General features: G+C 55.3%; 64 protein-coding genes, 4 tRNA genes and 1 pseudogene (2 of these 69 running past the window's edge). 14 read left to right on the top strand and 55 right to left on the bottom strand.

Annotated features, from left to right (window positions below):
• The 18 genes and pseudogenes from AC1UKS_RS18920 to AC1UKS_RS19005 all read right to left on the bottom strand — a co-directional run.
• Positions 1-111 carry the start of a hypothetical protein gene (locus tag AC1UKS_RS18920; RefSeq protein WP_265911401.1) on the bottom strand. The gene continues 255 nt to the left of window position 1, outside the view, so 111 of the gene's 366 nt are visible here — the first part of the coding sequence; it begins with the start codon at positions 109-111; its stop codon lies off the left edge, out of view.
• A gap of 27 nt (positions 112-138) precedes the next feature.
• Positions 139-990, bottom strand: a complete 852-nt coding sequence (locus AC1UKS_RS18925; protein WP_482434831.1) for a glycoside hydrolase family 73 protein — start codon at positions 988-990, stop codon at positions 139-141.
• A 354-nt stretch (positions 991-1,344) separates the two neighbouring features.
• Positions 1,345-1,704: a T6SS amidase immunity protein Tai4 family protein gene (locus tag AC1UKS_RS18930; protein WP_482434832.1), complete on the bottom strand. Its 360-nt coding sequence runs from the start codon at positions 1,702-1,704 to the stop codon at positions 1,345-1,347.
• A pseudogene (locus AC1UKS_RS18935) lies at positions 1,701-2,189 on the bottom strand (type VI secretion system amidase effector protein Tae4). Before AC1UKS_RS18935 ends, AC1UKS_RS18930 begins: the two are co-directional and overlap by 4 nt.
• Positions 2,190-2,237: 48 nt before the next feature.
• A complete protein-coding gene (locus AC1UKS_RS18940) occupies positions 2,238-2,720 on the bottom strand; it encodes an Hcp family type VI secretion system effector (RefSeq protein WP_265911406.1) in 483 nt (160 codons plus the stop codon).
• A 774-nt stretch (positions 2,721-3,494) separates the two neighbouring features.
• On the bottom strand, positions 3,495-4,154 hold the full coding sequence (locus AC1UKS_RS18945) for a hypothetical protein (RefSeq protein WP_482434833.1): 660 nt from the start codon (positions 4,152-4,154) through the stop codon (positions 3,495-3,497).
• A gap of 105 nt (positions 4,155-4,259) precedes the next feature.
• The gene (tssC, locus tag AC1UKS_RS18950; RefSeq protein WP_482434834.1) at positions 4,260-5,759 is read right to left on the bottom strand and encodes a type VI secretion system contractile sheath large subunit; all 1,500 of its coding nucleotides are present in this window, start codon (positions 5,757-5,759) and stop codon (positions 4,260-4,262) included.
• A 3-nt stretch (positions 5,760-5,762) separates the two neighbouring features.
• Positions 5,763-6,290 (bottom strand): type VI secretion system contractile sheath small subunit, encoded by a 528-nt coding sequence (gene tssB / locus AC1UKS_RS18955; protein WP_013200619.1) that lies wholly within the window; start codon positions 6,288-6,290, stop codon positions 5,763-5,765.
• A gap of 47 nt (positions 6,291-6,337) precedes the next feature.
• On the bottom strand, positions 6,338-7,354 hold the full coding sequence (gene tssA, locus AC1UKS_RS18960; protein WP_482434835.1) for a type VI secretion system protein TssA: 1,017 nt from the start codon (positions 7,352-7,354) through the stop codon (positions 6,338-6,340).
• Positions 7,355-7,371: 17 nt separating this feature from the next.
• Positions 7,372-8,082, bottom strand: a complete 711-nt coding sequence (gene tagF, locus AC1UKS_RS18965; protein ID WP_482434836.1) for a type VI secretion system-associated protein TagF — start codon at positions 8,080-8,082, stop codon at positions 7,372-7,374.
• A 21-nt stretch (positions 8,083-8,103) separates the two neighbouring features.
• Positions 8,104-11,724: a type VI secretion system membrane subunit TssM gene (gene tssM, locus AC1UKS_RS18970; RefSeq protein WP_482434838.1), complete on the bottom strand. Its 3,621-nt coding sequence runs from the start codon at positions 11,722-11,724 to the stop codon at positions 8,104-8,106.
• Positions 11,725-11,727: 3 nt separating this feature from the next.
• Positions 11,728-12,966: a DotU family type VI secretion system protein gene (locus AC1UKS_RS18975; RefSeq protein WP_482434839.1), complete on the bottom strand. Its 1,239-nt coding sequence runs from the start codon at positions 12,964-12,966 to the stop codon at positions 11,728-11,730.
• Between the two features lie 17 nt (positions 12,967-12,983).
• Positions 12,984-14,327 (bottom strand): type VI secretion system baseplate subunit TssK, encoded by a 1,344-nt coding sequence (gene tssK / locus AC1UKS_RS18980; RefSeq protein ID WP_482434840.1) that lies wholly within the window; start codon positions 14,325-14,327, stop codon positions 12,984-12,986.
• A 25-nt stretch (positions 14,328-14,352) separates the two neighbouring features.
• Positions 14,353-14,856 carry a type VI secretion system lipoprotein TssJ gene (tssJ, locus tag AC1UKS_RS18985; RefSeq protein WP_265911413.1) on the bottom strand — a complete coding sequence of 168 codons (504 nt, stop codon included), beginning with the start codon at positions 14,854-14,856 and terminating at the stop codon, positions 14,353-14,355.
• Between the two features lie 24 nt (positions 14,857-14,880).
• Entirely contained in the window at positions 14,881-15,375 is a 495-nt protein-coding gene (locus AC1UKS_RS18990; protein ID WP_482437047.1) for an SH3 domain-containing protein, read from the bottom strand.
• A 958-nt stretch (positions 15,376-16,333) separates the two neighbouring features.
• On the bottom strand, positions 16,334-17,014 hold the full coding sequence (yjjG, locus tag AC1UKS_RS18995) for a pyrimidine 5'-nucleotidase (protein ID WP_482434841.1): 681 nt from the start codon (positions 17,012-17,014) through the stop codon (positions 16,334-16,336).
• 14 nt (positions 17,015-17,028) lie between these two features.
• Complete coding sequence (rimI, locus tag AC1UKS_RS19000; RefSeq protein ID WP_041691887.1) at positions 17,029-17,469, bottom strand: ribosomal protein S18-alanine N-acetyltransferase; 441 nt, start codon at positions 17,467-17,469, stop codon at positions 17,029-17,031.
• A complete protein-coding gene (locus AC1UKS_RS19005) occupies positions 17,432-17,851 on the bottom strand; it encodes a DNA polymerase III subunit psi (protein ID WP_265911415.1) in 420 nt (139 codons plus the stop codon). The genes rimI and AC1UKS_RS19005 overlap by 38 nt, the downstream gene beginning before the upstream one ends.
• A gap of 179 nt (positions 17,852-18,030) precedes the next feature.
• Between AC1UKS_RS19005 and rsmC the strand changes: the two genes are divergently transcribed.
• From rsmC to AC1UKS_RS19025, 4 genes are all read left to right on the top strand, one after another.
• Positions 18,031-19,065, top strand: coding sequence for a 16S rRNA (guanine(1207)-N(2))-methyltransferase RsmC (gene rsmC / locus AC1UKS_RS19010; RefSeq protein WP_482434842.1), 1,035 nt, complete (start codon positions 18,031-18,033; stop codon positions 19,063-19,065).
• Between the two features lie 186 nt (positions 19,066-19,251).
• Positions 19,252-19,338: transfer RNA gene (locus tag AC1UKS_RS19015), tRNA-Leu, on the top strand.
• A 33-nt stretch (positions 19,339-19,371) separates the two neighbouring features.
• Positions 19,372-19,458 (top strand) — tRNA-Leu (locus tag AC1UKS_RS19020).
• A 38-nt stretch (positions 19,459-19,496) separates the two neighbouring features.
• A tRNA-Leu gene (locus AC1UKS_RS19025) sits at positions 19,497-19,583 on the top strand.
• 150 nt (positions 19,584-19,733) lie between these two features.
• On the opposite strand, the gene AC1UKS_RS19030 is transcribed toward AC1UKS_RS19025, so the two are convergent.
• Positions 19,734-20,018: a DUF1435 domain-containing protein gene (locus AC1UKS_RS19030; protein ID WP_265911417.1), complete on the bottom strand. Its 285-nt coding sequence runs from the start codon at positions 20,016-20,018 to the stop codon at positions 19,734-19,736.
• Positions 20,019-20,279: 261 nt separating this feature from the next.
• Between AC1UKS_RS19030 and AC1UKS_RS19035 the strand changes: the two genes are divergently transcribed.
• The 3 genes from AC1UKS_RS19035 to AC1UKS_RS19045 all read left to right on the top strand — a co-directional run bounded on the left by AC1UKS_RS19035 (position 20,280) and on the right by AC1UKS_RS19045 (position 23,195).
• A complete protein-coding gene (locus AC1UKS_RS19035; RefSeq protein ID WP_265911418.1) occupies positions 20,280-21,380 on the top strand; it encodes a GGDEF domain-containing protein in 1,101 nt (366 codons plus the stop codon).
• A gap of 486 nt (positions 21,381-21,866) precedes the next feature.
• Entirely contained in the window at positions 21,867-22,655 is a 789-nt protein-coding gene (gene fhuF, locus AC1UKS_RS19040; RefSeq protein ID WP_482434844.1) for a siderophore-iron reductase FhuF, read from the top strand.
• A gap of 72 nt (positions 22,656-22,727) precedes the next feature.
• Positions 22,728-23,195, top strand: coding sequence for a YbaK/EbsC family protein (locus tag AC1UKS_RS19045; protein ID WP_041692203.1), 468 nt, complete (start codon positions 22,728-22,730; stop codon positions 23,193-23,195).
• 49 nt (positions 23,196-23,244) lie between these two features.
• Here AC1UKS_RS19045 and AC1UKS_RS19050 read toward each other — a convergent pair whose 3' ends face one another.
• Complete coding sequence (locus tag AC1UKS_RS19050; RefSeq protein ID WP_482434845.1) at positions 23,245-24,474, bottom strand: MFS transporter; 1,230 nt, start codon at positions 24,472-24,474, stop codon at positions 23,245-23,247.
• A 270-nt stretch (positions 24,475-24,744) separates the two neighbouring features.
• Here AC1UKS_RS19050 and AC1UKS_RS19055 point away from each other — a divergent pair, with 270 nt between their 5' ends.
• Positions 24,745-25,173: a DUF2946 domain-containing protein gene (locus AC1UKS_RS19055; protein WP_482437048.1), complete on the top strand. Its 429-nt coding sequence runs from the start codon at positions 24,745-24,747 to the stop codon at positions 25,171-25,173.
• 69 nt (positions 25,174-25,242) lie between these two features.
• The gene (locus AC1UKS_RS19060) at positions 25,243-26,781 is read left to right on the top strand and encodes a PepSY-associated TM helix domain-containing protein (protein ID WP_482434846.1); all 1,539 of its coding nucleotides are present in this window, start codon (positions 25,243-25,245) and stop codon (positions 26,779-26,781) included.
• Between the two features lie 45 nt (positions 26,782-26,826).
• Here the strand turns inward: AC1UKS_RS19060 and AC1UKS_RS19065 are convergent, their stop codons facing one another.
• Genes AC1UKS_RS19065 through AC1UKS_RS19075 form a run of 3 tightly spaced genes read right to left on the bottom strand, consistent with a single transcriptional unit; the run spans position 26,827 to position 30,300 of the window.
• Entirely contained in the window at positions 26,827-27,801 is a 975-nt protein-coding gene (locus AC1UKS_RS19065; RefSeq protein WP_482434847.1) for a nucleoside hydrolase, read from the bottom strand.
• Between the two features lie 9 nt (positions 27,802-27,810).
• Complete coding sequence (locus tag AC1UKS_RS19070) at positions 27,811-28,848, bottom strand: LacI family DNA-binding transcriptional regulator (protein ID WP_482434848.1); 1,038 nt, start codon at positions 28,846-28,848, stop codon at positions 27,811-27,813.
• 57 nt (positions 28,849-28,905) lie between these two features.
• Positions 28,906-30,300, bottom strand: a complete 1,395-nt coding sequence (locus AC1UKS_RS19075; protein WP_482434849.1) for an MFS transporter — start codon at positions 30,298-30,300, stop codon at positions 28,906-28,908.
• Positions 30,301-30,894: 594 nt separating this feature from the next.
• On the opposite strand from AC1UKS_RS19075, the gene AC1UKS_RS19080 reads away from it, so the two are divergent.
• Complete coding sequence (locus tag AC1UKS_RS19080; RefSeq protein WP_053140575.1) at positions 30,895-31,464, top strand: histidine phosphatase family protein; 570 nt, start codon at positions 30,895-30,897, stop codon at positions 31,462-31,464.
• On the opposite strand, the gene AC1UKS_RS19085 is transcribed toward AC1UKS_RS19080, so the two are convergent.
• Positions 31,442-32,353, bottom strand: coding sequence for a LysR family transcriptional regulator (locus tag AC1UKS_RS19085; protein ID WP_482434850.1), 912 nt, complete (start codon positions 32,351-32,353; stop codon positions 31,442-31,444). The genes AC1UKS_RS19080 and AC1UKS_RS19085 overlap by 23 nt on opposite strands.
• A 92-nt stretch (positions 32,354-32,445) precedes the next feature.
• Here AC1UKS_RS19085 and AC1UKS_RS19090 point away from each other — a divergent pair, with 92 nt between their 5' ends.
• On the top strand, positions 32,446-33,261 hold the full coding sequence (locus tag AC1UKS_RS19090; protein WP_482434851.1) for an SDR family oxidoreductase: 816 nt from the start codon (positions 32,446-32,448) through the stop codon (positions 33,259-33,261).
• Positions 33,262-33,286: 25 nt separating this feature from the next.
• Here AC1UKS_RS19090 and AC1UKS_RS19095 read toward each other — a convergent pair whose 3' ends face one another.
• Both AC1UKS_RS19095 and AC1UKS_RS19100 read right to left on the bottom strand, forming a co-directional pair.
• Positions 33,287-33,595 carry a type II toxin-antitoxin system RelE/ParE family toxin gene (locus tag AC1UKS_RS19095; RefSeq protein WP_482434853.1) on the bottom strand — a complete coding sequence of 103 codons (309 nt, stop codon included), beginning with the start codon at positions 33,593-33,595 and terminating at the stop codon, positions 33,287-33,289.
• An 8-nt stretch (positions 33,596-33,603) separates the two neighbouring features.
• Positions 33,604-33,876 carry a type II toxin-antitoxin system Phd/YefM family antitoxin gene (locus tag AC1UKS_RS19100; RefSeq protein ID WP_053140587.1) on the bottom strand — a complete coding sequence of 91 codons (273 nt, stop codon included), beginning with the start codon at positions 33,874-33,876 and terminating at the stop codon, positions 33,604-33,606.
• Between the two features lie 234 nt (positions 33,877-34,110).
• Here AC1UKS_RS19100 and AC1UKS_RS19105 point away from each other — a divergent pair, with 234 nt between their 5' ends.
• Entirely contained in the window at positions 34,111-34,845 is a 735-nt protein-coding gene (locus tag AC1UKS_RS19105) for an SDR family oxidoreductase (protein ID WP_482434854.1), read from the top strand.
• A gap of 29 nt (positions 34,846-34,874) precedes the next feature.
• Here the strand turns inward: AC1UKS_RS19105 and AC1UKS_RS19110 are convergent, their stop codons facing one another.
• Together AC1UKS_RS19110 and AC1UKS_RS19115 are read right to left on the bottom strand one after the other, a co-directional pair.
• Entirely contained in the window at positions 34,875-35,810 is a 936-nt protein-coding gene (locus tag AC1UKS_RS19110; RefSeq protein ID WP_482434855.1) for an AraC family transcriptional regulator, read from the bottom strand.
• The gene (locus AC1UKS_RS19115) at positions 35,803-36,402 is read right to left on the bottom strand and encodes a TetR/AcrR family transcriptional regulator (RefSeq protein WP_482434857.1); all 600 of its coding nucleotides are present in this window, start codon (positions 36,400-36,402) and stop codon (positions 35,803-35,805) included. Before AC1UKS_RS19115 ends, AC1UKS_RS19110 begins: the two co-directional genes overlap by 8 nt.
• A gap of 304 nt (positions 36,403-36,706) precedes the next feature.
• On the opposite strand from AC1UKS_RS19115, the gene AC1UKS_RS19120 reads away from it, so the two are divergent.
• On the top strand, positions 36,707-37,504 hold the full coding sequence (locus AC1UKS_RS19120; RefSeq protein ID WP_482434858.1) for an SDR family NAD(P)-dependent oxidoreductase: 798 nt from the start codon (positions 36,707-36,709) through the stop codon (positions 37,502-37,504).
• Between the two features lie 195 nt (positions 37,505-37,699).
• A tRNA-Ile gene (locus AC1UKS_RS19125) sits at positions 37,700-37,776 on the top strand.
• Positions 37,777-37,962: 186 nt separating this feature from the next.
• Here AC1UKS_RS19125 and AC1UKS_RS19130 read toward each other — a convergent pair.
• The 27 genes from AC1UKS_RS19130 to AC1UKS_RS19260 form a co-directional block, all read right to left on the bottom strand.
• Positions 37,963-38,181, bottom strand: a complete 219-nt coding sequence (locus tag AC1UKS_RS19130) for an ogr/Delta-like zinc finger family protein (protein ID WP_482434859.1) — start codon at positions 38,179-38,181, stop codon at positions 37,963-37,965.
• A gap of 78 nt (positions 38,182-38,259) precedes the next feature.
• Positions 38,260-39,414 (bottom strand): phage late control D family protein, encoded by a 1,155-nt coding sequence (locus tag AC1UKS_RS19135; RefSeq protein ID WP_482434860.1) that lies wholly within the window; start codon positions 39,412-39,414, stop codon positions 38,260-38,262.
• Positions 39,414-39,938 carry a phage tail protein gene (locus AC1UKS_RS19140; protein ID WP_482434861.1) on the bottom strand — a complete coding sequence of 175 codons (525 nt, stop codon included), beginning with the start codon at positions 39,936-39,938 and terminating at the stop codon, positions 39,414-39,416. Before AC1UKS_RS19140 ends, AC1UKS_RS19135 begins: the two co-directional genes overlap by 1 nt.
• A gap of 1 nt (position 39,939) precedes the next feature.
• Positions 39,940-42,378 (bottom strand): phage tail tape measure protein, encoded by a 2,439-nt coding sequence (locus tag AC1UKS_RS19145; protein ID WP_482434862.1) that lies wholly within the window; start codon positions 42,376-42,378, stop codon positions 39,940-39,942.
• Positions 42,371-42,493 (bottom strand): GpE family phage tail protein, encoded by a 123-nt coding sequence (locus tag AC1UKS_RS19150; RefSeq protein ID WP_053140783.1) that lies wholly within the window; start codon positions 42,491-42,493, stop codon positions 42,371-42,373. Before AC1UKS_RS19150 ends, AC1UKS_RS19145 begins: the two co-directional genes overlap by 8 nt.
• A gap of 32 nt (positions 42,494-42,525) precedes the next feature.
• A complete protein-coding gene (locus AC1UKS_RS19155) occupies positions 42,526-42,804 on the bottom strand; it encodes a phage tail assembly protein (protein WP_053140611.1) in 279 nt (92 codons plus the stop codon).
• A gap of 58 nt (positions 42,805-42,862) precedes the next feature.
• The gene (locus AC1UKS_RS19160) at positions 42,863-43,372 is read right to left on the bottom strand and encodes a phage major tail tube protein (protein ID WP_053140613.1); all 510 of its coding nucleotides are present in this window, start codon (positions 43,370-43,372) and stop codon (positions 42,863-42,865) included.
• 10 nt (positions 43,373-43,382) lie between these two features.
• Positions 43,383-44,552, bottom strand: a complete 1,170-nt coding sequence (locus AC1UKS_RS19165; protein ID WP_482434863.1) for a phage tail sheath protein — start codon at positions 44,550-44,552, stop codon at positions 43,383-43,385.
• A 114-nt stretch (positions 44,553-44,666) separates the two neighbouring features.
• On the bottom strand, positions 44,667-45,077 hold the full coding sequence (locus AC1UKS_RS19170; RefSeq protein ID WP_482434864.1) for a tail fiber assembly protein: 411 nt from the start codon (positions 45,075-45,077) through the stop codon (positions 44,667-44,669).
• A 9-nt stretch (positions 45,078-45,086) separates the two neighbouring features.
• On the bottom strand, positions 45,087-46,106 hold the full coding sequence (locus AC1UKS_RS19175) for a phage tail protein (RefSeq protein WP_482434865.1): 1,020 nt from the start codon (positions 46,104-46,106) through the stop codon (positions 45,087-45,089).
• Entirely contained in the window at positions 46,103-46,711 is a 609-nt protein-coding gene (locus tag AC1UKS_RS19180; protein ID WP_482434866.1) for a phage tail protein I, read from the bottom strand. Before AC1UKS_RS19180 ends, AC1UKS_RS19175 begins: the two co-directional genes overlap by 4 nt.
• On the bottom strand, positions 46,704-47,612 hold the full coding sequence (locus AC1UKS_RS19185) for a baseplate assembly protein (RefSeq protein WP_482434867.1): 909 nt from the start codon (positions 47,610-47,612) through the stop codon (positions 46,704-46,706). The genes AC1UKS_RS19180 and AC1UKS_RS19185 overlap by 8 nt, the downstream gene beginning before the upstream one ends.
• 4 nt (positions 47,613-47,616) lie before the next feature.
• A complete protein-coding gene (locus tag AC1UKS_RS19190) occupies positions 47,617-47,964 on the bottom strand; it encodes a GPW/gp25 family protein (RefSeq protein ID WP_482434868.1) in 348 nt (115 codons plus the stop codon).
• Positions 47,961-48,554, bottom strand: coding sequence for a phage baseplate assembly protein V (locus AC1UKS_RS19195; RefSeq protein ID WP_482434869.1), 594 nt, complete (start codon positions 48,552-48,554; stop codon positions 47,961-47,963). The genes AC1UKS_RS19190 and AC1UKS_RS19195 overlap by 4 nt, the downstream gene beginning before the upstream one ends.
• A 149-nt stretch (positions 48,555-48,703) precedes the next feature.
• Positions 48,704-49,174, bottom strand: coding sequence for a hypothetical protein (locus AC1UKS_RS19200; protein ID WP_425033366.1), 471 nt, complete (start codon positions 49,172-49,174; stop codon positions 48,704-48,706).
• Positions 49,175-49,178: 4 nt separating this feature from the next.
• Positions 49,179-49,472: a hypothetical protein gene (locus tag AC1UKS_RS19205; protein WP_425033367.1), complete on the bottom strand. Its 294-nt coding sequence runs from the start codon at positions 49,470-49,472 to the stop codon at positions 49,179-49,181.
• A complete protein-coding gene (locus tag AC1UKS_RS19210; RefSeq protein ID WP_425033368.1) occupies positions 49,469-50,077 on the bottom strand; it encodes a hypothetical protein in 609 nt (202 codons plus the stop codon). Before AC1UKS_RS19210 ends, AC1UKS_RS19205 begins: the two co-directional genes overlap by 4 nt.
• Before the next feature lie 294 nt (positions 50,078-50,371).
• Positions 50,372-50,818, bottom strand: coding sequence for a phage virion morphogenesis protein (locus tag AC1UKS_RS19215; RefSeq protein WP_482434870.1), 447 nt, complete (start codon positions 50,816-50,818; stop codon positions 50,372-50,374).
• The gene (locus tag AC1UKS_RS19220; RefSeq protein WP_482434871.1) at positions 50,815-51,282 is read right to left on the bottom strand and encodes a phage tail protein; all 468 of its coding nucleotides are present in this window, start codon (positions 51,280-51,282) and stop codon (positions 50,815-50,817) included. Before AC1UKS_RS19220 ends, AC1UKS_RS19215 begins: the two co-directional genes overlap by 4 nt.
• Positions 51,215-51,487 carry an Rz1-like lysis system protein LysC gene (lysC, locus tag AC1UKS_RS19225; RefSeq protein ID WP_266105119.1) on the bottom strand — a complete coding sequence of 91 codons (273 nt, stop codon included), beginning with the start codon at positions 51,485-51,487 and terminating at the stop codon, positions 51,215-51,217. The genes AC1UKS_RS19220 and lysC overlap by 68 nt, the downstream gene beginning before the upstream one ends.
• On the bottom strand, positions 51,384-51,806 hold the full coding sequence (gene lysB / locus AC1UKS_RS19230) for an Rz-like lysis system protein LysB (RefSeq protein ID WP_482434873.1): 423 nt from the start codon (positions 51,804-51,806) through the stop codon (positions 51,384-51,386). The genes lysC and lysB overlap by 104 nt, the downstream gene beginning before the upstream one ends.
• Positions 51,803-52,312 carry a lysozyme gene (locus tag AC1UKS_RS19235; RefSeq protein ID WP_482434874.1) on the bottom strand — a complete coding sequence of 170 codons (510 nt, stop codon included), beginning with the start codon at positions 52,310-52,312 and terminating at the stop codon, positions 51,803-51,805. The genes lysB and AC1UKS_RS19235 overlap by 4 nt, the downstream gene beginning before the upstream one ends.
• Positions 52,296-52,514, bottom strand: a complete 219-nt coding sequence (locus AC1UKS_RS19240; protein WP_482434876.1) for an HP1 family phage holin — start codon at positions 52,512-52,514, stop codon at positions 52,296-52,298. The genes AC1UKS_RS19235 and AC1UKS_RS19240 overlap by 17 nt, the downstream gene beginning before the upstream one ends.
• Positions 52,515-52,516: 2 nt before the next feature.
• Positions 52,517-52,720, bottom strand: coding sequence for a tail protein X (locus AC1UKS_RS19245; RefSeq protein ID WP_052270561.1), 204 nt, complete (start codon positions 52,718-52,720; stop codon positions 52,517-52,519).
• The gene (locus tag AC1UKS_RS19250) at positions 52,720-53,190 is read right to left on the bottom strand and encodes a head completion/stabilization protein (protein ID WP_482434878.1); all 471 of its coding nucleotides are present in this window, start codon (positions 53,188-53,190) and stop codon (positions 52,720-52,722) included. The genes AC1UKS_RS19245 and AC1UKS_RS19250 overlap by 1 nt, the downstream gene beginning before the upstream one ends.
• Positions 53,191-53,282: 92 nt before the next feature.
• Positions 53,283-53,951 (bottom strand): phage terminase small subunit, encoded by a 669-nt coding sequence (locus AC1UKS_RS19255; RefSeq protein ID WP_425033370.1) that lies wholly within the window; start codon positions 53,949-53,951, stop codon positions 53,283-53,285.
• Positions 53,952-53,954: 3 nt separating this feature from the next.
• Positions 53,955-54,025, bottom strand: the end of a protein-coding gene (locus tag AC1UKS_RS19260; protein WP_482434879.1) for a phage major capsid protein, P2 family. It continues 1,039 nt past the right edge of the window; the window shows 71 of its 1,110 coding nt (coding positions 1,040-1,110); its start codon lies off the right edge, out of view — the gene reads right to left on this strand; the stop codon is at positions 53,955-53,957.

Genomic DNA, 54,025 nt, shown 5'->3' on the forward strand with positions numbered 1-54,025 from the left:
CTTTATAACTGAATTTTCTGTCGGTGAAGTTGTTGCACTTACACAGCCCGTCACCAGCAGCAAAGATGCCGCCAAATATCCTTTCATTTTTGAATTAGCCATCGTATTCATATTGCTCCGTTATCGCCATCAGTCGCTTTACTGATGTAAAGCATTCTTGAAACTTGCTGAGGTTGAAACCTGTGGAGAATCATAATCCTTCAGCCCGTTAACACGAATGATAATCAGGATTTTATGTTCGTAATGTGGATCGGTGGCGTAACCGGCTTTTGCAACCTCATGAATAAATTTTTCAGGGTCATTGCTGTAAGCAAAGGCAGCACGATAACGGCGATTTGAAGACAAAAAGCGCCCATAGTCGTCAGCAGACTGTTCCAGCGTATCATATGAACGGAATCCATCCTGGATAACGGCCGAGCGTCCACCATAGACTTCATGAGTAGTCACATTGATTGATTTCCCGTCTGGTGATTTACCCTTGACACCAAAGAAAATATTTCCGGGCGCATGTGTTCCCCAGGTTGACTCCAGCGCCCCCTGCGCCAACGTGACAGCAATAGGAACTCCCCAACGAGATTTAACATTTCGCGCTGCAGGCAAAGCACGGTTGAACCATGCAACCTTGCGGTTTGCCGGGCGCTGCGCTGCTCGTTTTTGTAGAAGTTCTGCAGCTGCACTTCCGGGTTCAATGCGGGCGGCAGCATGATTAATAGTCGTTGCTCGCTGAGGTGCAGGACTGGAGGAATGGCTTAGCTGCCGTTGCGTAGGACCATTACGATTTACGACACCATCAGCATGGGACATATGCACCTGATTCCGCTGAAACTCCTCAATTCTTGCCTGAGTTTTAGGGCCAAACTTACCGTCTTCATGCAAAATTGCCCCATGATTTTCGTGAGCAGCCCTGTTTAACAAAGCCTGCACTTTTCGCACATCATCCTGATGATTAGGTTGTCCAACGCCAACCGCCGCTGTCAATTTCCAACGCATATGATTATCCTTTGCCAAATCCGATCAACTTAATTAGATAAATATTGATAATTTTTTTCTTAGCATTTTCTCATTAAAAAAAACCTTTAGAATACAAACTAATTACTACTTAGCCAATATTTGAAAATACCTTTCATAATGTTAATTAAGGGATGAAATAAGAAAAAGACAATAATATCATTTCACATCCCAAGCGGGGATCGGCAGCATTTAATTATGCCACTTTGTTTTCATTGATGTTACAGTCAGCGCTGCTTTCTGCGTCTTTTTTACCAAAACAACCCTGTCCACAGTATTTTTTATATTTAGAATCAAGGGGTTGCAACAAAAATTAAATCAAATTGATTAGAAAAGTTATTTATTATATTTATCGAAAATAGCTTTGGACTCTTTACTTTGAGAAACAAAAGTACATTTTAATACATTATACTCACCGCCGTTTGAACCAGACAGTTTCAACTTTAAGTAATTATCAATTAAGACATCACCCTTGTGAAAGGCATCGATTGGCAGGTGACTAACCTCTAACCATGACGCAGCACTCTTGAAAGCATCATCTTTTAATTTTTTATCCTGAGATATTTTTCCAATGCATCTATTTTGCAACCAGTTTTGAAAAATATCTGATTGTGTAAAAGAATCCATTTCTGGCGGTGTAACAGCCAATACAGCAGAAGAAGAACCCAGCAGAAATATAAATATTATTTTTTTCATTTCAATATCCAGAGTGAAGCAATCGTGGGTACAAATCTACCATTTTCTGCTCCGCCAATAAAGTGGCATGCACCTGAGCAGACATTTCCATTCCACAAGGTAACATGCCCGCGAGCATTACTCCATCCATTCCCCTGGAATAGAATAATACCTTGCTTACCATGAAATGAAGTTGGCGTGGGTGAATTTTCCGTAAGGTCGGGTTTACCAAGAACCCCACTAAAAACCCATCATGTCATTAACTCTATAATATATTTCTTTTTATCTTTTCCAGAGACCGTTGCATAACGACTGTTGGAAGGTATTGGAATACCTGTATAATTTAAGACATAACTCATCCGTATTGGGCAGGCATTTTCAAAAACACCCACATTAATATTCAGCTCTACTTTCCCACCAATAATATTACCCACACGCTGAACATTCACATTGACTTCAGAAAACCGATTCCATGCGGCTGAAAATGAAGGTCTGAACGTTGACATAATATATCCCTTTTGAAAACCTCCTCATATGAGGAGGTTTTATTCACTTTAAGCTTCTTTGTTTTCTTTAATGTTCCAGCCAGCGCTGCTTTCTGCGCCTTTGCCACCGGAAGAACTCTGCTCCCAGTATTGCTGTTTCACTTTAGAAGCCTGGAATGAGTAAGTCATACCCAGGGTGTCACCGTTATCTGAACCATTATAATTAACAGTCGTCACCAGTACGTCTTCCAGGGTAATACGCGCATACTCAACCTGAGTACCGCCTGCTTTACAGATTGACACTTCGACCTTGGTCAAGTGCTTACCGCTTGCGCAGTTTTTCAGGATTGCCGTCACTGACTTGTCGATCAGCGCATTAACATGCAGATCGTTAAAGTTCACTTTACCGGCGCCGCCGCCGCCGCCCACAGACATATTGCCTGGCTGTGAAGCGCCCCAGGAGAAAGAAGTAATATCGGTCCAACCGGTGTGGTTTGAATCTTTTGATTCGCCAGTCACACCGTCAACTTTCATAAACATATCAATAGCCATGATTATCTACTCTTCATTAGTTAAAATTTGCTTTAGATAAAGCACTGATATGGCAAACAGGAAAGCATGGGGCTGAATAAAACAGTCCATATTTTACCTCTGCCTCGCTTCTGAATATCTCTACATGGGATTATCCAGAAATATAGCTCCTTACTTTAAGGGTTTCGCTATAGTGTATACGGAGGTTGCATTAACAACCCCCGAAATATTTAATTCGGTTCGATATATTAACCATGTCATATTCAACTCTGCTACTAAACTCTGCTAATCAGAGGATAGACAATCAATGTGCCGATAGACTATAGTGACGCCTGCAACCTATGTCATACACCACAAAAAAGGAGAGGAATTTTGAAAATGACAATATCTTTCATCTTTATGGTCATATTTTTCTTACTATCTATCTATTCTATTATAGACATTACAAGCTCAATTTACTTGGTATTGAAATATGAGAAAACTTCATCTTCGTTTGTGGGATTCATGCTAGGTGAAACTCTATTTACTGTATTTTGCTTAACCTGCTCATTTTGGTTATTCAGATTAACTCGCAAATATCAAAAAAAACTTTAATTATTTATTCTTATTCTCTCGGCTAAACCATAAATGCAGATTGATGCAGCTATTGCGAGCAATAGCAATACTGCATTAACTGCAATTCTTCCCCCTGAAACATGCCAGTCAACAACAAAAATTGCAAATCCACAGCTAGTAAAAAACAATAAAAAACCCACTGCCATTAGAATATAGCAAGAAGCTAAACTTATTATTCTTTTAAGCATGTTGGATCCCATCAAGAAAAAATTCAAATACTGTTTCGGCTAGAGGTGAGTTGACATTTTCCAGTGAGATAGCCTCAAGATAGGGATCAATATAGTCCTCCAAAACAAAATATAAGAGGTCAAGATCTCCACTAGCTCTGAGCAATGAATATACTTCGAAATTCTTTTTACTTAAATCACGGGAAGAGTAAATTGAGCGTGAGACAGATGCACCTATTGTAATAATCCCTGTCATACCAGCACTAAACAGAAATTTAGGGATAACTCGACTAACGAACAAAGTAATAATTTGATTAATGAATATCGCTTTGAACATCATGGATCCCGCAGTACTCCCGCCTAGCTTTGTCAGTAGTCTCTTACATTTTTCTTCATTCAGGTTTTGTACATATTGTTTAATCACTATCTCCAATAGCCTTTTTAGATCATCACTGGTTGCACCTTTTTTCAGCATAGTTAACAGTCTTATGCGATCTGTTTCGTTATCCCAGCGGTGGTCAGAATCAAGGAAATCTTTGGTAAGTGCATATAGGTCACCAGGTATTTTTACAATGCCACTCAGTGCACTTACCATAAATACTTCCACGCCAGATTCTTTTTTTGCATTGAAAATAGCTAACATTCCATCGGCAATTTCTTTTGGTGAATTCATTGCGGGCTTCCTGCTTATTTTAATTTCAATCATCCTGAATTAATCGGATTCAGGCAATCATAGGGGGCATGGAGCCCCCTGATTATTCCACTACTCTAAAAAACACTACGCATCGTTAGATTTCAAAGAAGGCAGTTTAGATACCAGGCGCAGCGACACGGTCAGACCTTCCAGCTGGTAGTGCGGGCGCAGGAAGAACTTGGCGGCGTAGTAGCCTGGGTTGTCTTCGATCTCTTCAACCTGCACTTCTGCAGATGCCAGCGGCTTGCGGGATTTGGTTTCCTGCGAGGAGTTAGCCGGGTCCCCATCGACGTAGTTCATCACCCAGTCGTTCAGCCAGCGTTCCATCTCGTCACGCTCGCGGAAGGAACCGATCTTGTCACGCACGATGCACTTCAGATAATGCGCGAAGCGGCAGCAGGCGAACAGGTACGGCAGGCGCGATGCCAGACGGGCATTCGCGGTGGCATCGGCATCGTGGTATTCCGCAGGCTTCTGCAATGACTGTGCGCCAATAAAGGCGGCAAAGTCGGAGTTCTTGCGGTGAACCAGCGGCATAAAGCCGTTTTTCGCCAACTCGGCTTCGCGACGGTCGCTGATGGCGATTTCGGTCGGGCACTTCATGTCCACGCCGCCGTCATCGCTTGGGAAGGTGTGGCATGGCAGATTTTCTACCGAACCGCCTGACTCCACGCCACGGATTGAGGTGCACCAGCCGTACTCTTTGAAGGAGCGGTTGATGTTAGCCGCCATCGCATAGGCAGCGTTGGTCCAGGTGTAATTGCTGTGGTTCGCACCGTCGGTCTGCTCTTCGAAGTCGAAGCTATCCACCGGGTTGGTGCGAATGCCGTACGGCAGACGCGACAGGAAGCGTGGCATCACCAGGCCCAGATAGCGGGCATCTTCCGATTCACGCAGGCTGCGCCAGGCGGCATATTCGCTGTTCTGGAAGATTTTGGTCAGGTCGCGTGGGTTCGCCAGCTCCTGCCAGGATTCCATCTGCATCACGCCCGGCGCTGTCCCGGTGATGAACGGACAGTGCGACGCCGCGCCAATGCGCGCCATTTCGCTCAGCAGCTCAACGTCCTGTGGGCTGTGGTCGAAGTAGTAGTCACCGACCAGGCAACCGAACGGCTCGCCACCGAACTGGCCATACTCTTCTTCGTACACCTTCTTGAAGATCGGGCTCTGGTCCCAGCCGACGCCTTTATAACGCTTCAGCGTGCGGCCCAGCTCCTGCTTGGAGATGCTCATAAAGCGGATTTTCAGCATCTCGTCAGTTTCGGTGTTGTTCACCAGGTAGCTCAGGCCACGCCACGCCCCTTCCAGCTTCTGGAAATCTTCGTGGTGGATGATCTGGTTTACCTGCTGTGACAGCTTTTCGTCGATTTCTGCGATCAGCGCCTGAATTGTGCGGTAAGCATCGGTGGAGACGGTGACGGTATTTTCCAGCGCCTGCTGTGCCAGGGTTTTCACCGCGCTTTCCACGGCGGCACGCGCCGAATCGGTCTTAGGACGGAACTCTTTGTTCAGCAGCGCGCTGAACTCGTCCTGACTGTAAGCCTGCTGTTCCTGCAGTGCCGACTGCTGTGAAGGATTGCTCATCGGTTATTCCTCCCCACTTTTAGCGGCTTCATCCTGCTTCGGCAGGTGGCTCAGTGATTTCAGCAGCGTAGGATCCTGCAGAATTTTGGAGATCAGCTCTTCCGCCCCGTTTTTGCCGTCCATATAGGTCAGCAGGTTGGAAAGCTGTGTGCGCGCATCCAGCAACTGATTCAGCGGCTCAACGTTACGCGCCACCGCATCCGGCGAGAAATCTTCCATGCTGTTGAAGGTCAGATCGATGTTAAGACGCCCTTCGCCGGTCAGGGTGTTATCCGCCTGGAACGCCACGCGCGGTTTCAGCGCCTTCATGCGTTCATCAAAGTTGTCGATATCGATTTCAAGGAACTTGCGCTCGTCTACGGCCGGCAGTCCTTCGACCGATTTACCGACCAGATCGGACATGACGCCCATCACGAACGGCAGCTCAATTTTGCGTTCCGCGCCATAGATCTCCACGTCGTATTCGATCTGCACGCGTGGCGCACGGTTACGGGCGATAAATTTCTGCCCACTGGATTTACTTGTTGCCATGGGGTTCTCCATTGGTATTCGCGGTAAAACGTGAATGAACGCGCAACTCAGTTATCGCGACGTCCGAAGATATTTTCCAGCTGATGCACGCCGTCTGGCGCCAAATCACGGATGATGTCCATAAAGTCGAGCTCGATCATTCGCTGTACACGGTCAATCATCAGCGGAGCCGGATGGCTTGGCTCGTGCTGCACAAAGTACTGCTTCACTTTTTCCAGCATCAGCTGGGCATCAGAACGCGAGCCAGGCTGAATCGTCCGCCAGTCCATATCGGCACGCGCCGGTCTGGCGGCTGGCGACGCCTGCGGGACTTCTGTACTCGCTGGCGTCAGGCCGGGGATCAGGCTCGCCAGATCGGTGACTTCACAGGCCTGCGCGACGGTGTTCACCGTTTTTTGCAGCTGCTCCATCTCCGGCACGCCGCTTTCGCCGAGGTGTTCCACCAGCGTCTGACGAATTGTTTGTAACCGCTCACTTATGCTCAGAATGGCTTCCACGCCGGGTTGACCCGATCGCGCCAGTTCATCTGTCAGCCGTGCGAGGCCGCCGGGATACTCTGGACATTCGGTTTTGCTGCCGTCCAGCAGTGCGCAGGCATCGCGCAGTGAAATTTCATCGGAGGCGCTGCGAATTAATGGCGCCTGGCGGGCTGCGGTAGTGAGTGCTGACTTATCGCTTAACGCCGCCAGAGCATTGACGCGGTAAAACGGATCGCGCTCACCGTCCTCTTCCAGCACTGGCCACAGCGGCTCCCAGTAACGCAGCAACGACTGCTTGATCAGCTCCAGGCCGTTGGCATAACCCGGCAGCCCTTTCAGCTGCGTCCAGGCGCGGGTCAATGCCAGCATCACGCGCAGATCTTTGGTGCGGCTCATCAGGTCGCTGGCCAGACGCTCGACCTTGTTCCAGTCCGCGGGTTCGGCTGGAATGATGGTGCTGCCAAATTGCTGCTCGGCCTTGCCCGCGCAGGCCTGCTCCATCGCCATGTAATCGGCGTCGTATTCCAGATTCTCGCCGCAGGGCTTGTCAGCGCTGATCGGCTCAAGGAGCGCATCGATATTCATAGGATTTCCTTGCGTTATTACTCAAACATCGGCGGATAAAGACCGTGGCGGCCGGGTTTAGCACCGGCGGCAGGGTCAAACAGCATCGAGAACAGCTGGCCGGTAAAGTTGCCGCTGTGCACGTGGGTATAAAGCGGATAGCCATCGGTCTGATTGGTCCACCAAAAGCTGGTGTAGTGCTGCGGATCGAAGCAGTCCGATACCTGCCGCCAGCTCAGCGTGCAGGGCCGATCGGCATAGCCAATCACGTCCAGAATGTCCGAGCGCGACTCTGCGGCAGGCAGCACCGGTGCGGGAATCGACAGCAACGCCTGATCCAGCTGCTCAGCGCTGTACGCGTTGCGCACCGCGTTCAGCAGCGTGCGCCCCACCTGCTGATACCATTCTCCTGCCAGCGCCAGCTGCGGTTGCGTCCAGCCCTGTGGGGAAAAGGTCAGCAAGGCGCAGACCGGATACTGTCGGCCCACGTTGTCACGCGCGGGCAGCAGGCAGCCCATCTGCACCAGCTGACTGCCCAGCATCGGCGGCACCACAAAATTCCACACCGGCGCGGCGCTGAACGATCGGTCTCCGTCGGCGCGTTGATCTTCATTTTGCTGCCAGTTCAGCAAGCCCACCTGGAACCAGTGGGTCCATTGCTGCCAGAGCGTTTCGGGAAAGCGGCGCTTAAGAAAGTCACCGGCACTGGGCAATTTCCCGTACCAGCCAATCGCAGGAGTCTGGTTCATTATCAAATCCTTGCCTTGCGGTTAGGGGCATGAGAACCCGGGAAGCTGAAACGGATTACGAATACTGTTTGGCGTGAATTCCAGCGTCACCCGATGACCATTGACGTTAAAGGCCGCCTGACGGCTGAGGCTGCTGCTGCCGCGCGAGAGTTCGGCGCGGTCAAAGAAGCGATTCAGTGCCCATGCGCCGTTGGTGACCAGCGTGGCGGTGGTGCCATCCGCCAGCCCCAGCTGCATACGCACCTGGTTGGTGCCGCCGGGGCCCGGCCAGTTCATCAGCTGGACCGCCTGCGGCCCGTGGCTGTAACGCAGCAGCTGTCCATCCACATCCAGCGTTAAGGTCAGGATGTTGTTATCCATCTGCACGGTGCGGACGGTGACGCGGAAAGAAGGCGTGGTCGCGCCATTGGCAAAGAAGGCATCACGAATGCTTTGCGCCTGCTGGAACGGGCGCAGCACGCTTTCGCCGCCTGGCAAGGTCTTGCCGTCGATGCCCGGCGTAAAGCGCCAGCTGGACTGCGTGGTATCGACCTTGTTGGCGAGATTGTCGCGGAAGAAGCTGTCCATCAAACCGGTACCCGGTGCAAACATCCGCGCCAGATCGTCAGGCGTGACTTCAGAACGGCCACTGCGGGAGAGCGGATAACGTCCGGCAATCGCCTGACGGCAGAAGCTGCCCACTTCGACATTGATCCGCTTGCGCACGTTATCCAGATCGCGACGCTGGGTATCACTGCTGGCACCCACCGCCATGCTGGTGAACATGTTTTGCAGTGAGCCAGGCAGGCGACCGGCGCTGGCCTGCAGACGACTGATTGAATCGCTGGCTGGCGGCGGCATACCGCTGTTGGCGGCATCCTGCACCGCGGTCAGGTAGCGATAGAGGTCGTCGATTTGCTTAAGGAAATCATCGAAGGCGATGGTTTTGCCGCCTTTCTCCAGCGGTTGAGCCAGCTCAATTACCGGCGCGAAGTGAGCGGTTACTGACTGCTCCGGCGTTTGCTGCTGCTGGCTGGCGGCGGTGCTGGCCTGGCGAGAGCGGAACAGCGCGCTGAGGGTGCTGCTGGCGCTGCTTTCCTGCTTATCCTCGCCAGCCTTAGTCGTATCCTCTTCCGGGGCCGCTTTCTCCAACACCAGATAGTGGCTGAGGCTAATCACCAGTTTGCGCAGCGGCGAATTGCTGCTGGAAAGCAGCCGCGCCGCGTTGATGCGTTGCGATAAGTCCGCGCTGTTGTTCAGCTGGATGTCCTGCAGTAAGCCATCCCACTGACGCATATAATCGGCCATATAGAGCTGGCGGACGGCCAGATCGGTCTGATCCTTTGTCTCGCCCTGCACCTGACCGCCCAGCACCCACTGGTCATCGTCATGCAAAGCCGCCGTGACGCCGTCGATGTTTTTGTCGAAGCTGTTCCAGTAGCCGTCAGGGGTAAACAGCCCCGGAATGCCCTCACCAATCGACTTGCCGCTTTTACGTGAAAAGACCAGCTCGCTTTGTGGACCCCCGAGTGAAGCCAGCGATATCGACTTCAGTGCATCATCCCTTTCCAGCAGGCGCTTGAGGCGTCCATAGACCCGCTGCGACAGCGGCATCTGATTAATCAGCGCCTGCTCGCGCTTTACCAGCGCGTCATCCCGCGCATACGGAGACGCCTGGATCTGCGTCTCAAGCAGTTGCATCAAATGCCAGTCGAGCTGCTTAATCTGTTGCTGGGTGATGTTCTGCGGCTGGTTGCGCTGAATATTCAGCATCAGCCAGGCGTGCAGGAATTTGCCGTCGTAATGTTTTGGCTGGTACAGCATCTGATAGGCTTTCAGCGCTTCATAGCTGTAGTCCGCATCCGTGCCGTTGTCATTGCGTAGCCAGGTGGTGATCAGCTGAGCCACCTGTGGCATCAGCAGCTGCTTAAGGGATTTCTGGTACAGCGACAACGTCGCATCACTGACTTCCACCCCGCGATACAACCCCATCCGGCGGGTGATTGGCGGATCGTTCAGATCGAAGTCCTCACTCTCCGGCAGATGCAGCACGCCATTCAGGAACGGCAGCAGCGCATACAGATCGGTCAGATCGTTGGCCTGCAGGTTCTGGCTGAGCTTCACCACCTGCGGCACTTTCGCCTGCACTTCCTGCAAATAGGCTTTGTTATTGTTGTAACTGGTGAGCCACAGCACGCCGGCAACGATCAGCGCAGCCGCCAGCACCACGTAGCCCGACCACAGCACCGCGCGATTGCGCAGCTCCCACCAGCGGTTGCTGCCTGCCAGACCGGCTTCCTGGAAAATCACGTTCTGCAGCAGGTCTTTCAGGAAGTAGCTTTGCCCTTTGTTGGCCGGGATCGGCGCGGCTTTATCCACCTGATCCCACGCCTTACTGCTGCCGCCCTCTTCCTGCGTCAGATTCAGCGCGCGGTTCAGTTCGCCCATCACCCGGTCAAACGGCAGACCTTCCTGGGTGCCGCTGGCAAAGTAGATACCGCGTGGTGAGAACTGCGTTTCAAAGTTGGAGCGGCTGAAGACGGTTTCCAGATAGTCGTTCAGCAGCGGGCGTAGCGCCGCGAACTCTTGCGGGAACAGGTAGCTTTCGGCCCGGGCTTTGCCATCGCTTTCCTGTAACAGCGTGTCCGGCAGACCGGCATCCAGCCGCTGTTGCAGCAAGGCATATTCCTGAGTGAACGCGCTTAACAGATCGAAATCGGCCAGCTTTGAGCGTTCCCAGGGGAAGGTGAAACCCCAGACCTGATCGCGCTGCGCCTTATCAAAACGGGCAAAATACGAACGGAAGCCTTTCAGCAAATCCGTTTTGGTGACCATCACATACACCGGGAAGCGGATACCCAACTGCTCATGCAGCTCCATCAGACGCTGACGCAGGGAAAGCGCCTGCTGACGGGATGCTTCTGCCGATTGCGTTAATAAATCGGAGACGCTGATGGTGACAATCACGCCGTTGATCGGCTGACGACCGCGATATTTGCGCAGCAGTCCGACAAAATTGCCCCACTCGCTGGCATCCTGTTGCTGCTCACTTTCCTGGGTGGTGTAACGTCCGGCGGTATCCAGCAGCACCGCCTGATTGGTAAACCACCAGTCGCAGTTACGCGTGCCGCCAATTCCGCGCAGCGCGGCTTTACCAAAGCGGTCGGCCAGCGGAAACTTCAGCCCGGAGTTGACCAGCGCGGTGGTTTTGCCCGCGCCCGGTGCGCCGATAATCACGTACCACGGCAGTTGATACAGATACTGACGGCTGAAACGTTGGGTCCAGCGCTTATTGCCCGCGCCGCTGAAGTGGGCCTTTTTCAGCATTTCAGCGGCTTCGGTAAAGCGCTCGGACAGCACGCGGTCTTCACTGGTCAGGCGCTTGTTGTCAGCGCTGCCCTCTTCGCCCGGCGTGGTTTTCAGGCTGCCCATCAGCTTGCGGTTCAGCCAGGCGTTATACAGACGTGGCACCAGATTGCTCAGTCCCCACGCCACATACAGCAGCCCGATGCTGATCTGGCGGTTCACTTCCGGCTCCAGCGGGCGGGAATCCGCAATCGAGAACACCGGCCCAATCACCCAGATGATAAAGGAGAGCGCGGTGATGCCGATAAAGCCCCACATCAAACGGCTGGTCATGATGGAAAAGAGAATATTCAGCATCCGTTAATTTCCTTGCTGCAAACCGTTAACTTCCGCGCGGGTGTTCTGCGGCGAAACTAACAGCGTGATGTCCACCCGGCGATTGCGGGCGCGATTTTCGGCGGTGGTGTTCGGCACCAGAGGATTGCTCTCTCCGCGCCCTTCCGCTTTCACGCGTTGCGGCTGTGACAGATGTTGTTGCAGGCGCTCCTGCACGGACTGTGCCCTGGCCAGCGAAAGCTCATAGTTAGAGGCGAAGCGGGCACTGCGGATCGGCACGTTATCGCTGTAGCCAATCACCAGAATGCGGCCATGAACGTTGTTCATCGCCTGAGCGATACGATCCAGCACTTCTTCATAACGCCCGCGAACCGAGGTGGACGCGGAGGTAAACAGACCGTCGCCTTTCAACGTGACCACGCTTTGGTCAGCTTCGTCTTTTACCGCGACCAGGCCCTGTTCAATTTCAGGACGCAGGAAGGCTTTAAGGTTCAACGCTGCGGGCGGCGGCGGTGCCGGATTGTGAATGGTGACTTCCGGCAACGGCGTTTGATAAATTTCAGCCAGCACGGGCGAAGTCACATCGCCCAGCCGCCAGTTCAGCAGGATATAGAAAAGACAGGCGAGGAAGCCGACCAGCGCCGTACAGGCCCACAAAGGCACCACCGGCCGCCACAACTTACGCGTGACCGGATGATCTTCAGGATGCGGTGAAAGCGGCGGCGCATAGCCACCGCGAACGGAGTGGATCATCTGCAGCAGACGCTGTTTGATGGTTTCCAGTTGGGAACGGCCGTTATCCAGAACGCGATAGCGACCTTCAAAGCCCAGTTGCAGACAGTAGTTGATCAGCTCCAGCAGAACGATTTGTTCACGCGGATTCTGTGACAGTTTGGCCAGCAGCTGGAAGAACTTCTCGCCGCCCCAGGTTTCATTATGGAAGGTGACCAGCAGTCCCTGACCGGGCCAGACGCCGCGACTGCCCCAGGGCGTGAGCGCAGCGGCTTCATCCAGTGCGGTACATAAGCAGTAGCGCGCGCCAATGATCACTTCGTACGCCAGCCCGGCCCGCTGGCAGTTCATTTCGAACTGGCGCATTTCGTCGATCAAACGCTGGCGTAACGCGGCCGGATCGGCATGGCTGACCGAATGGCGAATTTGCGGAATCGAATTTAATAAGCCGTTCGCTGCCGCCACCAGGGGATTGTTATTGCTGGCACCCGAGAACACATCGCCCTGGGCATAGGCCTGTTGTTGCTGCATCTTTCTCGCTCCCTGCGTCAGACTGAATGGCTACGGATAGCCCAGAATTCCATCTTCAGGCCGGGGAAATCCCCCGCCAGATGGAGCGCGAAGGTGCCGGATTTTTCCATCTCCTGCCACAGCTCACTGCCCTTCTCCAGTTCGAAGTAGCTGTAGCCGGTGTGCCAGGGGATTTGCGGCGGCGCAACCGGCAACGGCCGCAGCACCATGCCCGGCAGCTGCAGCTGCACCAGATCGCGAATTTTTGTCACCGGCGCAATTTTCATCTGCGCCGGGAAGTGCGTTTGCAGCGCCTCGCCGGGCACATTGGCGCGCACCGCCAGCACAAAGCCGAACTCACGCACCATGGAGGTTTCGGTCACGGTGGCGACATTCAGCCCGTGCGAACGTTCGGTCAGCATCAACTGAACGGCATTCTCTTCCATCACCTGCGACAGCCCCTGACGCAGCATCAGCATCAGTTTGCCGAAGCAAAAGGCCAGATCGTCATGGTCATATTTCGGCAGTTCGCTGTCCGGGAAGCGCTGAGGGGTGTAGGTCGCCAGTTCTGTCGCAAAGGCCAGCCAGCTGGAAAACAGCTGTTCAGGATGCAGCAGCGGCAGATCTTTCAGATGGCTGACGTGGCCAACATGGTGGTTAACCAGCGTCAGCAGCATAAAGTCGACCATATCGGCCGAATTAAAGCGGCCTGGCTGTTGCAGACGCTGGCCGATTTCCTGGCTGCGTTGCTGTAACAACCCATGCATGCCGCTGAGATACTCATATAGCTTGCTGTGCGAGACGCAGTTAAGCATCGGCGGAATAAAGTTTTCATCCAGCCGAACCTGATTGTCACTGCGCTTCTCGGTGATGCGCAGGGTAGCCATCGCCGTCCATTCCGCTGACAGCTCGCTTTCCAGCATCAAACGCAGACGAAGCTTGCCAAACTGCACGGCAGCACTGCCGACCGACAGCGCATTAAAGTCATCCACTTCCTGTTCAAAGGTGACATATCGCGCCAGCGAATCCGCCGACTCGCTAAAGATCACCTCTTCACGGCCATTACGGCGGGCAGGCAGGGCCAGCACCACCAACTCATTGCCGTGATTATCAGGGATAGCCAGTGGCGGCGGCCCGTTACGCGCATCGCGGAAAGAGAAAAAGGTGCCGTCAGGCAGCAATCCACTGGCGGAGCTGAGGGCCACTTTCCCCTGCCGCAACATCGCTTCGTCGATTTCATAATCTAAAAAGCCCCAGAGATAAGGCCGCTGGGTCAGTCCCCAGTTACGAAGCGCGCTTTGTTGATAGCTCTCTGCTTGCTGGAAATGGTGTGGACGCAGGAACATGCCCTCGGTCCAGACCACTTTTTCTGCTTTATTCATAATGGCTTCCGTTGTCAGGCAATGCTCACGGTTTCACGGTGCGCAGACCGCTGATGTCAGCAATGATGTCGGCTTTCAGTTCGTCAGAAGACCCCTGCCAGAATGTATAGAAATGGTCATTGGGCACCGGCAGCGGCAATGAAATACGCCATTTTTTGCCATCCAGAGACTGATACTCCGCGAGGATCCCGATATAACGCGCCTCTGAAGTGGTTTGCCCCTGCAGGACTTTATTGAGTTGACCTGGCATCAGGAAAAACTGCTCGCTGTTAATCAGGTTGTTGCCCAGCAGAGCGGGCGCGCTGTTTTGCAACGAATAAAAGTCGGCAGACATGAAATCTGCATCCGACTTCAGCAACAACACCCTGACCTTAAGCGGAGCGCCGTCATTGATTTGCGGATGCGCCTGGAAAACCAGGCTGTAGTGAGCTGGATCGCTGTGTGAAGACGAACCACAGCCAGCAACAAGGCTGGCTGCTATCAGAAAAAACGCCTGAAGACTCAGGCGCAAAAATGAATGTCTTTTCATAGTCAGGCGGCCATTAACCCGTTATCAGTCGATGATCCAGGTGCCGCTGTTGCTGTTCTGGCACGCTTTACTGTCACCCGCGGCAACGCAGTTTTTTTTGCTCGCGGCGCGCACACGTTTACGGCGTGAGTCGGCTTTGACGGTTTTGTCATACAGCGCACTCTTCACCACGGCACGTAGAGGAACGTAGCCAATCAGCTGCTCCTGCCCCTGTTCCGCAATCGCAAACCAGTTGTTTTCCACCGAGCCCAGCACGGTATAAGGCTTACCGTTCTCCAGATTGCTCACCAGCTTGCCGCCGAAGTCAGGACGGTTCATCACCGACGCGTCATACAGCGCGCGGTACTCTTCATTCACCGGCGTGAACGACGTCGGCGGCAGAACGGCATGACGGTAAGTCAGCTTCACACCATCGACAGTGCTGGAAACAATCGTGTCATCCGTCATTGCTGGCGGTGGCGCTTTACAACCTGCAACGGTCAGGACAAAGAGCAGACTCAGTGCAATTCGAATTTTCACCATGATCCTCATGAAGTTTTTTTGGAATGAAAGGCGTACGACAACTCAGAAATACGCGTGGTCAGAATAGAGAGGGAGTCTGGGTCAGCAGGAAGCGGACCGTAACGACAAGCAGGAAGAGCGAGGCAGGCAAATGAAGCACGGCTTAACTGGACCAGTCATTAAAACAGGCCAACATTTATCCGTTTCACTTTATCGCCGAAAGCACGCTTCACAGCTTAGTAACGCAGATTATTCACTTCAGTAACATTGAAACGAGAGCAAAGGCTTCCTTAGCAGGTTAATAGTGTAGCAACAGGATCGATTCCGCTGTCCATATCGCTCATTTAACGAACAAGGCAGGGGGCAAAACGCGTTTACCCTACAAGGCCTTTCCAAATATACTATATAAAGAAGTGAATAATACTGTAGTGAATTACGCCACTCTTCTCACGCAAAGTCCCTGTACTCGTTACTTGTTTCAATAACATTTCACATTAATTACCTGTTATATATAGATTAAAAAACAGGCCTGGTACCATAGCTACCGCACGAGCTGATGCAAACGCAAAACGCCCGTGACATTGGTTACAGTTTATTGTGAAATTTTCGGCAAGTTTACAGAGTCCAATCGATTATTCAACGCTACGCAGACGCCACCGATAATGTAAGAAAATCTAATGTTACAAAATTAAGGAAAATTCTGCATATTCTGGCGAAAAAACCCAGGACATTTCCAGGAGTTCGCTCAATATTTGGCTTTATTAAAACAATATGGAATATAAATAATGTTTTTAATAATCAAATATCATAAAGTAAAATTATCGATTGGCACTAATTTTTAGGATTTTATCGGGTGGGGTTTTTGAGACAGGTGTCTACAGGTTTTTATATCTAAAAATGGGGTTATTTTGCTGAATGCCAGCGATTTGTGCTGGCATTCAGAGAGTGAGGGTATTTTTGACCAAAAATTTCAAACTTAAGTATTTAGAATCACTTCCAGTTCCTGTAGCGTTTTTACCTGCCAGCCAGGCTGGATGCCTTCAGGACGCGGACGATTGTCGGCGTTGAGCCAGCAGGTCGCCAGACCGGCATTAATGCCGCCGAGAATATCCGAATCCGGGTTATCGCCAACCATCATCACCCGCTCACGCGGAGGATTGCCCATCTGATCCAGCGCGTAATCAAAGATGGCCGGATGCGGTTTAGCGTAGCCAACCTGCTCCGAGATCACCAACAGGTCGAAATAGCCGAGGAACCCCGTCCGCTCAAGCCGTGCCTGCTGCAATGCCGTAAAGCCGTTGGTGATGATGCCCATCTTCACCTTGCCGTTAAGCGAGTTAAGCAGGTTCACCGCGCCGGCCAACGGCACGCACAGCTCGGCCATCGCCGCTAAGAAGCCGTCGTTAAGGTCCAGCGGCGTCACCGCAAGCTTCGCGGCCCAGCCTTCAAAGCGCTGATGCTGCAGCTGCAAGGCACTGATGGCGCCATTCTGATAATCAACCCACAGCGGTTTGTTAATCGCCTGATAATCATCGTAATCGGCCGTGGAAAAGGCCACGTCATACTGCTGAAAAAGACGCTGTAAACCGGCAAACGCATCGAAGTGAAAAAGCGTATCGTCAGCGTCAAATAAGATCCAATCCCAGTCTTTAAGCATTTTTCAGTCGGTCCTTATAACGTCAGCGCCATAATAATGGCATCTTCTTTGCCGTCCGCCGTCGGGTAGTAATTCCGGCGCACCGACACTTCGTTGAAGTCCAGCTGCTCATAGAGCGCAATCGCTGGACGGTTTGAGGCGCGCACTTCCAGCCATAACGTCTGGATGCCACGTGATTCGAGTTCGACGATCACATGCTCCAGCAGTTCCCGGCCAATGCCCTGACGCTGAAAAGCGGGATCCACCGCCAGGTTAAACAGCGTGGCTTCATCAAGCACCACCTGAGTAATGGCAAATCCCGCCATCTGCTCACCGACGGTCAGCTGATAGTTCAGGTAACGTTCGCCCTGATTGCTGGAGAAGGTTTTTTCTGTCCAGGGAAAAGCATGACTGCGCTGCTCAATGGCAAAAGCGGTCTCAAGATCGTGCGGGGTCAGTAAAGAAATCTGATTCATAGTGGGAGATCTGCTGCCACAGCGCGCGTTTGGCACCGGCATTATGATAGAGCTCCGCAAGAACAGGCGAAGCGATCTGTGAACCGTCAGGCACGGCGGCGGGTTCTACACCCAGACACCAGCTCGCACAACGGGTATCGTCTGGCAGCATCGCCAGTTGTTCCGGGGTCAGCACCACCACCTCCTGCTCGCGCATCAGCATCGCGCGGAGCACATCGCTAATCAGCGGATCCGAGAGCAGAGGCGGCACGTCCGCTACAATCAGCAGGCGAGTCTGTTCCGGCAGTGACACCGCAACCTCTCCCTGTAAGGCACGCGGACGCCGCAGCGTATACTGCGTTATGCCCATTTGCTGTAATAACCAGTCACGTCTGGAGGACATCTTTATTCCTGTCTGGTCGCCCGATTGCGTCGCTATGCTAGCAAACCCATCGGTTCTGCGCCAACAAAGCCACCCTCAGCACGCCGGCTGACAGCACAAAACAACGGAATGCGGCGGGCAGTGCTGCAACTCTGGCTAATTTGGGTATAATCGCCGCTCTGATTCGTAAGGAGCCACCGATGTCTGCATTTAGCCCGGCCAGTGAAGTGATACTGCGCCACAGTGATGAATTTACTCAACGCCGCGTACTGTTTGCTGGCGATCTGCAGGATGACCTGCCCGCCCAACTGGACACCGTTTTGAGTCGGGTGCATACCCAGCAATATCATCACTGGCAGATCCTGAGCCGCACGCTGGAAGACAATGCGCGCTACGGCCTGGTGGCGACAGCCGAAGACGTTGCAGAGTGCGACACGCTGATCTACTTCTGGCCGAAGAACAAACCGGAAGCGCTGTTCCAGCTGGAAAACCTGCTGTCGCTGCTGCCGGTGGGCACCGATCTGTTCGTGGTCGGCGAAAACCGCAGCGGCGTTCGCAGTGCAGAACAGATGCTGGAGCCGTGGGCAAAAATGAACAAAATCGACAGCGCACGTCGCTGTGGTTTGTATCATGGCAGCCTGGATGTTCAGGCGACCTTTGATGTTGAGCAGTACTGGGACGACTATCCGCTCGGCCCTCTGACCATCAAAACCCTGCCAGGCGTGTTCAGCCGTGACGGTCTGGATGCCGGCAGCAACCTGCTGCTCTCCACGCTGAAACCGCATATGAAAGGCAAAGTGCTGGATATGGGCTGTGGCGCCGGCGTGCTCTCCGCCATGCTCGCCAGCTTCTCGCCGAAAGTTCGCCTGTTTATGACTGACGTAAATGCGGCGGCAATCGAAGCCAGTAAAGCGACGCTGGCGGTGAACGAGTTGGAAGGTGAGGTGTTTGCCAGTAACGTCTACTCCGACGTTAACGGGCGTTACGACATGATTATCTCCAACCCGCCGTTCCACGATGGCATGCAAACCAGCCTCGACGCAGCGCAGACGCTGATCCGCGGTGCGGTGAAGCACCTGAACATGGGCGGCGAGTTGCGCATCGTGGCCAACGCCTTCCTGCCTTATCCGCAGATTTTGGATGAGACCTTTGGCAGCCATGAAGTGCTGTTACAGAATGGCCGGTTTAAGGTGTACCGTGCCGTGTTACAGCGCGCGGCGAAAGCCAAGCGTTAATCCGCAAAGCGGCGATTATTTCGCCGCTTTTTGCTTAGCAAGTGCCTGATTCGCCAACCTGGCCGTGATAACGTCGCTTTTTACAGCGTTCATTGGGAAGGTGGCTAAATAACTGTTGACGTAGACTGGAAAATCTCTAGAATGCGCCTCCGTGGTTGCAATACAGTTTACCTGTGTTGATGGTATGCGAAGGTGGCGGAATTGGTAGACGCGCTAGCTTCAGGTGTTAGTGTCCTAACGGACGTGAGGGTTCAAGTCCCTCTCTTCGCACCATAAATCACGTTGTTCATATTACGCAGCATTCGAGCGATGGTGGCGGAATTGGTAGACGCGCTAGCTTCAGGTGTTAGTGTTCTTACGGACGTGAGGGTTCAAGTCCCTCCCTTCGCACCAATGCGGTGATATGAATAAAAAGTTAAGTTCAACAGAATGCGAAGGTGGCGGAATTGGTAGACGCGCTAGCTTCAGGTGTTAGTGTTCTTACGGACGTGAGGGTTCAAGTCCCTCTCTTCGCACCACGTTGAAACTGGCTGACTGCTTTTCTCTGCATCATCCCCCCGATTATCTCTGCACGGCCTTTCTCTGAATCACTTTCTGTGTTCACGCTGCAATCCGTTTGTCATCTGTTCGATCCGCTATTGCTTTGCGACTCACCGTCCCCTGCTGTGTTAAAGCATGCCGAAATTGACGGATATGGCCGCCATGCCGCCCGCCAGTGCCAGGCAGGAAGGTAACAGCAGGTAGTGACGCAGCCGTTTGTGATAGAGCATCGCCACGGTGGCCAACAGCGCAATCACCATGATCACCCGCCATTCGCTGAATGACAGTTTCATCAGGGCGATAAGCGGCATCACTGCACAGGGCAGCAACACGCCCCAGGCGCTATCCAGTTTTTTTCCGAACATCCAGCTTACCCCCCAAAGTCCACATGCGGTGACCATTGCTATCAGCATTGTCGTACCCACACCTTTTCAAATGATAATGATTACCAATAGCATATAAGAATATTTATCACTTTGCAGCATAATTTACCGTGCCGCTGTTGAAACTTTTCCCGCGCTGATGACACTCCGAATGTTAAGTGGTAAATTGGCCACGTTCACTATTAAGAAATTCCAAATAATAACAGAAAGAAACTATTCCACGCGCGAATGTAGTCCGCCAATTTAGGTTAATGGTGCGGGTTTATTCATTGCAGTCACGAGTAGAAAATAATGAAATTACAAAGCTATGATGAATTGCTTAACAGCAAGCATCGGCTGTCGCTGATGCTCTTTCTCTTTTTAAACACAGCAACGTCTTTATTTTGTTTATGTAGCACTAAAGGGAAACTGGGACAGGTTCAGTTTTCAATTCCCACGGTTGCCATCGCACTATTTTGTGCGGTGATAATCGCGTGGATGATTTTAAAGCCGTCAGGGAAATTTCCGATATTAAATCTGGTCGCGGTAATTACCGGCTTGCTGTGGACATGGCAAATTTACGATAAGTACGAAACGGTATTTTATTTCGACGGCAGCTTTTTAGTAATCAGTCTGATTAGCGTGTTTTTTATCAGTGCCATCGCGCTGGGCGACCATCTGCTGGCATTTTGTCTGCATACGGCTCCGCCTTCCGTCGCGGTGTTGGTGCTGGACCACGGGCAGAACACGCTGCTGATCCTGTTTACCATTGCGCTACCGTTGATTGGCTTTACCTTGCACCACCTGATGCAGCGCCGTAGGGACAACTTTACCCTGCGCCTGATGCGGCAGCTGTATGAAGAGAAAGAGACCTACAGCGACCTTAGCATGCTCGATCCGTTGACCGGCCTGTACAATCGCCGTGGGCTGAAAAACCGGCTGGAGAACATCCTCGAGAACCACGCGGGCAGCCATTTCGTGCTGCTGCTGGATATCGATAACTTCAAGGCCTACAACGATAACTACGGCCATGCGATGGGCGATCAGGCGTTGGCGCGCGTCTCGGTGGCGATTCGGGATGCGGTGCGTTCAAGGGACATCGTGACCCGCTATGGCGGCGAAGAGTTTCTGGTGCTGCTGACCAACGTCAATGAATCGATTGCCCGCAAGCTGTCGGAGCGCATTCGCCAGTACGTGCTGAACCTGGAGATCCCGCATTTGTTTAATGACCGGGTCGCTACCCACGTCACCATCAGCGCGGGGTTTGCGCCCTTAATCGAGGATGATTTCGATGCGGCGCTGGCCAATGCCGACCGTGCGCTATATCTGGCAAAAGGTCGTGGACGTAATACGATCCTCTCTTTTGAAGACATAACTAAAAGTCCGCTTTCCCACCCCGCAGACGCAATGTGATGTTTTTAACTGGCCCGGACGCCCGGGCCAATACTTTGAATTAATTTATCGCTCTCCTTAATACAAATCCCAGGCCTGACGGGTTTATTTGGCATAATCACTGCCGGATTTATTATTCATACATTAAGCCGATGAATGAAAAATTGTTGTTAATAAAAAACGACAATAATGTATTTTCCAGCGAAGGTGATCACAGGAAATAACCCAGCCATTGCTATTCCCTGTAATTGGAATTAACTCTACCGTTCTGGCTAATGCCCCGCTTATGGAATAAGCCGCTATTCCAACGTTGCACTATGCCTGTTTTTTCTTGCCCCCGTAATCCCTGCTGTTATTACGGCCAATACGCTCAAAATTCAGCCAGATTTCTTATCGATTGCCTTCAAGCCCCGGCGCACAATTTGCTGCTTGTTTGTGCGTATGGCCTCAGATAGAATCAAGAACGATTATCATTTGTTTTTGTATTCGGTTTACGCTGGAAATCCCATGGCCACCATCGTCCGTCAGGCAGTTGAGTATGGTTCACATCCGCTGATCTTTTTGCAGAGCAATCGTTCGCTGGCGTCTTCGCTGCGCGCCTTGTTCAGTGAACACCGTGCTTATTTCCTGGATAGCGTGAAGCTGGGGGAAGAAGCGCCCGCCAGCAGCATGACGCTGGACCGCTGGTCGACACCGGAGAATTTCGGCCGCCTTAACGCGCAGTACGGTGACTATATCTACCGTGAGCATGGCGAGATGGAACGCGAAAACAAGCCGCTGCAATCGCTGTGGGCGCAGTGGTATTTCGGCCTGGTGCTGCCGCCGATGATGATGGCACTGCTGATTGAAAACCGCCCGCTGGATTGCTCACCCGAGCATTGCCACGTTGAGTTCCATGAAACCGGCCGCCCGGCAACCTTCTGGTTTGACGTGCGCGAAGATGAAGAAGCCCGTTTCCTGAGCCCACAACGTCGTATGGATCGCCTGATCCACCAGCATCTGATCCCGGCGGTGCGCGCCATCGAGCAGCACGGTGATATCAACGGCAAGCTTATCTGGAACAACACCGGCTTCGCCGTGCACTGGTTCCTCGGTGAACTGGCTCCTCTGCTGGGCAAATCGCTGCACGCCGAACTCGAACACGCCTTCTTCTTCAGCAAAACCCTGCTGGACGGTTCCGACAACCCTTTCTATCGCACCATGCTCCCGCGCGACGGTGAAATGCAGCGACGTACCTGCTGCCAGCGCTATCGCCTGCCGGACGTTGAGCGCTGCGGAAACTGCACGCTAAGCTAAATTAACGCCTTCCCGTTTACAGTCAGTCTGCTCTGTGGCAACTTTATGCGCTTCGTTATGTGGGAGAAAAGCATGAGCCTGGAGTCTGTACGGCAGTTTTTTGCCGAGCGCGCCCCTGATATTGGCATTATCGAGCTGGCCGAGAGCACGGCAACGGTCGCTCTGGCGGCACGGGCGCACCATGTGGAGCCTGGCCAGATTGCCAAAACCCTGTCGCTGAAGGTGAAAGATCGGGTGGTATTAATTGTGACTCGCGGCGATGCCCGCCTGGATAACCGTAAGCTGAAAGCGACGCTGGGTGCCAAAGCGCGCATGCTCAGCACCGATGAAGTGGTGAACTGGACCGGTCATCCGGTCGGCGGCGTCTGCCCGTTCGGGCTGGAAACCCCTTTACAGATCCTGTGCGATATCTCGCTGAAGCGTTATGAAGAAGTGCTGCCTGCAGCCGGATCGATTAACAGTGCGGTGCGTATTTCGCCCGAGATGCTGGCGCAACTGACCGACGCCAAATGGGTCGACGTCTGCGAGATCCCTGCCTGACGGCAACAAAATAGGGCGGTTCTGAGAACCGCCCTTTTCGCTTACTCCCTTAGCGGGACTGTTCGCTCACCTTGCCGGGTGAGGACGATATCTCCACCCCGCGCGTTTCCCTGCCGAACGCCACCAACACACAGATCAACACCGCCACGGTGCCGGCGACAATCGCCATCGCCAGGCCATAGTTGTTGCCATGCGCTTCCGCTATCGAGGATTGCAGCGTGGCATTGACTGAGGCAATCAGGTTACCCAGCTGATAAACGAAGCCTGGCAGCACCGCGCGGGTATTGGCCGGCACCAGCTCGGTCAGGTAGGTTGGCACCACGCCCCATGCACCCTGCACCATAAACTGCATCAGGAACGCGCCCAGCCCGATCATCACCGAACCGGTCGAGAAGGCCCACAGCGGGATCACCGGCAGCGCGAGGCAGGCGGCAATCATCATCGCTTTCTTACGGCCAATTTTCTCTGACAGCGTGCCAAAGAACACGCCACCGAGCATCGCGGCGATGTTATAGCAGATAGCGATGATGCTGACGGTATGCGGATCGAAGCCGTGCTGTACCTTCAGGAAGGTGGGATAGAGATCCTGCGTGCCGTGGCTGAAGAAGTTAAAGCAGGCCATCAGCAGCACCAGATAAACGCACAGCTTCCAGTGGCTGCGCAAAACCGGCATTAGCGCGGCGCTCTCTTTACGCTCCCGTGCCGCCAGCCACACCGGCGACTCAGGGACTTTGAAATAGATAAACGGCAACAACAGCACCGGCAGCGCGCCGATCAGGAACATGCCGCGCCAGCCGACCGAGGCATAGAACAGGCCGAAGATAATTGACGCCAGCAGATAGCCACAGGGATAACCCGCCTGGAAGATCCCCGACATCAGCCCGCGCGAACGGTCTGGAATGGTTTCCATCGCCAGGGATGAGGCCACGCCCCAGACGCCGCCCATCGCAATACCGTAGATCACCCGGAAGGCGAGGAAGGTGCCGAGGGTGGGAGACCAGGCTGACAGCAATTCGAAAATCGAGAACATCAGAATGTTGACCATCAGAATCGGTCGACGACCAAACCGTTCGGCCAGGCGGCCAAACAGCAGCGCGCCAATCGGTCGCACCGCCAGCGTCAGCATGATCGCCAGCGAGACGTGCGAAATTTCGGTGTGGAAGTGGGTAGCAATATCACTCAACACGAAGACCAGTATAAAAAAGTCGAACGCGTCCAGCGTCCAGCTGGCAAAGCTGGCGAAAGCAACATTGCGCTGGGTCGAAGTCCAGTTGAACATAGGGTTATCCTGTCTTGCTGCGGCCAAGACCCGGATATCGGGCCAAGAAATGTTAACTATTTGTTTATAGCATGTAAGTAAATAGCGATCTTCGCGTCTTTGTCAGCGCAAGATTCAAGCTGTAAACCGGCGTAACACTTCATTACCCACCTAATAGTTAGCAGGGGTAAGGTGCTGCCGCGATGTTAATGCTTCGGAGCTAAATGTTTATTTGCTACACTCCCGCCGTGGATTTTTGACCAGGATGTTCAAGGCTTGTCGCTGATTCCGATGCACCGTTCGCCCAACCGCTTTGCGGCCTGGCTGGCGGTGGTTGCCATTTTGCTGCTGTTTATTGCTCCGGTGATTTCCAAATCCCTGGTGAGCGATGCTGCGCGTGATTCGATGATGATGCCGGGCATGGCCATGGATCATGACATGGCGATGGATGATGATATGCCGATGGACGGCATGGACATGGCCACAATGTCGCCGCTTGAACATGCGCGCATGATGCAGCACCATCCGATGTCGATGATGGATGACAGCGCCTGCGGCTACTGCGTATTACTGGCGCACCTGCCGTTAGATTTGACCAATTTCCCGGTGCTGTGGTCTTCGCTGCAGGCCGCTAAGCTGCCCGATTTGCCGCCGTTCCGCCCTGCTGTGGCACGGTTTATTCCGCAATTTTTCCATCCCCGCGCCCCACCCACTTTCTGAGCCGGTTAAACACTAAAAATATCCTGTCGTCATAGCGGCAGGCACCTGCTCATGCCTGGAAACAGGCGGATGGAAAATATTATGTCAGAAAAAATCCTGGCGCAGTCCGCACGCGCCGAACAATCGCGCAGCGCCCTGCTGCCATTACTGCGTCGCCTGCATTTCTATATCGGGCTGTTTATCGGTCCGTTTATCTTTGTCGCGGCCCTCACCGGCGCGCTGTACGTGATGACGCCGCAGCTGGAAAACGCGCTCTACTCACATCAGCTGTTCACTGCCAGCCAGGGGCCGGAACGCTCTCTTGCCGATCAGGTTCGGGTCGCTGAGTCGTTTATTGGCCCACAGGCGAAAATCACCGCGCTGCGTCCTGCGCCCGCTGCCGGGGAAACCACGCGGGTGATGTTCACCACGCCAGACGGCGGCAGTGCCACCACCGCGGTATTCGTCGATCCTCAGACCTTAGAAGTACGCGGCATGCTGAACGTTTATGGCACCAGCGGCGTGCTGCCGCTGCGCACCTGGCTGGATTATCTGCATCAGAATCTGCTGTTGGGCGACGTTGGCCGGAACTACAGCGAGCTGGCCGCCAGTTGGCTATGGGTGGCATCATTAGGCGGACTGCTGCTGTGGGCCACTAGCCGGGCGCCCGGCCGGATCAAAAAAGGCCGATCACGCGGACAAAGCCTGCTGCGAAGCCGCTACTGGCACAGCACGCTGGGCGTGGCGCTGCTGCTGGGATTGATCTTCTTCTCGGCCACCGGCCTGACCTGGTCGCGCTGGGCCGGCGACAATATCTCGTCGATGCGCGCTCACTTTGGCTGGCTGACGCCAGCCGTGAATACCGCGCTGACGCCAAACGCCGCACCGGCCGATGACAGCATGCCGGGAATGAACATGCCTGCCGATGCACATGCCGATCACGCTATGCCAGGAATGAACATGCCTGCCGATGCACATGCCGGACACGCTATGCCAGAAATGAACATGCCTGCCGATGAGCATGCGGAACACAAACTGGCAGGCAGGCAGAAGTCGGACAATCCGGTGGCGTCGGTCAGCATCTCACCGGAGCAGTTTGATGCGGTGGTGCATACCGCCCGCGCGGCAGGGATTACCGCCGGCAAGATTGAAATCCGTCCCACCACCCGCGCCGATAAGGCCTGGACCGTCAGCGAGATCGATCGCCGCTGGCCAACCCAGGTCGACAGCGTGTCGGTCGATCCGCGCAGCTATGCCCTGCTGGATAAGGTGGAGTTTGCGCAATTTGGCCTGCTGGCCAAACTCACGCGCTGGGGCGTCGATGCCCATATGGGGGTGTTGTTTGGCCTGCCGAACCAGCTGATTCTGGCGGCTTTTGCGCTGGGATTATGCGTGATGATTGTGATGGGATATCGCTTATGGTGGCTGCGCCGTCCGGCCGCCGGGCAAGGCCCGCATCCGGCAGAAACGCTGATTTATCACTGGCGACAGCTGTCGCTTAGCGGCCGTTTTGCGGTGACGGTGGTTACCGTGGCGTTGGCGTTGAGCCTGCCGTTGATGGGCATCAGTCTGGTGGTGATGCTGGTGATTGATGCTATTCGCTGGCAGCGTGCGGTGAAGGTCGCCTGAGTCTGATGAACTGGCTCCCCGTCTTCCGCGAAGGGGAGCGCAGCCTTAAGCCAGCGCTTTTTCCAGCATCGAGAGCAGCAGACGGTTATCCACCGTTTGCAGCACGTGAACCAGTCCGGCCGTTGAAGGCTCAATCGCCACGTCGACCCGTAACGGCGGACGGTAGCGCCATGATTTTCCGCGCGTCTGTCCCGGCCGCAACTCCACATTGACGTAATAATCCGCGGCCTTGGCGACCTGCTGATTCAGCAGCCAGGCCACCACCAGCGCATCGTGGATCCAGCAGCCCGGCAGATGACGGGTTTGTATCGAGTAATCCATCCACGGCCTGAACGTTTCGGTGACAAAGCGCGCCAGCGGCGTATTCAGCCGGGCAATCCGATCCAAATCGCTGTGCGTCATCAGCGTCTGGGTGGTGACGTCCATCGGCACTAAGGTGATGTTCGCGCCGCTGTTCAGCACCTTGTGCGCGGCTTCAGGATCGAGGCCGAAATTGGTGTCCTTGATATAGTCATCCAGCGCAAAGACGCCGCCCATAATGGCGATCTCCTGCACCGCTTCCACCATCTCCGGGTAGCGTTCCATTGCCAGCGCCACGTTGGTTAACGGCCCAATCGCCACCAGGGTGATCTCGCCGGGATTGGCACAAATCAGCCGGGCGATAGCGTCGGCCGCGTCCTCTTCCGGTGCCACAAAGGCTTCGGGCTGACGAACGCCCTGCCACAAATGCGCCAGTTTGTTGCCGTGCACCCGATTATCCAGCGCGTCACGCCAGGGTTGTGGCGGTTCGGCCAGTGCCTGGGGCGCCCCTTTCAACACCGGAATAGTCAGGCCTAAATTTTCGATCAAATCTTTCGCTACGTTGAATCCCTGCTCGCACGGCGTGTTGCCGGCGACCGTGGTAATCAACTCAAGCGAGATATTGGGTGACCCCAGCGCAAGCGCTATGGCCAGACCATCATCAACGTTGGCACCGACGATGCCGTTTCCTGGGTCACAATCAATAATCAATCTTTTCATTTTTTATTATCATTTTGGTGCAGCGTTGCGGCTGTCGTTAAAGCAACAGCCACAGGATTCGCCTATTTCCAGCTGGTGCGCAAACTCACTCAGCTGTGCCTCGCCTTCCGGGGCTGTCAGCATTGCGATGGCCCTTTTTGCCATTTCCCCTACCGGCTGTCGCACGGTGGTTAATGAAGGGACATGAAACGCTGATTGGTCCGTTCCGTTAAAACAGACCAGAGCAACCTGCTCTGGCACCGCAATGTTGTGTTCCGACAGCGCGCGAATACAGCCAATCGCCTGGGCTTCGTTGCTGGCAAACAGCGCGCGAGGTAACGCGTCGTTTTTCAGCATTTGCTGTCCGGCCTGATAACCGCCTTCGCGGGTATAGCTCGTCGGGAATATCCACTCAGGCCGTTCGGTAATGCCAAAGTCGGCCAGCGCCTGACGCCAGCCCGCAAGACGATCCTGGGTGTTAAAACGCTCCAGCGGACCGCAGATAATGCCGATGTCCTGGTAGCCGTGGCTCAACAGATGCGAGGTCACCTGACGGGCAGCGTCGCGCTCGTCCACGCGCAGAATATTCACTTTCAGACTGGGATCGACCCGGTCCAGCATCACCAGCGGCGTGCCGGTGGCCTGGATCACATCGATGTAAGGGTGGCGATCGACGCTGTTATAAAACAGTCCATCAACCTGACGGCTCAGCAGATTGTTGATCAGCTCCAGCTCGCGCTGACGGCTGTCACCTGCATCGCCCAACAGCATCACCATGCCGTTGCTCAACGCTTCCTGCTGCAACGCATGAGCAAATGACGCGATAAACGCGTTGGAAATATTGGGCACCACCAGTCCGTACGTTTTCGTCGTCCCGGAAGCCAGGGCACGGGCCACGCTGTTGGGCCGGTATCCGGTTTTCTTGATCGCCTCAAGCACGCGAAGCCGCGTTGCTTCCGCAACCGGCCTCGGACCATTGTTCATCACGTAGCTCACCACGGCGACCGAGGTGCCCGCTTCTCTGGCGACATCGCTGCGGGTGGCACGATTTACGGTGCTTTTTACCAAATTATTGCCTTATCCAGAGGCAAACCGCCGAGCGATCGACGGTTCGCCTGGTTCCCGTCAGATCGCGTCTTCCGGGTCATTTAAGTCTCGCCCACGGGTTTCCGGGGCAACAAACGTGGTCAGGAAGCCAATGGCCGCCATCGCCGCAAAGTAAGTGGCGATCGGCCACCAGTGGCCAGTCCATGACAACAGCGCAGCAGCCACCAGAGGGGCGGTTCCGCCAGAAAGAATCGATCCCAGCTCTTTCGCCGTCGCCATTTTAGTGTAGCGGTGATGCACGCCGAACATCTCAACGCCCCACGCCGCCTGCACGCCAAAAATACCGAGTGACGCCAGGCCCATACCGACAACGATAGTCGAGATCACAATCACTGGCTCACGAGAATCCAGCAACATAAAGGCCGGGAAGGCATAAATAATCAGTAAAAGGCAGAACCAACGGTAGGTAATGCGGCGGCCAAAGCGGTCAGAAAGCCAGCCAGCGAAAGGAATAATCAGGAAGCCGAGCAGAGAGGCAAGGAACACGGCGGTAGTGGCAACCGACTTATCGACAGCCAGCACTTTCACCACGTAGCCGATGATAAAACCCTGAGCCAGATAGGAAGGGCCGTTCTCACCGATACGCAGGCCAACCATCACAAAGAACGAACGGCTGCGTTTCCAGAAGCTGCGGGAATCGACCGGCAACGGCTGAGCAACGCGTGAGCTTTCACGCTGCGCCAGCAGTTCGGCTTTCTTGCGTTCAAATACCGGGGTTTCTTTCAGATGACGGCGGATCCACAGCGCCACCAGCGCAATCAGCGAGCTGCAGAGGAACGGGATACGCCATCCCCAATCCTGCAGCTGCTGTTGATCCATCTGCACCACCGCCAGCCACACCAGCGAGGCCACCAGCGTGCCGCTGTTGGATCCCAGCGCAATGATCGAGGAGACCAGACCGCGTTTTTCTGCCGGGGCATATTCACCCAGCATCACCGTGCCGCCAGACAGCTCGGCGCCCGCACCAAAGCCCTGACTGAAGCGCAACACCACCAGGCAGGCCGGGGCCCACAGGCCAATCGAGGCATAGCTCGGGATAACCCCGATCAATGTGGTCGACGCGCCCATCAGAATGATGGTCGACACCATCACCACTTTGCGGCCTTTACGATCGCCAAGCCAGCCGAAGAACAGTGCACCAATCGGTCGGGCAATAAAGCCAACGGACCAGGTGGCAAAGGTCGCCAGCAGCGCCATGGTAGGGGTGGATTCGGGGAAGAAGACGTCGCCAAAGATAATACCGGCGGCCAGACCATAGAGGGCGAAGTCCGCATATTCCATCGCGGTGCCAAGCCAACAGGAGAAGGTGGCGCGCCAAAAATCTTTACGGCCTTCTGGGGTAGTCAGGCGTTCATCTGCCGCAGAGGATGCGGAACGTGAAGCCTCGTGCTGAATGCTTTGAGGAGTGGACATGAAAGTTCCCTGAAATACAGAGTGCTAATTTGCCTTCCCTGGCGTGTCCTGAGAGTCAGGAAAAATTCGCCAGTTAGGACGCTCTTTTGCTGAGCCATGGTTAAGGTCAGAACAGGTTCCCTGGTGTTGGGAGAGTTATATTCGTTTCCCGGTCGTCGGTTTTAAGTAACCAATCGCATCCATACGGTGAAACAAAGTGACCTTCACTGGGCAGATAAGCATCATGCGTCGCGAATTTTTACTACGAGGGCCATTGTATCTACGCGCGTAGATTTTGCAATAGATCCGCGCAAATAAATTAGTGTCACTTCACATTTGGAAAGTGCAACTCCAGATAAAAACGATAAAATACAGCAACTTGAATGGATAACTTAATTTATCGCTCTGATATTGCACTGCAATACACCGAATAAACTGTACTAAAGATCAGTTTTTACTCATGTCTGACTGGCTCAGTCGTGGGCATTCTAAACGGCAGATTATTGCAGTCAGATGAATCCTCGCCCATTGCCGGGCAAATCTTAAAATCAACCCGCTTATTTGTCTTAACCTGAACGTCAGCTTACTCTTGAAAAAAACACCTGAGGGAAGGTAATGACCATAATTCTGATGCGTCACGGCAAGCCGGACCATACGGTGGGCGGCCGCTTACCGGCGCTGGCGATGACAGAGTGGTGTGAAGCCTATGATATGTCGAACGTGCAGGATGGCCCGCCGGATAAGAGTATTCGGGTGGCGGCGATGGCCGACTACGTGGTGACCAGTCCCCTTCCCCGCGCGCGCTCGTCACTGCAAAAGCTGGGGCTGGAACCGGCCTGCATCGATGCGGTATTCAGCGAAGTATCCCTGCCCACCATGCGCCTTGCCTATCCCCACCTTCCTCCATCGCTGTGGCTTTCGTTACTGCGGTTGATGTGGCTGTGCGGCTATGCCGGCTCGGTCGAATCCTTCCAGCAGGCGGAACTGCGCGCCAGTCAGGCCGCTAACCGACTGATTTCCCTGTCGGAGCATGGCAACGTGCTGCTGTTGGGACACGGCATCATGAATAAAATGATCGCCCGCCATCTGCGCAAAGAGGGCTGGCTGGCGGAGAAACATGCCAGCAGCCGGCACTGGAGCGCCGCCATTTATCATCCGCCGGTTATTCCGCCGGGAATGCTTTAACGGGCGACTTCAGCACCTCGATAAAGGCGCTTAACGCCGCAGGCACATGGCGATGGCCAGGATAGTACAGCGCCAGCCCCGGCGAAGGCGGACTCCACTCTTCCAGCACGATTTGCAGCTTGCCGCTCTGTAGCCACGGCTCTGCCACGCTGCTCGGGACATAGGCGATGCCTAACCCCTGCGCCGCCGATTCGACCATCAGTTCCAGATGATCCAGCATCAGCGCGCCCTTCACCTCAATATGCCGTTCCACACCACGACGCGAGAACTCCCAGCGATAGAGCTTGCCGCTGGGTAAGCGAAAGCGAATACATTGATGCGTTAACAGATCGTCGGGCGTGGCAGGTTCGCCGCTTTTCGCGATATAAGCGGGCGAGGCCACGGCAATAAAGCGCAGATCGCCGCCAAACGGCACCGCCACCATATCCTGCGGCACATCCTCCAACAGCCGCACGCCGGCATCAAACTGCTCGCTGACGATATCGATCAACCGCCCTTCGGTCACCACATCCAGCGAAATGGCCGGATAGCGCTGCAAAAAGAGCGGCACAACCCGCTGCAACAGCTGACGGGCAGCGCTCTCGCTGGCATTGATCCGCAAGGTGCCGGTCGGCTGCTGGCGAAATGCCTCCACCGAACTGAGCGCACTCTCCAGCCCTTGCAGCACCGGCTTCAACTGGTTAAGCAACTGCTCGCCGGCTTCGGTGGTCGAGACGCTACGGGTGGTGCGGTGCAGCAACCGCACCGCCATCTTCTCTTCCAGCGCGCGCAGCATATGGCTGAGGGTGGACGGCGATAATCCCAGCTCGTCAGCCGCCTGACGAAAGCTGCGTCGGGTGGCGACCAGCACAAAGGCCTGCAGTGCGGAGAGATCGGGCTTGCTATTCATGGGTCATTTTCACCAACTCATGCATGATTAGACGGATAGTAGCATCAATTCCAGCGGCGTAAGGTTACCTGACACTCAACAGGAGAAACCCCATGTCTAAAACCTGGTTTATTACCGGCACCTCATCTGGCTTCGGCCTGGAAATGACTGAACGCCTGCTGGAACGCGGCGACCGTGTGGCTGCCACCTTGCGCAAACCCGCCGTGCTGCAGGCGTTAAAAGCGCGTTATGGTGAGCAGCTGTGGCTGGCGCAGCTGGATGTGACCGACGCCGAAAGCGTGCGTACGGTCGTCGATCGGGCCTTTGCGGAATTAGGCCGCATTGACGTGGTGGTCAGCAACGCGGGTTACGGGCTGGGCGGCGCCGCCGAAGAGCTGGCGGATGCTCAGATTGAACGCCTGCTGGACACCAATGTGCTCGGCTCGATCCAGCTGATCCGCGCGGCCTTACCGCATCTTCGCCAGCAAGGCGGTGGCCGCATCCTGCAACTCTCTTCGATGGGCGGCCAGATTACTTTCCCAGGACTGAGCCTCTATCACACCAGCAAATTTGCGATGGAAGGCTTTGTCGAAACGGTGGCGCAGGAAGTGGCGGCATTCAACATAGAATTCACGCTGGTTGAGCCTGGCACCGCCCAGACGGGGTTCACCCAGGGAATGGAGATGGCTGAACCGCTGGCGGCTTACGACCACAGCCCAATGCGGCAGCTGATGGAGAACTGGCCGACCGTCGGCGAAGCGAAGAAGATGGTGCGCGAAATGATTGCCTCCGTCGATCGCTCCCCTGCGCCACGTCGACTGACGTTAGGCAGCGATGCCTACACGCTGGTGCATGCCGCGCTGACCGAACGACTGGCGGCGCTGGAAGCGCAGAAAGAGATCGCTTTTTCGACCGATGTGGGGCGCTGATCGGCGTTTCAGAGGAACAGGCAAGTCAAAAAGCGGGTAAAGGAGAATACTTCGCGGGTTCGTCTTTCTGATGTACTACGGCCAGAATCTCAATACCGACTTTGACTACCCGGTAGAAGATTAGGTGGGAGTTGGCAGGGATACTCAGTACGCCGGGACCGATGTCAGCGCTACGGTCCCGGCCCAATGCAGGGTTAGGGTCAAGAATATCCTGCATCGTTGTCCGCAATGCGTTGGCATACAGATCGGCGGTAGTCGCACCAAAATGACGATGTGAATACGCTCTTATGGCGCGGATCTGCGCCCTTGCTTGTGTGGTAAATATGACGGTCATCCTTGAACCTATTCCCCAGCGTGTTTGATTTCTTCTTCAGTAAGGTCGCTGAACACATCGTCAATACTGTGCAACTCGCCACGTTCTGACTGGACGATCGACTCCGCAACCATCGCGCGCAGTTTCATTAGCTTCAACTGCTCATAATCGTGAAAATCTTCAATCGACATCACCACCACTTTAGGTCGGCCATTCTTGGTAATACTGACAGGCTCGCGCTGCGCTTTGCTGATGAGTTCGCCAAACTGGATTTTGGCCTCACTGGCGGTAAAGCTGTGCATACTCACATCCTTCAACAATACAACAGGTACGATTCGTACCGATTCATACCAATCTTAATGCATCGCAGCCACCCGCACCACGCCCACTGTGAAGAAATGCGTACTTCATCAGAGTGTTTCAGAGGAACAGGCAAGCTTCAGAGAGGCCCGGATATTCGCAGCCAGGGGATAAGGCTGTACGCTGAACTTCGCTGACGGACACGCCGTTCAGCAAGCCCTGGTAAGGAGAGTCCTGTGTCTGAACTGAATACTAAAATCGTCGCAATCACCGGTGCCAGCAGTGGCATTGGCGAAGCCACCGCCCGACTGCTGGCGGCCAAAGGCGCGCATGTTTTGCTTGGCGCGCGCCGTACCGATCGTCTGGCGACGGTGGTTGCAGAGATCCGTGCCGCTGGCGGCGAAGCGCATTTCACCTCGCTTGACGTCACCAGCCTCAGCGAGATGGAGCGCTTTATCGCCGAAGCACAACAGCATTTTGGCGGACTGGATGTGCTGATTAATAACGCCGGAGTGATGCCGCTGTCGCCGCTTTCCGCCCGTAAAGTGGACGAGTGGGATCGCATGATTGACGTCAATATCCGTGGCGTTCTCTACGGCATTGCAGCCGCACAACCGCTGATGGAACAGCAGCATCATGGCCATATCATCAATATTTCGTCGATTGGTGGACTGAGCGTCTCGCCAACGGCGGCGGTGTATTGTGCCACCAAGTTCGCGGTGCGGGCGTTATCGGATGGGCTGCGTCAGGAGACGGATAAACTGCGGGTGACGGTGATTTCTCCGGGCGTGGTGACGTCTGAACTGGCGGACAGCATCAGCGACGATTCGGCGCGCGAAGCGATGAAAGCGTTCCGCCGGGTGGCGCTGGAACCGGATGCCATCGCGCGCGCCGTGGTGTATGCGATTGAGCAACCGGCGGACGTGGATGTCAGCGAGATCGTGGTGCGTCCCACCGCCAGCCCCTACTGATCCCCTTAACGCCCTGACCGGCGGGCTTTTTAGCCCGCCATTTCAATGGCGGGTTCCAGCCGCAGGATTTCTTTCATATACAGCGCTTCCTGAACCGGGCTACGGCCAAAGAAACGTTTAAACTCACGGCTGAACTGCGAAGGACTTTCGTAACCAACTTCCGCTGACGCCGTGGCCGCAGACATTCCGCCCCGCACCATCAACAATCGGGCCTGATGCAGCCGGGTGGATTTCAGGTACTGAATGGGGGAGCTTTGGGTCACCGTTTTAAAATGGGCATGGAAAGTAGCAACGCTCATGCCCACTTCGCTTGCCAGATCGGCCACCTCAAAATGCTCGCTGTAGCGGTTTTGCAGAATATGTAAGGCCCGCGCAATCTGCGCAAAATACCCCTGCTGCGCCAGCGCCGCCCGCAAGGTGTTCCCCTGATCGCCGACCAGCACCCGGTAGTAAATCTCCCGCACGATCCCCGCGCCCAGCACCTGACTGTCCTGTGGCGAACTCAACACCTCCAGCAGACGGATCACGCTGTCACCCAACGCCTCATCCAGCGGCGACGAGAGCATGCTGACCGCGTCATGACGGCGGGGAACCGGCAATGTTAAGGTCAGCAGCAAATCGGCCAGCACCGTAAAATCCAGCCTGAGCGCCACGGCCAGCATCGGCTCTTCCGCGCTGGCATCGGTCTGACTGATAAAGGGCAGCGGTACCGCGACCACCAGAAAATGCTGAGCATCATAAACATAGACCTCATCCCCCAAATAACCGCGCTTGCATCCCTGGCAGACGATGACAATCGAGGGTTCATACAGCACCGGCGTATGGTCCAGCGGCCGATCGGAACGCAGCAGGCGCACATCATCCAGCGCGGATCGGGTATAGCCGTTATTGGGGGCCAGTTTGGCGATCAGCGCGGCCATTTTTTTGCGCCGTTGCTCGGTTTTCAGCGCCTGATTGTCAGCCATGCGCATCACCGTTCAGGCCCAGCCGACGCTTAAGCTGGCTGCGGGAATCCGCCAGCAACTGCTCAGCCACCGCGTCATCCTGAATGGCTCGCGCCAGCGCCATCGCGCCAATCAACTCAGCCAGCGCCGAGGAGGCCAGAGACTGCGGCTGTGGATGCCCCATCGCTTGTAGCGAACGGGCAATCAGCACCTGCATTTCCTGAATCCCAAGCGTAAAGCGTGCCCGCGCCTCATCCGGTAAGCGGCTGGCTTCCCCCGCCAGCGATGGCATCGGGCAATTGTGCTCCGGTGCGTTGCGGGCTTCAGGGGAAAGGTAGAGATCGATTAGACGAGTCAGCCGCGCAGCGCCTTCCGGCAGCGGTGACAAGGCATTCAGCCGTTCGCCGGTTTCGTTAAACATCCGGTCGATAACGTTCGCCACCAGATCATCACGCGAGGTGAAGTGCGCATAAAACCCACCGTGCGTCAGCCCGACGCGCTTCATCAGCGCCGCCACACCGATGCCCTCGGTGCCCACGACGCGCATGATGGCGGCCGCTTCGTCCAGGATTCGCTGACGGGTGCGTTCTTTATGGGTGATGACTTCTGACATGAGGCCTCCGGGGCGGGATCGGTAATCGGCTTGCGCTGACTTGTGCGGTTAAACGCGTAAGCCGGATACAGGCAGTTTAGCTCAGCAGTTAAAAGGATATGACTATCATAATAATTATTATGACCGTCATATTCAATGTGGCGTTGGGCGGTGCGCGCCTATCTTAATGAAAGCGCTACATAAAATTTTTTGGATGGACGAAAGACGGGGTAAATCGGCATTTTGGCGCTATTGACAGTAAATATGATGACCATCATATTGAGCCTCAACACCAAATGATAACCATCATATTCAGGAGAGCATCATGACCATTTCGAACGCATCTAAAGGTACAGCAGCGATCACCGGCGCATCGGCAGGGATTGGGGCTTTCTACGCACAACGCCTGGCCCAGCGCGGCTACGACCTGTTGCTGATTGCACGCGATAAAACGAAACTTGAGGCGCTGGCCGCAAAATTATCCTCAGATTACGACGTGAAAGCTGAAGTGCTGACCGCCGATCTGATCGATCAACAGGATCTGGCGCGCGTCGAACAACGGCTGAGCAGCGATGCCAACATCACGCTGCTGGTGAATAACGCGGGGATGACCGTCGCCGGTGACTTCCTCGATAACGACATCGACAGCGTACAGCGGATGATCATCCTTAACGTGCTCGCCCCTACCCGACTGGCGCATGCGGCGGCGAACGCCTTTAAGGACCGCAAACAGGGCACGATTATCAACATCGCTTCAGTGCTTTCGCTGGTGCATGAAATGTCCAACGGCGTGTACAACGGCACCAAATCCTTCGTGCTGAACTTCAGCCGTTCGCTGGAAGCGTCGCTGCAACCTCACGGCGTGCGTGTGCAGGCCGTGCTGCCGGGATTAACCCGCACCGAAATCTTCGAACGCTCCGGCCGTTCCGCCGACGAGCTGCCGGCGCATATGCTGATGGAAGTCGACACCATGGTGGATGCAGCGCTGGCCGGACTGGATTTAGGCGAGAGCGTGACCATCCCATCGCTGGAAAAATACGAAAACTGGGAAGCCTACGATGCCGCCCGCGCCGCGCTGCTGCCGGATTTATCGCTGAGCCAGTCTGCATCTCGCTATCGCTAAAGGGATGCTGGGGGCGGGGAACGATTACTCTGGATGGGGATCGCTTTGGCTTGGTGACGTAGCGGAAACCGTTGTCGGGACAAGGGCAAGAGGCGAAGAGGTTGTTATTCCACCCGTTTTCCTGGTTGGAAATTAGCCAACCGGATGATAACTGCTGGATTGCACCACCGAGTTACATTATAATCCTGCGCCTCAGGCCCCATAGCTCAGTTGGTTAGAGCACGCGACTCATAATCGCTTGGTCACTGGTTCAAGTCCAGTTGGGGCCACCAAATTTTACCTGTTAAATCAGGACATTAAGCCACCTTTTAGAGGGTGGCTTTTTTGTTTACACAGTGTCATGTCCCCTTTTTGTCCCCCCATAATTTTTTCGCCTCTTACTTCCCGCCTTTTTACAGATGACCTGATGCACAAATGTCTTTGTTCAAATGAAAAAAAACCCGCTTTCGCGGGCTGTATTAGTGAAGCAATGATGGCTGCTGTTCGTTATGCGCGAAGATTGGAACTTTGTTGATCTGCCCGGGGGAAACAATAACCCCTGATATGCTTTCATGAGTTTTGAAGGTACAACTGCAATTGATGTTCTGGCACTGGTGATAACGTTCTTTAGTCTCGCGCGAGATGTAGCGGCTGCTTTTGGCATGGGCAGCGGTCTGGCAAAGCGGGCAATGCATCATTAATAAGCTCTCCTTTTCGGTATACCCCTTATTAGACTAAATCTATTTATAAAACAACTTTTTTCGCATTAATCTAATTCACTCATTATCTTCAGCCTGATATTCCACATCGGATAAAAGCACCTCTAAATCCAGTGTCGTCGTATAGCCGCTGCCGTTAAGACTGTGCGTCACCTTACTGATTAGCCAGGGCTGCGCGTCGATCACCGCCTTAAATCCACTGACCCTGACCGGCGTTTCCGGGAACAGGTCAGCCCGCCCCATAGCAAGCGTCACCGAAAACTCGGCAACCCCTCGCTGTAGCTTGTCCCACCTGGCCTTTGCGGCCCGCATGGCGGTGGCTTTGGTGGCGTAAACCGTGGTCAGCGCAAACACATTATCTTCGGTGCCGGCCAGATAATCCCCCTCCGGGGCTTCCGGCGTTTTTGCAGCGGCCTTTTTCTTTTTCGCCGCCGGATGCTCCAGGGCGCGAAGGTGTTTTTCCTTCGGTACGCGCTTTACCTTTACCTTTTTCGGCTTTGGATCTTTGGTATGCAGCCAGCTGGCCGTTACGCCGGTGTATGCACCCCGGTCGGCAATACTGAAGGTGTGCCGGTCGCCGTCCTGACGCGTGATCGTCAGCTGCGGAATGGGCTTACCGCTCGCCGTCACGCCGCTGCCGGGGCGCAGAAACAGCAGCCGCCCGGCCTTGATAGCGGCCACTGCGCCATACAGCGAGGCAAGCCGCGTCAAAAACTTCGTGTCAGTTTCCTGCGTCTGGTCAATATGGGCGACCGGCAGCGCCGCAAAGCCGTCGGCCAGCATGGGTTTCAGGCTGTTACGCTCCGCAATCTGCGTTACCACTTTGCCCAGGGTGGTGTCGTGATAGGAAACCTCCCGGCGGGAATTCAGCGTACCGCGAAAATCCACGCTGCGCGCCCGGATAACCATCGTGTCAGGCGCGCCGTGATGCTCAACCTCATCAACGGTGAATTCTCCCTTGCCGATAAGTGCCTGGCCTTTCCAGCCCAGATACAGCTTTATCACCGCCCCGCGCACCGGCATTGCCAGTTGCCCGTCCGCATCGTCCAGCTCAAGGTCGAGCTGATCGGCGTCAAAGCCGCGGTTATCGGTCAGCGTGAGGGAGATAAGCCGGTCGCGGATATTGGCGGTAATGTCTTTTGCATTCACTGTCAGCAGGAAGTCAGGCTGTATCTGCGCCCCGGCCTGCACGGGTAACCCGGTAACGGCCATCACAGCAGCCCGCCCACGGTTGAGATAATGCCGCTGGCGGCAGATTTTGCGTTACTGATGGCGGACGTAATCTGGCCGGGCAGGTTGTTAACGCCGCTCACAAGCCCGTCGGCCTGCTTTTTCAGGTCGCCAAACATTGACGTTAGTGATTCATCCACGCGTTTCAGGCTCAGGGTAAACTGAATTTTTTGGGCGCTGCCGTTGCTCAGAAACTCGCTGTGCGTTGCCGAAAAGCTTTCCGCCACGTACATGCCGTAAATCGTGCCGTTGCCGCCAATCAGCGGCCAGGCGCGCCCCTCGTCAGCCATCACCTTGAGCGTCAGCAGGGAGATCGCGCCGCCGGTCACCTCCGGGCGTAGCTCGCCGGTAAGGGTTATTTTCTCATCACCCACGCCAATAAACTGCGCCGACGCCCTTTGCCCGACGCGGCTGTTAGTCGGCCAGCGGTAATCAACGCTTTGCTGCAACTCGGAATAAGGCAGCGTCTGGCGCATGAACGGCATCATGCCGTAAATCATCATCATGTTATTCCCACCCCATTTTACTGCGTTGCTGTGCCTGCCGGTTACGGTCGTTTCGTTCCTGATGCTGCGCCATCAGCGCCAGCGCGTCGTCTTTGGTCATACCCGGATGCATATGGATGTCATACTGGTAGCTGTTCTGACTCTGATCGTTATATCCGCCCCCTGCCGCCGGTGACGATACCGGCTTATAGTCCGGGCCGTTGTCGGCCAGTATCCACGGCAGGCCGTTCGGCGCGACCGGGTCGTGGTCGGGAATCTTGTCCTTCAGCCCGTCAGATTTACTGTCGATAACGCCGAGCTTATCCAGTACCCAGCTGATCCCGCTCATCAGCTGGTCGAGCGCCTGACCGGGGATTTTCAGCGCATCGGCAAGATTTTTGCCAAACGTCTTGCCCATATCCCCGGCGTTTTTAAGCTCTGTCTGCGTGGACTTCACCGGATCCAGCAGCTTTGTAAACCAGTTCCACAGGTCTTTAAGCTTGTCACCCAGCCAGTTAAAGGCGGGTTGCAGCGAGATAAAGGCGTCGCTTATCGGGCCTGCCGCTGCGGTAAAGCCTTCAGCAACGCCGGAAATAAACGCCTTAATCGGCTCCCAGTATTTACGGATAAGCAGCGCACCGGCGACGACTGCGGCAACCACAAGCACCACCGGCAACGTAAGCGCGCCCAGTGCGGCAGTAATGGCACCGCCCGCCACGCTGAATGCGGTGCCGAGCAACCCCGCGCCCGCGATAAGCGCATTCACACCGGCCATCACCGGCCACGCGACCAGCCCGATAGCACCGAGCGCGCCCACAAAAATCAGGCCCGCCGTCGCGGCTTTGGCAATACCCGAAGACAGGGCGGGATTTTTCTGTATCCAGCTGTCCACGGTCAGCAAAAACTTCGTGCTGTCCTGCGTCAGCTTTCTGAGGCTGGCATCAAGCTGATCGTACAGGTCGGTGCCGATAGCCTCCTGCGCCGACTGTAATTCCTTAAAGTCGCCGCCGAGGTTGTCCTGCTGCACCTTGACCAGTTTTTCCGTGCTGCCGTCAGATCCCTGAAACGTTTTAGTCAGGTCGTCCAGTAATCCGCTGGCTGCACTCTGCATCAGCGTGACCGCAGAGGATGCGGCTTCTTCCCCGAAGATGGTTTTCAGGTACTCGGCCTGCTGCGCAGTACCCAGCTTGTTTTTCTCAAAGGATTTCTGCATCTCCTTCAGAATGGTGAAGAACGGCCGCATGTTGCCTTTGCTGTCGGCGGTCTTTACGCCCAGCTCCTTGATTGCCTTGAACGCCTGTCCGGTCGGTGCCTGGACGCGCAGCAGCATGGCGCGCACGCCCGTCCCGGCCATGCTGCCGGTTGTGCCCGCCTTTGCCAGCGCACCAATCATGGCCGTGGTCTGCTCAACGCTCACCCCCGCGTTTTTGGCGACAGGGGCGATATAGGTCAGCGCATCATTCAGCCCGTCAAAATCGGCGGCGGTCTTGTTAAGCGTCGCGGATATCACGTCGCCCAGGTGCGCCACCTGACCGTTAGCCAGTCCGAAGGCGTTCTTCGTGCTCATCAGGAGTTTGGCGCTTTCCTCCATCGTGCGGTTATTGGCCAGCGACATATTCAGCGTGACCGGCGTTGCGGCCTTGATATCGTCAACCGATCCGCCCGACTTGGCGATGATGATCTGCGCCAGCGCGGCATCGTTCGCGGAGGCCGCAGTGTTATCGCCAATGCTGCGCGCCTGCGTTTTAAGCGACTTGAAATCATCGGAATTTTTATCCAAACCGAGCGTCGCCTGAAGCGTGGAATTAGCCTGGGCAAATTCGTATCCGGGGCGCAGTACCGACGTCGCGGCAATCGCGCCGACGGTTGCCGCACCCACACCGGCAGCACCGGCATTGCGAATCCTGCCGGATAATTCCTGGCCTTTGCGGTAGCGATCGCTGATGTGGTTCAGCCGCTCCTGCTGTTGGGCAAGACGCTGTAGTTCCTGCTTCTGGCGGCTCAGGCTGACCGTTGCCTGCCCGGCGGCACTCTTCAGCCGCTGCTGTTCGCTGCTTAGTTTTTTGGTGGAAATCCCGGCAGCGTTCAGCGCCTCACGCTGCTGCTGCACCGACAGGCGCAGGCTGTTGCTTTTGGTTTGCAGCTCGCCTGCGGCCTGACGGGCTTTTTCCAGCGCGCGGGCCTGCGCCGTGGTGGGCTTTTCCGTGTTGCGAAACTGCACGGCCAGTGCGGCCGCTTCAGCTTTGGCGTCTTTGAGCTTTTGCTGCGTGACCGCCAGCTGGCCGCTTGTCTTACGAAAGCCGTCAATCTTCGCCGCCTGCGCATCGAGCGCCTTGATGCTGTCGCGCGTTTCGCGGATATCGCCGGAAAGCTTGCGGGTCTGGTTCTGAATGGCTTTAAACGGGCGCGTCGCCTGGTCTACCGCCTTAAGCAGCACCTGTAGTTTCAGGTTGTTACTCATCGGGTTTTACTCCGCTGCGGATCATCGCCTTGTGCCGCCAGTCAAGCAGCTCGTCCAGCTGCATGGCGTACATTTCAGAAGGGGGCCAGTGAAAAACGGTGGCGATATCGGCCATCAGGTCGTTAACGGTCATACCGCCGGGCCAGCTTACTCGTCCGATTTCGGCGACAAAAAACCGATCACCTTGCCCGCCAGTGAAATCAGGTCGGCAGGGTCAAGGTTCATACACTCGGCCTTCGTCAGTGCGGGCAGCGTGATGCGCGGCAGCACGGTGATCAGCGCGTCCACGTCCGAGCCAGCCAGATCGGCAAGGCGGGTGCCGCGTAGCGCGCCGGAATTAGGCTTAATCACCTCAAGGGTTTTGATTTCCAGCTCGCCACGCATAACCGGGGTTTCCAGGGTAACGACGTTTTCTTTCAGTTCCATTTTTTTCTCTGCTCAGTTCGGAGGGGGGTAGGGCCAGCGACGGGCGCTGGCATAAGGGTTAAACGAGGCCGATATTTTTACGGCGCTGCTCCAGACGGTCGGTGCCGTTGACCTTCTCAACCATGTTGAGGGTGTCGATTTCAATCAGCTCCTTGCCGTTAAAGGTCAGTTTGTAATAGGTGGATTTGGTGGTGATTTTGGTTTCGGTGTCCTCGCCCTGCTTGGCCTCGCCAAAATCAAACGCCTGGTGCTTACCGCGCACCTCAATTTCTACCGCGATTTCCTCGCCGGTGTCGTCGCGCTGGTAAGAGCCGGTAAAGCGCAGCGGTACGGATCCCGCACCCCACTGCGACAGCACCAGCTCATCAATCCCGCCAATGCTCCATTCCATATCCAGCGCGTCGTCGTCGAGGCCCATATCAATATGCGCTGCGCCGCTCATGCCACCGCCCCGGAACGGATCCAGCTTGCGGGAGAGTTTCGGCAGCGTAACGCTGGTGACAACGCCCTGATAGCTGTTGGAATCGTTAAAGAGGTTCATCCCCTTGAGTTTTCTTGGCAATGCCATTGTTCAGTCCTCAGCTGTTAACGGACGCGGCGAAGTTCGCCAGATAGGTATCGGTGATGCGCTGGCGCAGCGTCAGGTCTTCCAGCGGCGGCACCGGCGTGTAGTCATAATCAATAAAGAGCTTGCCCGCCTTCAGGGTGTCTTTATCATTGGCGGCTTCGTCATACCAGCAGGACGCGCCCAGCAGATAACCGGCGTTAACCAGTTCGCGGAATTTGGCGTTAATGCCCGCGATAATCTCGCGCACCAGTACCGGCGTCAGCGGCTTGTCAACGGCCCACATGTGCGCCTCTGCCATCGTGTCGGCCAGCACCTGCGCGGTGCGGGTGTAGTTTTCAAACGCAAAAAGCGGATCGTCGCTACAGGTACGGTTTCCCCAGAAACGAAAACCATCTTTACGGATAAGCGTGGTCACACAGGCCTGATTCAACAGGTCGGCATCGGTGCCGGTCTGTTGCAAATCCCAGAACACCCCGGCAGAAATGCCGGTCACGCCGTTAACGCCAACGTTCGACAGGGTTTTATGCCAGCCGGTGTCGTTGTCGATTTTGGCGCGCAGGCCCAGCGCACGCGCGTTGGCGTAGGCGGTTTCTGAGGCGTTGGCGGTGGTGCTCCATGCGATAAAGTCCGGCCAGATAACCATCAGCTCGCGCTGGTTGAAGTTCTCGCGATACTTCATGGCGTCCGAAATGGTTTTACAGCCCCACGCGCAAACGTAGGCGAAGGCGCGCAGCTGCTGCGCAATACTGGCAAGCGCGGTCGCAACCTCCAGCGAGTCGAGGCCCGGCACGCCGAGAATGCGCGGCTTAACGTCGAGTTGGGTCTGCGCACTCAGCAGCGCCTTCATGCCGGTGTACTGGCCGTTTTCGTCAGTGGTGCCGATTATATTGGAGATGGTTTCCGCATCGGTCGCCCCTTCAGCCACGCGTACCACGACGGTGACGGGTTTAGCCTGGTCAGCAATCGCCTGCAAAGATGCTCCCAGCGTGCCTTTCTTACCGGCCTTGCCGATGGCAGACAGTACGTTAGTTAACAAAACGGGCGTGTTTAACGGGAACGCGGTCGCATCCGCATCCTCGGCGGTACAGACCAGCCCGACGATGGCGGTGGAGACGGTGGAAATGGTGCGCGTGCCGTCGTTGATTTCGACGACCCGGACACCGTGATGATAATCAGACATCTGATGCACTCCGTGAATTGGGTGTGCTCAGATTGCCCGCTCGGGCGGGGCGATGCATGCGGTTGCGGTTTGCTGAAGAATGACCGGACAAAAGCCTGTCCGGCCAGCATGACTTTACGAGGCGGGTTTTTCCGGCCAGCTAATATCAGGCGCGGTATCGGTCGCCACGCGGTTAAGCTTCACGCGATAGGTTTTCCACTGACTCAGCAGCGCTTTCTCACTGTCCGTCGCAATACCCAGCTCATTGGCATCATTTAGCGGCTCTATGATGTAATCGGCATTTGCGCGAAGTACTTTTTTTTCATCTTCAGCCGTTGCGATCTGCTCGTCTTTTGTGGGTTCAGGTGGTTCGGCAAGAGTCGGTTTGCCTCCTGCGTCAGCGATAATAATCTTTCCTTCCGCCTGGCCGTCACACATCTTCTGCCATACCCCGTCAGAGATACCTACCGCATCTCCCGGCATGTCGCTGCCGTGGATCTCTGAGGAATAAAAACCGCCTGTTGATGCACTGTAAAACTTCGTCATGATTGCCCCTTAATATCCTATTGCCAGCCACTGACTGCCGGTTATGCCCTGAACAAAGGTTGTCCCTGAAAGCGTGACCGCACGAATGCCCACGCCGGTGAGCGTCGGATTTGCCGGGCCAAATACGGTAAAGTTACTTGAATTCCAGGATGCGCTGCTGATGTCACCGGCCAGCACCCGGATCACCGCTTTGGTAAACGCTACGGGAAAAGTTACCTGTCCCGCGCCGTTCTGCAGGTTGAGCGATCCCCACTGAATAATCAGCCCGCCGGGAACGTCGGGAATGCGGATATAGTCATAGCCTGTAAAGGCGCGTTTGCTGAAGAGGCTCATAACGGCAGCAACGGTAGGCAGCTTATCCCCGCCAGCCGTCATATCAGCCGCTGCCGCAACCTCATGCTTACCGGCTTCACCCAGGCCGAGGTTTTTCAGCGCGTCAGCAACAAGCCCGGCATCCTTAATCTCTGCCAGCGCGCTTGCCGTCATGAGGTATTGCTTGTGCGGATTGGCGGCGGCAACGTGCGCAGCCAGCGCCTTGTCGGCATAAACCTTAACCTCGATCACCGCGTCTTCAACATATTTCCGGGTTGCCAGCACCACGGAAGGGTCAATCTTCAGCGTGACTGCGGCCGTGCTGTTCACAATTAAAATCATGCGCACGGTCTGCGTGCGGCCGCTGCCCTCCTGTAACTGCGGCTTGTAGGTTTCCGCACAGTTGGCAACGGCAATCATCACGCCGTCAGCATCAAACAGCCCGATTTCGCGGATCCAGAAACCGCCTTCGCTTTCCGGGATAATCTGCTCGGCGATAATCTGGCTGCTGTTCGCCGCGTCAACCGTCAGTGAGTTGAGCGAAGCGCGGCGTTTCTCCCCGACAAGTTTGGTTTGTGCCGCGTCAGGCGTCGGCAGCGTGCCGCCACCATCACCTACGGCCATTTCGGTAATCTGCACTTTCGTGCCCAGCGCGGCGGAATTGGCAAGCTTTGCCGCGCCCTGGCTCGTCAGCAGGGCAAAATATTTTGTTGTCATGTGCTCACTTCCGTCAGGTCAATAAGATGCACCGCCGCGCCGGTAAAGCCCGGCCCGCTCACGGTGATGATTTCAGGGATATAGGGGTAAACGGTCAGCTCGTCGCCGCTGTAGCAGGCGGCGGCAACGGGCAGCGCGCCGCTGGCGTCAAGGTTGATTGACAGCCCGATGAGGTGGCGACTGCATGGCTTGGCATCCGCAATCAGGCGCTCAAGCTCGTTGTACATTTCTTCTGTAATGCCGGTATCCAGCACGCCCACATCAAGACGAAACGTGCCTGGCTCATCGTTTGTCTGCCACCACTCAACAATGCGGATGAGGTAGCCCAGCGGCTCAACCACACGACGCAGCGAGCCGATGGTGCCTTTATGGCGGTGGACATATTCCGATGCGGCAACAACGCTGCGCTTGGTGGACTCGGACCAGCTCTGGTCCCAGCGGTCTACCGACCACGCCCACGCCAGATAGGGCAGCAGCGCAAGCGGGCAAGTTTTCGCGTTCCACAGCCTGCGCAGTGGAACCGGGATTTCGTCAATCTTTGCGCACGCCTCAGCAGCTGCCACTTCCAGCACTGACGAACCGACCGGCAGCAGGCGATCACTCATCCGATCCCCCTAACGTAATACTGTAGCCGGTGCAGTAAGCGGCCTGCGTCTTGTCCAGCACCACATCGGCGACAGGCGCGGCCAGCTCAACCCTCTGCACCCCTTCAACGTGCAGGGCGGCATATAAGGCTGATTTGCGGATATCCCGGCCAAGTCTGGCCTGCGCAGTGATAAAGGCGGCAAGCTTTGCCTCTGATGCGGCGCGGATGGGTTCAGCCTCTGGTCCCGGATACAGGTAAAGCGTGGCGTCAATACTGTATTCGATGATTTCAGCTGACTGCACCGTCACCCGGTCGGAAACAGGGCGCACGTCCTCATCGTTAAGCGCCGCATCCACCACGGCCAGCAGGTCAGCAGGAGCCTGACCGTTGCCCTCACGCGCCAGCACGGTAATGGTGACACAGGCCGGGGAAGGGCTGATCGCCGACGCATCGGCCACGCGCCCGTCGGCACTTTTTGCGTGATACTCGTAAGCCCCTGAAGGCCCGGCCACGCTTAGCCCTTCAAAGGCGGCAGCGATGCGCACGCGGTAATCATCGTCGCTTTCCATCACGGCGTCGGTCGGCGGTAAGGTCGTTTCATCCGCCGCCGTCAGGGTCAGGCGGGTTACGCCGTTGTTTGCCCCGAGCTGGTCTAAATCATCTGCCAGTGAATAAGCCACCATGACGGCCTTAGCCGCCTCGTTAACGCGCTGGCGCAGGATCACCTCGCGGTAAGCGTTTTCCTGCAGAAGCTTAACCACCGGATCAGATTCCAGTGCCAGCGTGCGGGCGACCGCATCCTGTTGCTCAGCCGGGTAAAGCGATATCAGCGTGGCTTTGCGTTCGGCCAGCAGGGTTTCATAGTCCAGCGCTTCCACCACATCGGGTGCGGGTAGCTGGCTCAGGTCAATAGTTGCCATAGTCTCAGCTCACGGGAATGGTTAGTGAAAAGTCCTGCGCGTTATCACTGCGGGTGCCGGTGATTTCAACCACCATGCCGCCGTCAAACGCGGATTCGTAACTGATGCCGGTCAGTTTTATGCGGGGTTCCCATTGCAGGATCGCCATATAGCAGGCCGACATAATTTGCAGGCGCAGCGCCTCGTTTTGAGGCTGGTCAATTAGCGCCGACAGCAACGAGCCATAGCTGCGACGCATTACCCTGGTGCCGACCGGCGTCAGGAGAACGTCGCGCACCGACTGGCGAATATGCTCAATATCGGTAATGGCCTCGCCGGTATCCCGGTTCATGCCGATATATTTCACGGTCATGCCTTCGGCCCTCCTGACAGTTCGGTGCCGGACTTCACGCCGTCGTGTTTATGGGAATGGACGATTACGCCGTTAGAGCTGAAGCCGCCGCCGCTGTGCTTAATGTCGCCCGCCATCGTGCCGCCTTCGGTCACTTCCAGCGTGGCGGTTTTCAGCAAGGCGGTACATTCAACCTCTGGCGCATCCAGCAGGATTTTTACCGCCGCCTGAATGGTCGCGGTCTTGATACCGGTCGCCTTCAGTGCGCTGGTTTCAGGTTCATACTCGATCACCGCGCCGTCCGGGAATGACCAGTGCAGGGCATCGGCTGATGCAGACGGGGCGGGGTTTTCGTCAGAGTACACGCCTGGCAACACAAAGCCGGTATCCAGCTCGCCACCCAGGCACAGGACAAGCACCTGTTCACCGACAGAAGGCGCATTCCATGAACGTGTACGCCCGGCACGGGCAGTCAGCCAGTGCAGCCAGTTGGTTGTATTTTTTCCCGTATCGACACGACATAGCCCTCCGTCAAGATTGACGGCCGACACGGTTCCTATCCGGATTAGATTGCGCAGCAGGCGCTGGATTTCAGAAATTTGCTCATTCATTAGTTAAGAATGATTAAAATCGAACTAATGCTCAACTGAGGTTGGCTTGCTGGTATGTGAACGAACAGAGGAATTAAGTTGGTTCAGAAGAGAGGGGGAAAAGATTGATTTTTAGCTGTTTTGCAAAAAAAAAGCCCACATACGTGGGCTTATTTTTTAACGAATTTCATGGTAGGTACTTCTAAAAGCGGTAGTAGTACTGGCTTAATGCCTACTCTAGTGCTTAAACCATAAACCTGCTCGCGTAGATATGGGTATAACACTAAAGGAGCGTTTTTTTCAGCCCAATCATAAATGTGTTCTGATGGAAACTGTTCAAGATCGATACTAAAGATGCCACCTACCTCTACAATGAGCGACAGAGCTTGACCTGAAAATTCATCATTTTTTTCAGCAGAATTGTCGTCATCAATTGCGAAATGGCCAGCTCTAACTCTCATTCTTACATTGATACTACTAGCATCAGCATTGAATTCAGAATGACCATTTTCAATAGTGAACTCACCCAGTTCAAAGCTATCGCTAAGAGCAACATTTGGATCGTGAACTTCGATTCCTAACTTAAACACTTGTAACGCTTTTAACTGCGTTGCATGCAGCTTGTACGGTTTTTGTGCCATTAATTTATGCCGCCAATGCGTACCCAGCTTGAGCTAGGCTTTTTTTACCTTTCGACAGGCTTTGCACTTCAGTTGCAAAGAAATGCATGACTGTCTTTTCTGGCATGGTTTCAGAAAAATGCAGTTGAAGTGGCTCCAATTCGCTCACGTCAAAATCGGCAAATTTACGAGACCCCATGAAAAACTCATAAACGTCTCCAGACTCGATTTTGCCAGCTTCAGCCAGCAATTGCTCGGGAGTCAAAGATAGAATCTCGCTTAAGGCATTGTTCAATGCTGCTTTCATTTCATGGTTCATGCGGGTATCCCCTCAATTTCGCTGTCTATTTCTAAACAACTTAAATTCCTGATTATTATCGCAAAAGGGTGACCTACGTACAGCAGCAACTCATCAGACATCTTTGGTGGTTGTTGCACAGTCGCCAATACGATACTCACAGGCGTAACATCATGTGTTTTCCTAATCAGCAGCTCATGTATCTGACTAACTAGTTTTTCTTTTTCAGGTTGGTCTTTGCTACTGATTGTAGACCAATGGTGCGTCAATGCTTCTCTTAAAGTGTCTCTGAAATACGCCGACTCAAGATCTAAAACCTCTGAGTTAGGAGCCGAAACACTGCCCCAAATGACTGCTCCAGTAGGATCATCGTCTTTAGAATAGTCATTACGTCTAAACGAATTTTTGTACCAAGCCTCTGCAAGCGAGTAGGCATAACGGCATTTTGCTCTTTTGGCATACCAAAAGTAGGCTCCTGAGCCTCTCCTGCCGCCAGCGCTCAAGTTGAAACCGCTATTGCTTATGGATATAGCACGAGACATACACGTTCCGTGAGAACCAAAAGCTTCAAAGGAGGTAGCTGAATCATTTGCTGCAGAATAAGGAACTAAATTTAACATTTTCATCTAGTTACCGGATTGTATCGCTTGGGACATTCAATCAAAATCTGGTTTTCCCTATCACTTGCATAGCTGAAAATGCAACCCGATTAAGTTGAACGAAGTGTACTTGATCTATGCCCCCACGCAATAGGCCTCAAAAAATAATTAGGACAATCTCTATACACAAAAGGTACGAACAAGGCTTTTAACTATACGAATCAGTATATCGGCAGCCTTCCTCATTACTTTAATTTATCTTAACAAAAGTAATATTCTTTTTAAGAAGGGCAAAAAATGTGGGCAAGGTAAAAGCGATTTCTAGACAAGAGAGAAAATTACCACTTCTAATATTAATTCAGCTTCCTTCGTTGTAACGCCTAACAGAGGTCTGGCCTCATACTGCACTTCTTTGCCTTTGCGTGACGGCCTGTCGCGCAGCCCGTAATGATGCACGCGGGCCATGCGCTGCACGTTGCCCGCAAACTCGATTACGGCCTCATTCGGGCTGGCCTGCGTCTTCATGTACTTAGCCGTGCGCAGCTTTGCAAACATCTCGCGCTTTATCCGGCCCTTTTTGCTGCGCACCGGCTGCGTTTTGCGAGGCTTAAAGGGCGTGCCGTCTGGTGCCTGCTGGCGTTTGATATTCTGCTGCTGACTCGCGCGCAGCTTCTTCGCGATGGTTCGCGCCATCTCTTTACGCGCCGGGGCTGACAGGCTGCTGATAAGCGCCTCCAGCCGGTCATTTACCAGCTGCAGCTCTCTCATGTCTGCAACTCGCTGACCAGCTCGCCCTTAACGTAAAGCTGCACCGGCCGCGCGTCATTCTCCGGCAGCGGGTTCTCACCGACGTGCGTCACGTGCAGCCCGTCGTCGGCCCGCTTCACGATCACGCGCTCGCTCAGCTGCAGCTCGATACTGATATCGCTGGCCGTGTCGCTGATAACGTCTGCCTGGAAGGTAAAGCCCGTCTGGCGCTTTTCCTCGGTTGCCATAATGTCGGGTTCATTTGTACGCAGCCATGCCAGCAGCGGCACGATCAGCAGGTCGATATTCCCGGCGTAATCGGTAATGACCATGTTGAGTCGGTACTGGTATTCAAACGACAGCGAGCTGGCAAGCGTCGAGACGATGCGCCCGCTGTCGATAAACACATTGAGCGCGTCAGGGTTTCGCTGCAGCTCCGGCACGCTGTCTGTCAGCGCCTGGCGCAGTTGTTGGGGTTTCAGCATCGTGTTGTTCCTGGCAGTCTTTGATTATTTCGACCTGCAGCCCGCATGCAGCGAGAGCGGCCTCAAGCTGGCGATTATCCGCCGCCAGATCGCCCGCCGTTTTAAGGCTGTTTCCCGGCACCGGGCAGCTTGTCACGCGCGGACACCCAATCCAGATAATCTCTGGCGCTGGCGAAGGCCGGACGGGCGTGCAGCCGGATAACATCGTCAGGCAGAGCAGCAGCAGACCAGTCACGCAGTATCGGATTTGCATCGGTTTCTCTCTGTATGATCATTTCACGGTTAAGCGCGGCCGTGCTGGCGCGCCCCTGCATCAGCCGCAGCTCGGCCTCACGCTTCTGGCTGGCCCTCACATCGGCATCCAGCCTGGCTATCTCCCTGTCGCGGCTCTCGATACCGGCCGACAGCGTGCCGATAATGCGCTGTGCGCTGGTCAGGTCGTCTTTTGCGTCCTTCCACTGCCAGCCGGTTACGCCCAGCGCCAGCAGAGCCACGGCCAGAAGCAGCGCTATCAGGCGCGTCATGACACACCCCGCAGGCAGTAGGCTGTCTCATTCGCGCGGCGGTTCTCCAGCCCGCGATTTCTCACGCCCTTAACGAATATCCAGCGCCGCAGCTCGTTACAGGCATCACGCCAGTGCTGCAGCCGGATATACCGGGCAAAGGTCGAGCTGCAGGCCGCGCGCACACCGACGTTGAAGGCGAATGACACGGCCGTGTCATAGACCGGCTGCGGCATATCGCTGCGCATACAGGCATCGATCCCGCGCTCGACGCGCATCACGTCATACACCAGATTAACCGCCGCCTGTCGCTCGCTGATCTCGCTTTGCGGCGTCACGCCCTCGGTATGACCGATGCCGTTCGTCCAGACTCCGGCGCTGCACTGATAGGGCGAGGTGCGGCACCCCTCAGCGTTGGCGATGAGCGCCAGTCCGGCCTCGGACGTTTTCAGGGTTTTGAACTGTGGCAGCAGCGCGGCAATTGCCAGCACGGCCACCACGGCGCAGCGCTTAACGGTCTGGCTCAAGGCTCACCCCCCGCAGGCGCTGCAGCTCGTAGGTTTTACGGCGGTAATGCCAGTTGACAAAGAACGTCGCCACGTTAGTGATAAGCGTGATAACAGCCACGCCGGAACCGACCATAAAGGCGATGTCCTGTGGCGTATGACGCCCGAACCACATCAGGATGAGGCCAATCAGGTAGTTGATCACAGAGCTGATTTTTTCCATTTTTAGTCCCACAGGTTGACGGTTTCACCTGCTGAAGATTCAGGCAGATCGGGCAGCGTGACCTCACAGCCGTGCGGCAGCACCGGCCCGCTTTCGGCAAGGCCCGGATTAGCCGCATATACCAGCTCGACGGCCTGCCCGGTTCGCCCGTAATAGCGCTGGCAGATTTCGTCAACGGTATCGCCCTGCTGTGCATAAATGTTCATCAGAGCAGATCCACAATGCAGCTAGGCTTACCGGCAATGCGGCTGATACTGAATCGCGCGTCGCGCCAGTACTCGTCGGCGCTCGCCTCGATTTCGCCCGCTTTTTTTGTGCCGCTGGCGTCATAGCCGCGATAGCGCTCAACGATGGTGGCGGCGGTCAGCGCACTGACGGCGGCAAGGTAGGCCGTAATCTTTTCGCTCTCGCCGTCCAGCGATTCCGCAGGCACGTCGGCCAGCGCCTTAAAGCCCGCCGCCATCTGCGCGGCGCGCCAGTCGTACAGCTCGGCGTTAACTTCTGAAATCGCCGTCTTCACGGCAAGGCGCAGGCGCTGCGCCGTGACCGTTCCCTCATAGCGCAGTGAATCGCGCAGCTGCTGCAGGTCAACGTCAGGCCAGAAAAACGTATTCTTTACCGGCGGCTCGGCAGCATCTGCCGGTCGCGGGGCGGGGATAACAACCGTGTTATTCATAATCGGCCTTTGAAATAGGTGGGCGGTGGAGGACGACGCAGACACTGAAAGTGCGTTGCCGTCCTGCCGCCCGTGCGCGGGGTCGCGTTCGGTCAGCGGCGGGCGATGGCCTGTTTTTTCATCGCCGTTCCCAGCCGCTCAATGTCTTTTTTGACGCCGCAGCCGTCGTGCAGCTGATGCGCCCTTGCAAGGTGGGTCATCGCCTCCGAAGCCCTGCCCGCATCGCGAAGCACATACCCGGTTATCTTGTGCAGCTTGGCGCGCACCTGATCGGGCATGTCTTCGGATTCCGTCATCGCAATGGTTGCCAGCAGCGGATCGATATCGACCGGCGCTTTTGCCGTCCAGGCGCGCGTTGCCGCGCTGGCGACTTCCTCGGCCAGCAGGTAAGGCAGGCTGGCGCGCTTAAAGCCGTCTGGCGACACAAGGCCATGTTCCAGCGCGTACCGGGCAATCTCCAGCGCGCCGGGCACGTCGCCCGCATCAAGCCGCCAGATCATGACGGTCATCAGCACGGCATCCTGTGCGCCTTTGCCTTTCTCCAGCACGCCGGATACCCACGGCAGGTACTCAGGCAGCAGCTGACGCTTCATTTCCGCCTTGCGCTCGTTCGAGTGCACTTTCTTCAGGCGGCGCTTGTCGTCGTTCAGCTTGATGAGCATCTGCTCATAGCCGCTGGCGTGGCGCAGCGGGTTGTCGGCGCTCTGCGAGGCTTCTATAGCCTGCTGGCGCATGCGGTGACGTCGGGCAGGGCTTAACATGCGTTACGCCTCCGTTTTTACGGTGCCAGCAGCGCCGCTTTCTGCCGCTGCTTCCTGCGTTGTGGCAGCAGGTG

This window comes from Erwinia sp. AK-PDG3-5 (genome assembly GCF_056821705.1).

Excerpts from the sequence above, each read along its gene's own strand:
- AC1UKS_RS18925 (WP_482434831.1), bottom strand. The coding sequence starts at position 990 with ATGCGTTGGAAATTGACAGCGGCGGTTGGCGTTGGACAACCTAATCAT.
- AC1UKS_RS18930 (WP_482434832.1), bottom strand. The coding sequence starts at position 1,704 with ATGAAAAAAATAATATTTATATTTCTGCTGGGTTCTTCTTCTGCTGTA.
- AC1UKS_RS18940 (WP_265911406.1), bottom strand. The coding sequence starts at position 2,720 with ATGGCTATTGATATGTTTATGAAAGTTGACGGTGTGACTGGCGAATCA.
- AC1UKS_RS18945 (WP_482434833.1), bottom strand. The coding sequence starts at position 4,154 with ATGAATTCACCAAAAGAAATTGCCGATGGAATGTTAGCTATTTTCAAT.
- tssC (WP_482434834.1), bottom strand. The coding sequence starts at position 5,759 with ATGAGCAATCCTTCACAGCAGTCGGCACTGCAGGAACAGCAGGCTTAC.
- tssB (WP_013200619.1), bottom strand. The coding sequence starts at position 6,290 with ATGGCAACAAGTAAATCCAGTGGGCAGAAATTTATCGCCCGTAACCGT.
- tssA (WP_482434835.1), bottom strand. The coding sequence starts at position 7,354 with ATGAATATCGATGCGCTCCTTGAGCCGATCAGCGCTGACAAGCCCTGC.
- tagF (WP_482434836.1), bottom strand. The coding sequence starts at position 8,082 with ATGAACCAGACTCCTGCGATTGGCTGGTACGGGAAATTGCCCAGTGCC.
- tssM (WP_482434838.1), bottom strand. The coding sequence starts at position 11,724 with ATGCTGAATATTCTCTTTTCCATCATGACCAGCCGTTTGATGTGGGGC.
- AC1UKS_RS18975 (WP_482434839.1), bottom strand. The coding sequence starts at position 12,966 with ATGCAGCAACAACAGGCCTATGCCCAGGGCGATGTGTTCTCGGGTGCC.
- tssK (WP_482434840.1), bottom strand. The coding sequence starts at position 14,327 with ATGAATAAAGCAGAAAAAGTGGTCTGGACCGAGGGCATGTTCCTGCGT.
- tssJ (WP_265911413.1), bottom strand. The coding sequence starts at position 14,856 with ATGAAAAGACATTCATTTTTGCGCCTGAGTCTTCAGGCGTTTTTTCTG.
- yjjG (WP_482434841.1), bottom strand. The coding sequence starts at position 17,014 with ATGCTTAAAGACTGGGATTGGATCTTATTTGACGCTGACGATACGCTT.
- rimI (WP_041691887.1), bottom strand. The coding sequence starts at position 17,469 with ATGAATCAGATTTCTTTACTGACCCCGCACGATCTTGAGACCGCTTTT.
- AC1UKS_RS19005 (WP_265911415.1), bottom strand. The coding sequence starts at position 17,851 with ATGTCCTCCAGACGTGACTGGTTATTACAGCAAATGGGCATAACGCAG.
- rsmC (WP_482434842.1), top strand. The coding sequence starts at position 18,031 with ATGTCTGCATTTAGCCCGGCCAGTGAAGTGATACTGCGCCACAGTGAT.
- AC1UKS_RS19030 (WP_265911417.1), bottom strand. The coding sequence starts at position 20,018 with ATGCTGATAGCAATGGTCACCGCATGTGGACTTTGGGGGGTAAGCTGG.
- AC1UKS_RS19035 (WP_265911418.1), top strand. The coding sequence starts at position 20,280 with ATGAAATTACAAAGCTATGATGAATTGCTTAACAGCAAGCATCGGCTG.
- fhuF (WP_482434844.1), top strand. The coding sequence starts at position 21,867 with ATGGCCACCATCGTCCGTCAGGCAGTTGAGTATGGTTCACATCCGCTG.
- AC1UKS_RS19045 (WP_041692203.1), top strand. The coding sequence starts at position 22,728 with ATGAGCCTGGAGTCTGTACGGCAGTTTTTTGCCGAGCGCGCCCCTGAT.
- AC1UKS_RS19050 (WP_482434845.1), bottom strand. The coding sequence starts at position 24,474 with ATGTTCAACTGGACTTCGACCCAGCGCAATGTTGCTTTCGCCAGCTTT.
- AC1UKS_RS19055 (WP_482437048.1), top strand. The coding sequence starts at position 24,745 with ATGCACCGTTCGCCCAACCGCTTTGCGGCCTGGCTGGCGGTGGTTGCC.
- AC1UKS_RS19060 (WP_482434846.1), top strand. The coding sequence starts at position 25,243 with ATGGAAAATATTATGTCAGAAAAAATCCTGGCGCAGTCCGCACGCGCC.
- AC1UKS_RS19065 (WP_482434847.1), bottom strand. The coding sequence starts at position 27,801 with ATGAAAAGATTGATTATTGATTGTGACCCAGGAAACGGCATCGTCGGT.
- AC1UKS_RS19075 (WP_482434849.1), bottom strand. The coding sequence starts at position 30,300 with ATGTCCACTCCTCAAAGCATTCAGCACGAGGCTTCACGTTCCGCATCC.
- AC1UKS_RS19080 (WP_053140575.1), top strand. The coding sequence starts at position 30,895 with ATGACCATAATTCTGATGCGTCACGGCAAGCCGGACCATACGGTGGGC.
- AC1UKS_RS19085 (WP_482434850.1), bottom strand. The coding sequence starts at position 32,353 with ATGAATAGCAAGCCCGATCTCTCCGCACTGCAGGCCTTTGTGCTGGTC.
- AC1UKS_RS19090 (WP_482434851.1), top strand. The coding sequence starts at position 32,446 with ATGTCTAAAACCTGGTTTATTACCGGCACCTCATCTGGCTTCGGCCTG.
- AC1UKS_RS19095 (WP_482434853.1), bottom strand. The coding sequence starts at position 33,595 with ATGACCGTCATATTTACCACACAAGCAAGGGCGCAGATCCGCGCCATA.
- AC1UKS_RS19100 (WP_053140587.1), bottom strand. The coding sequence starts at position 33,876 with ATGCACAGCTTTACCGCCAGTGAGGCCAAAATCCAGTTTGGCGAACTC.
- AC1UKS_RS19110 (WP_482434855.1), bottom strand. The coding sequence starts at position 35,810 with ATGGCTGACAATCAGGCGCTGAAAACCGAGCAACGGCGCAAAAAAATG.
- AC1UKS_RS19115 (WP_482434857.1), bottom strand. The coding sequence starts at position 36,402 with ATGTCAGAAGTCATCACCCATAAAGAACGCACCCGTCAGCGAATCCTG.
- AC1UKS_RS19120 (WP_482434858.1), top strand. The coding sequence starts at position 36,707 with ATGACCATTTCGAACGCATCTAAAGGTACAGCAGCGATCACCGGCGCA.
- AC1UKS_RS19130 (WP_482434859.1), bottom strand. The coding sequence starts at position 38,181 with ATGATGCATTGCCCGCTTTGCCAGACCGCTGCCCATGCCAAAAGCAGC.
- AC1UKS_RS19135 (WP_482434860.1), bottom strand. The coding sequence starts at position 39,414 with ATGGCCGTTACCGGGTTACCCGTGCAGGCCGGGGCGCAGATACAGCCT.
- AC1UKS_RS19140 (WP_482434861.1), bottom strand. The coding sequence starts at position 39,938 with ATGATGATGATTTACGGCATGATGCCGTTCATGCGCCAGACGCTGCCT.
- AC1UKS_RS19145 (WP_482434862.1), bottom strand. The coding sequence starts at position 42,378 with ATGAGTAACAACCTGAAACTACAGGTGCTGCTTAAGGCGGTAGACCAG.
- AC1UKS_RS19150 (WP_053140783.1), bottom strand. The coding sequence starts at position 42,493 with ATGGCCGATATCGCCACCGTTTTTCACTGGCCCCCTTCTGAAATGTAC.
- AC1UKS_RS19155 (WP_053140611.1), bottom strand. The coding sequence starts at position 42,804 with ATGGAACTGAAAGAAAACGTCGTTACCCTGGAAACCCCGGTTATGCGT.
- AC1UKS_RS19160 (WP_053140613.1), bottom strand. The coding sequence starts at position 43,372 with ATGGCATTGCCAAGAAAACTCAAGGGGATGAACCTCTTTAACGATTCC.
- AC1UKS_RS19165 (WP_482434863.1), bottom strand. The coding sequence starts at position 44,552 with ATGTCTGATTATCATCACGGTGTCCGGGTCGTCGAAATCAACGACGGC.
- AC1UKS_RS19170 (WP_482434864.1), bottom strand. The coding sequence starts at position 45,077 with ATGACGAAGTTTTACAGTGCATCAACAGGCGGTTTTTATTCCTCAGAG.
- AC1UKS_RS19175 (WP_482434865.1), bottom strand. The coding sequence starts at position 46,106 with ATGACAACAAAATATTTTGCCCTGCTGACGAGCCAGGGCGCGGCAAAG.
- AC1UKS_RS19180 (WP_482434866.1), bottom strand. The coding sequence starts at position 46,711 with ATGAGTGATCGCCTGCTGCCGGTCGGTTCGTCAGTGCTGGAAGTGGCA.
- AC1UKS_RS19185 (WP_482434867.1), bottom strand. The coding sequence starts at position 47,612 with ATGGCAACTATTGACCTGAGCCAGCTACCCGCACCCGATGTGGTGGAA.
- AC1UKS_RS19190 (WP_482434868.1), bottom strand. The coding sequence starts at position 47,964 with ATGACCGTGAAATATATCGGCATGAACCGGGATACCGGCGAGGCCATT.
- AC1UKS_RS19195 (WP_482434869.1), bottom strand. The coding sequence starts at position 48,554 with ATGAATGAGCAAATTTCTGAAATCCAGCGCCTGCTGCGCAATCTAATC.
- AC1UKS_RS19200 (WP_425033366.1), bottom strand. The coding sequence starts at position 49,174 with ATGGCACAAAAACCGTACAAGCTGCATGCAACGCAGTTAAAAGCGTTA.
- AC1UKS_RS19205 (WP_425033367.1), bottom strand. The coding sequence starts at position 49,472 with ATGAACCATGAAATGAAAGCAGCATTGAACAATGCCTTAAGCGAGATT.
- AC1UKS_RS19210 (WP_425033368.1), bottom strand. The coding sequence starts at position 50,077 with ATGAAAATGTTAAATTTAGTTCCTTATTCTGCAGCAAATGATTCAGCT.
- AC1UKS_RS19215 (WP_482434870.1), bottom strand. The coding sequence starts at position 50,818 with ATGAGAGAGCTGCAGCTGGTAAATGACCGGCTGGAGGCGCTTATCAGC.
- AC1UKS_RS19220 (WP_482434871.1), bottom strand. The coding sequence starts at position 51,282 with ATGCTGAAACCCCAACAACTGCGCCAGGCGCTGACAGACAGCGTGCCG.
- lysC (WP_266105119.1), bottom strand. The coding sequence starts at position 51,487 with ATGTTATCCGGCTGCACGCCCGTCCGGCCTTCGCCAGCGCCAGAGATT.
- lysB (WP_482434873.1), bottom strand. The coding sequence starts at position 51,806 with ATGACGCGCCTGATAGCGCTGCTTCTGGCCGTGGCTCTGCTGGCGCTG.
- AC1UKS_RS19240 (WP_482434876.1), bottom strand. The coding sequence starts at position 52,514 with ATGGAAAAAATCAGCTCTGTGATCAACTACCTGATTGGCCTCATCCTG.
- AC1UKS_RS19245 (WP_052270561.1), bottom strand. The coding sequence starts at position 52,720 with ATGAACATTTATGCACAGCAGGGCGATACCGTTGACGAAATCTGCCAG.
- AC1UKS_RS19250 (WP_482434878.1), bottom strand. The coding sequence starts at position 53,190 with ATGAATAACACGGTTGTTATCCCCGCCCCGCGACCGGCAGATGCTGCC.
- AC1UKS_RS19255 (WP_425033370.1), bottom strand. The coding sequence starts at position 53,951 with ATGTTAAGCCCTGCCCGACGTCACCGCATGCGCCAGCAGGCTATAGAA.